This window comes from Mesorhizobium sp. M6A.T.Ce.TU.016.01.1.1, assembly GCF_003997065.1.
GTDB classification, from domain to species: Bacteria; Pseudomonadota; Alphaproteobacteria; order Rhizobiales; family Rhizobiaceae; genus Mesorhizobium; species Mesorhizobium mediterraneum.
The window spans coordinates 1-55,399 of sequence record NZ_RZTJ01000017.1; the positions used below are offsets into that span (position 1 = coordinate 1).

At 61.7% G+C, this 55,399-nt stretch carries 56 protein-coding genes, 1 tRNA gene and 1 pseudogene (1 of these 58 cut by a window edge); 22 read left to right on the plus strand and 36 right to left on the minus strand.

Annotation, left to right across the window (positions count from 1 at the left end):
- From EOC94_RS34175 to EOC94_RS24900, 7 genes and pseudogenes are all read right to left on the minus strand, one after another.
- Nucleotides 1–354: pseudogene (locus tag EOC94_RS34175) on the minus strand (hypothetical protein); the annotation flags it as partial.
- Nucleotides 314–793, minus strand: a complete 480-nt coding sequence (locus tag EOC94_RS24875; RefSeq protein ID WP_126106248.1) for a nuclear transport factor 2 family protein — start codon at nt 791–793, stop codon at nt 314–316. The pseudogene EOC94_RS34175 and the gene EOC94_RS24875, both read right to left, overlap by 41 nt.
- A gap of 30 nt (nt 794–823) precedes the next feature.
- Complete coding sequence (locus EOC94_RS24880; RefSeq protein ID WP_127294094.1) at nt 824–2,053, minus strand: PQQ-dependent sugar dehydrogenase; 1,230 nt, start codon at nt 2,051–2,053, stop codon at nt 824–826.
- A gap of 47 nt (nt 2,054–2,100) precedes the next feature.
- Nucleotides 2,101–2,535: a DoxX family protein gene (locus EOC94_RS24885; protein ID WP_127294096.1), complete on the minus strand. Its 435-nt coding sequence runs from the start codon at nt 2,533–2,535 to the stop codon at nt 2,101–2,103.
- A 68-nt stretch (nt 2,536–2,603) separates the two neighbouring features.
- Nucleotides 2,604–4,718: a xanthine dehydrogenase family protein molybdopterin-binding subunit gene (locus tag EOC94_RS24890; RefSeq protein WP_127294098.1), complete on the minus strand. Its 2,115-nt coding sequence runs from the start codon at nt 4,716–4,718 to the stop codon at nt 2,604–2,606.
- Nucleotides 4,718–5,734, minus strand: a complete 1,017-nt coding sequence (locus EOC94_RS24895; RefSeq protein WP_127294100.1) for a xanthine dehydrogenase family protein subunit M — start codon at nt 5,732–5,734, stop codon at nt 4,718–4,720. Before EOC94_RS24895 ends, EOC94_RS24890 begins: the two co-directional genes overlap by 1 nt.
- Nucleotides 5,735–5,737: 3 nt before the next feature.
- Nucleotides 5,738–6,358, minus strand: a complete 621-nt coding sequence (locus tag EOC94_RS24900; RefSeq protein WP_126106244.1) for a (2Fe-2S)-binding protein — start codon at nt 6,356–6,358, stop codon at nt 5,738–5,740.
- Between the two features lie 214 nt (nt 6,359–6,572).
- Between EOC94_RS24900 and EOC94_RS24905 the strand changes: the two genes are divergently transcribed.
- Nucleotides 6,573–7,145: a TetR/AcrR family transcriptional regulator gene (locus EOC94_RS24905; protein ID WP_126106243.1), complete on the plus strand. Its 573-nt coding sequence runs from the start codon at nt 6,573–6,575 to the stop codon at nt 7,143–7,145.
- Nucleotides 7,146–7,291: 146 nt separating this feature from the next.
- On the opposite strand, the gene EOC94_RS24910 is transcribed toward EOC94_RS24905, so the two are convergent.
- Entirely contained in the window at nt 7,292–8,737 is a 1,446-nt protein-coding gene (locus EOC94_RS24910) for an MFS transporter (RefSeq protein WP_126106242.1), read from the minus strand.
- Between the two features lie 141 nt (nt 8,738–8,878).
- On the opposite strand from EOC94_RS24910, the gene EOC94_RS24915 reads away from it, so the two are divergent.
- Entirely contained in the window at nt 8,879–9,787 is a 909-nt protein-coding gene (locus EOC94_RS24915; RefSeq protein ID WP_127294102.1) for a LysR family transcriptional regulator, read from the plus strand.
- A 27-nt stretch (nt 9,788–9,814) separates the two neighbouring features.
- Here the strand turns inward: EOC94_RS24915 and EOC94_RS24920 are convergent, their stop codons facing one another.
- On the minus strand, nt 9,815–10,339 hold the full coding sequence (locus EOC94_RS24920) for a hypothetical protein (protein WP_126106240.1): 525 nt from the start codon (nt 10,337–10,339) through the stop codon (nt 9,815–9,817).
- 458 nt (nt 10,340–10,797) lie between these two features.
- On the opposite strand from EOC94_RS24920, the gene coxB reads away from it, so the two are divergent.
- The 6 genes from coxB to EOC94_RS24950 all read left to right on the plus strand — a co-directional run bounded on the left by coxB (nt 10,798) and on the right by EOC94_RS24950 (nt 16,008).
- Nucleotides 10,798–11,613, plus strand: coding sequence for a cytochrome c oxidase subunit II (gene coxB, locus EOC94_RS24925; protein WP_095485445.1), 816 nt, complete (start codon nt 10,798–10,800; stop codon nt 11,611–11,613).
- Nucleotides 11,614–11,700: 87 nt separating this feature from the next.
- Complete coding sequence (gene ctaD, locus EOC94_RS24930) at nt 11,701–13,470, plus strand: cytochrome c oxidase subunit I (protein ID WP_127294104.1); 1,770 nt, start codon at nt 11,701–11,703, stop codon at nt 13,468–13,470.
- Complete coding sequence (locus tag EOC94_RS24935) at nt 13,467–14,171, plus strand: cytochrome c oxidase subunit 3 (protein ID WP_127294106.1); 705 nt, start codon at nt 13,467–13,469, stop codon at nt 14,169–14,171. The genes ctaD and EOC94_RS24935 overlap by 4 nt, the downstream gene beginning before the upstream one ends.
- Before the next feature lie 13 nt (nt 14,172–14,184).
- Nucleotides 14,185–14,907, plus strand: coding sequence for a heme-copper oxidase subunit III family protein (locus EOC94_RS24940; RefSeq protein WP_126106237.1), 723 nt, complete (start codon nt 14,185–14,187; stop codon nt 14,905–14,907).
- 31 nt (nt 14,908–14,938) lie between these two features.
- Nucleotides 14,939–15,343 (plus strand): cytochrome C oxidase subunit IV family protein, encoded by a 405-nt coding sequence (locus tag EOC94_RS24945; RefSeq protein ID WP_095485449.1) that lies wholly within the window; start codon nt 14,939–14,941, stop codon nt 15,341–15,343.
- A 191-nt stretch (nt 15,344–15,534) separates the two neighbouring features.
- Nucleotides 15,535–16,008, plus strand: coding sequence for an aminoacyl-tRNA deacylase (locus EOC94_RS24950; protein WP_095485450.1), 474 nt, complete (start codon nt 15,535–15,537; stop codon nt 16,006–16,008).
- A gap of 44 nt (nt 16,009–16,052) precedes the next feature.
- Here the strand turns inward: EOC94_RS24950 and EOC94_RS24955 are convergent, their stop codons facing one another.
- From EOC94_RS24955 to EOC94_RS24965, 3 genes are all read right to left on the minus strand, one after another.
- Nucleotides 16,053–16,871, minus strand: coding sequence for a DUF2189 domain-containing protein (locus EOC94_RS24955; RefSeq protein ID WP_095485451.1), 819 nt, complete (start codon nt 16,869–16,871; stop codon nt 16,053–16,055).
- Nucleotides 16,872–17,278: 407 nt separating this feature from the next.
- Complete coding sequence (locus EOC94_RS24960; protein WP_126106235.1) at nt 17,279–18,226, minus strand: heme o synthase; 948 nt, start codon at nt 18,224–18,226, stop codon at nt 17,279–17,281.
- Nucleotides 18,227–18,361: 135 nt separating this feature from the next.
- The gene (locus EOC94_RS24965) at nt 18,362–18,742 is read right to left on the minus strand and encodes a cytochrome c family protein (RefSeq protein WP_095485453.1); all 381 of its coding nucleotides are present in this window, start codon (nt 18,740–18,742) and stop codon (nt 18,362–18,364) included.
- A 283-nt stretch (nt 18,743–19,025) separates the two neighbouring features.
- Here EOC94_RS24965 and EOC94_RS24970 point away from each other — a divergent pair, with 283 nt between their 5' ends.
- The gene (locus EOC94_RS24970) at nt 19,026–19,913 is read left to right on the plus strand and encodes an alpha/beta hydrolase (protein WP_127294108.1); all 888 of its coding nucleotides are present in this window, start codon (nt 19,026–19,028) and stop codon (nt 19,911–19,913) included.
- A gap of 23 nt (nt 19,914–19,936) precedes the next feature.
- Entirely contained in the window at nt 19,937–20,263 is a 327-nt protein-coding gene (locus tag EOC94_RS24975; RefSeq protein WP_095485455.1) for a hypothetical protein, read from the plus strand.
- 93 nt (nt 20,264–20,356) lie between these two features.
- Here EOC94_RS24975 and tig read toward each other — a convergent pair whose 3' ends face one another.
- Nucleotides 20,357–21,829, minus strand: coding sequence for a trigger factor (gene tig / locus EOC94_RS24980; protein ID WP_127294224.1), 1,473 nt, complete (start codon nt 21,827–21,829; stop codon nt 20,357–20,359).
- 343 nt (nt 21,830–22,172) lie between these two features.
- Between tig and EOC94_RS24985 the strand changes: the two genes are divergently transcribed.
- Nucleotides 22,173–22,257, plus strand: a tRNA-Leu gene (locus EOC94_RS24985).
- Between the two features lie 10 nt (nt 22,258–22,267).
- Here the strand turns inward: EOC94_RS24985 and EOC94_RS24990 are convergent.
- From EOC94_RS24990 to EOC94_RS25000, 3 genes are read right to left on the minus strand one after another with little or no spacing between them, the layout of a single operon-like run.
- On the minus strand, nt 22,268–23,716 hold the full coding sequence (locus EOC94_RS24990; protein WP_127294110.1) for an aromatic amino acid lyase: 1,449 nt from the start codon (nt 23,714–23,716) through the stop codon (nt 22,268–22,270).
- A 35-nt stretch (nt 23,717–23,751) separates the two neighbouring features.
- Complete coding sequence (locus tag EOC94_RS24995; RefSeq protein WP_127294112.1) at nt 23,752–24,333, minus strand: GDYXXLXY domain-containing protein; 582 nt, start codon at nt 24,331–24,333, stop codon at nt 23,752–23,754.
- Nucleotides 24,330–25,445 (minus strand): DUF2157 domain-containing protein, encoded by a 1,116-nt coding sequence (locus EOC94_RS25000; protein WP_127294114.1) that lies wholly within the window; start codon nt 25,443–25,445, stop codon nt 24,330–24,332. The genes EOC94_RS24995 and EOC94_RS25000 overlap by 4 nt, the downstream gene beginning before the upstream one ends.
- A 237-nt stretch (nt 25,446–25,682) precedes the next feature.
- Here EOC94_RS25000 and EOC94_RS25005 point away from each other — a divergent pair, with 237 nt between their 5' ends.
- Both EOC94_RS25005 and EOC94_RS25010 read left to right on the plus strand, forming a co-directional pair.
- On the plus strand, nt 25,683–25,823 hold the full coding sequence (locus EOC94_RS25005; protein WP_006335194.1) for a DUF1127 domain-containing protein: 141 nt from the start codon (nt 25,683–25,685) through the stop codon (nt 25,821–25,823).
- A gap of 54 nt (nt 25,824–25,877) precedes the next feature.
- Nucleotides 25,878–26,018, plus strand: coding sequence for a DUF1127 domain-containing protein (locus EOC94_RS25010; RefSeq protein ID WP_095485458.1), 141 nt, complete (start codon nt 25,878–25,880; stop codon nt 26,016–26,018).
- Between the two features lie 356 nt (nt 26,019–26,374).
- Here the strand turns inward: EOC94_RS25010 and EOC94_RS25015 are convergent, their stop codons facing one another.
- Nucleotides 26,375–26,953: a hypothetical protein gene (locus tag EOC94_RS25015; protein WP_245458008.1), complete on the minus strand. Its 579-nt coding sequence runs from the start codon at nt 26,951–26,953 to the stop codon at nt 26,375–26,377.
- Nucleotides 26,954–27,076: 123 nt separating this feature from the next.
- Between EOC94_RS25015 and trmFO the strand changes: the two genes are divergently transcribed.
- The 3 genes from trmFO (at nt 27,077) to EOC94_RS25030 (ending at nt 29,113) form a co-directional block, all read left to right on the plus strand.
- Complete coding sequence (trmFO, locus tag EOC94_RS25020) at nt 27,077–28,486, plus strand: methylenetetrahydrofolate--tRNA-(uracil(54)-C(5))-methyltransferase (FADH(2)-oxidizing) TrmFO (protein ID WP_127294116.1); 1,410 nt, start codon at nt 27,077–27,079, stop codon at nt 28,484–28,486.
- 77 nt (nt 28,487–28,563) lie between these two features.
- A complete protein-coding gene (locus EOC94_RS25025; protein ID WP_126106227.1) occupies nt 28,564–28,854 on the plus strand; it encodes a type II toxin-antitoxin system ParD family antitoxin in 291 nt (96 codons plus the stop codon).
- Nucleotides 28,838–29,113 carry a type II toxin-antitoxin system RelE/ParE family toxin gene (locus tag EOC94_RS25030; RefSeq protein WP_348627401.1) on the plus strand — a complete coding sequence of 92 codons (276 nt, stop codon included), beginning with the start codon at nt 28,838–28,840 and terminating at the stop codon, nt 29,111–29,113. Before EOC94_RS25025 ends, EOC94_RS25030 begins: the two co-directional genes overlap by 17 nt.
- Nucleotides 29,114–29,205: 92 nt before the next feature.
- On the opposite strand, the gene EOC94_RS25035 is transcribed toward EOC94_RS25030, so the two are convergent.
- From EOC94_RS25035 to yajC, 4 genes are all read right to left on the minus strand, one after another.
- Complete coding sequence (locus EOC94_RS25035) at nt 29,206–30,057, minus strand: phytoene/squalene synthase family protein (RefSeq protein WP_164547182.1); 852 nt, start codon at nt 30,055–30,057, stop codon at nt 29,206–29,208.
- A gap of 1 nt (nt 30,058) precedes the next feature.
- Nucleotides 30,059–30,448 (minus strand): Mth938-like domain-containing protein, encoded by a 390-nt coding sequence (locus tag EOC94_RS25040; protein WP_095485461.1) that lies wholly within the window; start codon nt 30,446–30,448, stop codon nt 30,059–30,061.
- A 14-nt stretch (nt 30,449–30,462) separates the two neighbouring features.
- A complete protein-coding gene (gene secDF, locus EOC94_RS25045; protein WP_127294118.1) occupies nt 30,463–33,015 on the minus strand; it encodes a protein translocase subunit SecDF in 2,553 nt (850 codons plus the stop codon).
- Between the two features lie 356 nt (nt 33,016–33,371).
- Nucleotides 33,372–33,710 carry a preprotein translocase subunit YajC gene (gene yajC, locus EOC94_RS25050; protein WP_008876289.1) on the minus strand — a complete coding sequence of 113 codons (339 nt, stop codon included), beginning with the start codon at nt 33,708–33,710 and terminating at the stop codon, nt 33,372–33,374.
- Between the two features lie 281 nt (nt 33,711–33,991).
- Between yajC and EOC94_RS25055 the strand changes: the two genes are divergently transcribed.
- A complete protein-coding gene (locus EOC94_RS25055; protein WP_127294120.1) occupies nt 33,992–34,867 on the plus strand; it encodes an ATP-binding protein in 876 nt (291 codons plus the stop codon).
- A 206-nt stretch (nt 34,868–35,073) separates the two neighbouring features.
- Here EOC94_RS25055 and EOC94_RS25060 read toward each other — a convergent pair whose 3' ends face one another.
- The 13 genes from EOC94_RS25060 to EOC94_RS25120 form a co-directional block, all read right to left on the minus strand.
- The gene (locus tag EOC94_RS25060; protein ID WP_127294122.1) at nt 35,074–36,573 is read right to left on the minus strand and encodes a peptidoglycan DD-metalloendopeptidase family protein; all 1,500 of its coding nucleotides are present in this window, start codon (nt 36,571–36,573) and stop codon (nt 35,074–35,076) included.
- A 269-nt stretch (nt 36,574–36,842) separates the two neighbouring features.
- The gene (locus tag EOC94_RS25065) at nt 36,843–37,508 is read right to left on the minus strand and encodes a protein-L-isoaspartate(D-aspartate) O-methyltransferase (RefSeq protein WP_185928323.1); all 666 of its coding nucleotides are present in this window, start codon (nt 37,506–37,508) and stop codon (nt 36,843–36,845) included.
- Nucleotides 37,505–38,263, minus strand: a complete 759-nt coding sequence (gene surE / locus EOC94_RS25070) for a 5'/3'-nucleotidase SurE (RefSeq protein ID WP_126106222.1) — start codon at nt 38,261–38,263, stop codon at nt 37,505–37,507. Before surE ends, EOC94_RS25065 begins: the two co-directional genes overlap by 4 nt.
- A complete protein-coding gene (gene serS, locus EOC94_RS25075; protein WP_127294124.1) occupies nt 38,263–39,567 on the minus strand; it encodes a serine--tRNA ligase in 1,305 nt (434 codons plus the stop codon). The genes surE and serS overlap by 1 nt, the downstream gene beginning before the upstream one ends.
- Nucleotides 39,568–39,854: 287 nt before the next feature.
- Entirely contained in the window at nt 39,855–40,664 is an 810-nt protein-coding gene (gene tatC, locus EOC94_RS25080) for a twin-arginine translocase subunit TatC (RefSeq protein WP_095485595.1), read from the minus strand.
- Between the two features lie 44 nt (nt 40,665–40,708).
- Nucleotides 40,709–41,398 (minus strand): Sec-independent protein translocase protein TatB, encoded by a 690-nt coding sequence (tatB, locus tag EOC94_RS25085; protein WP_126106220.1) that lies wholly within the window; start codon nt 41,396–41,398, stop codon nt 40,709–40,711.
- A gap of 29 nt (nt 41,399–41,427) precedes the next feature.
- Entirely contained in the window at nt 41,428–41,649 is a 222-nt protein-coding gene (locus EOC94_RS25090) for a twin-arginine translocase TatA/TatE family subunit (RefSeq protein ID WP_013895102.1), read from the minus strand.
- 178 nt (nt 41,650–41,827) lie between these two features.
- Entirely contained in the window at nt 41,828–42,607 is a 780-nt protein-coding gene (gene scpB, locus EOC94_RS25095) for an SMC-Scp complex subunit ScpB (protein WP_095485468.1), read from the minus strand.
- Complete coding sequence (locus EOC94_RS25100) at nt 42,604–43,404, minus strand: ScpA family protein (RefSeq protein ID WP_127294226.1); 801 nt, start codon at nt 43,402–43,404, stop codon at nt 42,604–42,606. Before EOC94_RS25100 ends, scpB begins: the two co-directional genes overlap by 4 nt.
- Before the next feature lie 127 nt (nt 43,405–43,531).
- On the minus strand, nt 43,532–44,551 hold the full coding sequence (gene nagZ / locus EOC94_RS25105) for a beta-N-acetylhexosaminidase (protein ID WP_127294126.1): 1,020 nt from the start codon (nt 44,549–44,551) through the stop codon (nt 43,532–43,534).
- Between the two features lie 179 nt (nt 44,552–44,730).
- A complete protein-coding gene (locus EOC94_RS25110; protein WP_127294128.1) occupies nt 44,731–48,366 on the minus strand; it encodes an SPOR domain-containing protein in 3,636 nt (1,211 codons plus the stop codon).
- 103 nt (nt 48,367–48,469) lie between these two features.
- A complete protein-coding gene (gene argS / locus EOC94_RS25115) occupies nt 48,470–50,227 on the minus strand; it encodes an arginine--tRNA ligase (RefSeq protein WP_127294130.1) in 1,758 nt (585 codons plus the stop codon).
- Between the two features lie 61 nt (nt 50,228–50,288).
- Nucleotides 50,289–51,503, minus strand: coding sequence for a deoxyguanosinetriphosphate triphosphohydrolase (locus EOC94_RS25120; protein WP_127294132.1), 1,215 nt, complete (start codon nt 51,501–51,503; stop codon nt 50,289–50,291).
- Nucleotides 51,504–51,576: 73 nt separating this feature from the next.
- On the opposite strand from EOC94_RS25120, the gene erpA reads away from it, so the two are divergent.
- From erpA to EOC94_RS25145, 5 genes are all read left to right on the plus strand, one after another.
- Complete coding sequence (erpA, locus tag EOC94_RS25125; RefSeq protein WP_095485474.1) at nt 51,577–51,924, plus strand: iron-sulfur cluster insertion protein ErpA; 348 nt, start codon at nt 51,577–51,579, stop codon at nt 51,922–51,924.
- A 37-nt stretch (nt 51,925–51,961) separates the two neighbouring features.
- A complete protein-coding gene (locus EOC94_RS25130; protein ID WP_127294134.1) occupies nt 51,962–52,441 on the plus strand; it encodes a hypothetical protein in 480 nt (159 codons plus the stop codon).
- A 2-nt stretch (nt 52,442–52,443) separates the two neighbouring features.
- Nucleotides 52,444–52,836, plus strand: coding sequence for a VOC family protein (locus EOC94_RS25135; protein ID WP_127205944.1), 393 nt, complete (start codon nt 52,444–52,446; stop codon nt 52,834–52,836).
- A 7-nt stretch (nt 52,837–52,843) separates the two neighbouring features.
- Complete coding sequence (xth, locus tag EOC94_RS25140; protein WP_095485477.1) at nt 52,844–53,638, plus strand: exodeoxyribonuclease III; 795 nt, start codon at nt 52,844–52,846, stop codon at nt 53,636–53,638.
- A 99-nt stretch (nt 53,639–53,737) separates the two neighbouring features.
- The gene (locus EOC94_RS25145) at nt 53,738–54,031 is read left to right on the plus strand and encodes a hypothetical protein (RefSeq protein ID WP_127294136.1); all 294 of its coding nucleotides are present in this window, start codon (nt 53,738–53,740) and stop codon (nt 54,029–54,031) included.
- A gap of 253 nt (nt 54,032–54,284) precedes the next feature.
- Here EOC94_RS25145 and EOC94_RS25155 read toward each other — a convergent pair whose 3' ends face one another.
- Together EOC94_RS25155 and ilvD are read right to left on the minus strand one after the other, a co-directional pair.
- Complete coding sequence (locus tag EOC94_RS25155) at nt 54,285–55,121, minus strand: tetratricopeptide repeat protein (protein WP_095485479.1); 837 nt, start codon at nt 55,119–55,121, stop codon at nt 54,285–54,287.
- Nucleotides 55,108–55,399, minus strand: partial view of a dihydroxy-acid dehydratase gene (gene ilvD, locus EOC94_RS25160; protein WP_127294138.1) — the 3' portion only. It continues 1,433 nt past the right edge of the window; 292 of the gene's 1,725 nt are visible here — the last part of the coding sequence; its start codon lies beyond the right edge, outside the window; its stop codon occupies nt 55,108–55,110. Before ilvD ends, EOC94_RS25155 begins: the two co-directional genes overlap by 14 nt.

Genomic DNA, 55,399 nt, shown 5'->3' on the forward strand with positions numbered 1-55,399 from the left:
GTTCATGATCACATCATCATCGGCAAGAAGGGTCATGCCAGCATGAAGGGCCTGCTGCTGATCTGACACCCGATTTGAAATATGCATCGGCTTCTCGTCGGAAGCGTCCGGCGCTGGCTTCACCATGTTCGCGCCTGCCATGATGGCGAACCAGCGGAAGAGCTCGCCAGCCCGCGACTCGACAGCTCGACCTAGGCGGCGCCCGATAACCTCGGCAATCCGCTTGAAGAGAACGCTTCCATCAGAAACCGACCGCCGACGCGCCATAGCTGCACGCTTCCCGCCAGCCATCTTGAATCGGAAGACATTTCGATCAATCGGCCCTGCCGATTTCGGTCGCTTGATGCGCCACATTCCTCCATTGCCCATTTTCATGAACGTATACGCGAAGGTGCCGGGCTCTCTTCACTACGGAAGATCCCCCGCTTGTTCTGTACGCATTGTGATAACGTCCAACGACAACGGCGACATTGCAGTAGATCATCGCTTTGTTTTCGTCGATGACGAAGGTGGAAAACAGCGCGCGTTCACCCCTACGGCCTGCGATGAATTGCGATTTGTTGCGAGCGCCACCAGAGCTTTCGACATGAGAATAGTCGTCGGCAGTGATCTCTTCCAGAAACCCCACGTCGTTGCGAAGCAATGCGTCGATGCGCATGGAATCTAGCTCGAGGACTTCCTTCTTGGCTACCTCGCTGTTCACGCATTGCTGACTCACTGGCTGGGCGACCGCGAGCGATATTGGCAGGCAGAGCGAAGCGATGGCCGCTAAGGCACGAAGGTTCCGGGCCAATTGACATCTCCCTCTTATGTTTGGCGAGGTTCATGGGACTGTTGCGGGAACTCCACCCCGGCCACCGGCAGCCGATGCGCGTGAGCATTCGGGCGCGGCCAGGCTCCCGAGCGGGACCGAAAGAACCTGCCCATCGGGGTCGCCACGTCGCCCGTTCGTCAGGAACCACAGGTTGCCGTCGTTTCCCTCGAGTACATGACGAACACGCCCAAACTCGCCGGCGTAGTGTGCCGTTGCTTCGGGATTGCCCGCGGCGTCGATTGTCACCGACCACAGCCGCTGCCCTGTCAGACCTGCAACGAAGAAGGTGCCGTCAACGTAGGCAAGCCCGCTTGGACCCATTTCCTGCGTATGCCACTGCATGACAGGGTCTATGTAAGCGGGGTTGCCTCCCCTGCCTTCGATGACCGGCCACCCGTAATTTCCCCCCGGCTCAACGCGGTTGAGTTCGTCCCATCCATCATCCCCAAAATCGGTCGCCCACAGCTGTCCCCTGTCATCCCACGCCAGTCCTTGAGAATTGCGGTGTCCAAGGGAGTAGACGAGAGAGCCTCTCACAGGGTTATCCGTTGGGACGCCGCCGGTAGGCGTCATGCGGAGGATCTTGCCAGCAAGTGAGTTTGGATCCTGCGAGAGGTTGGGATTTCTCGTCTCGCCCACCGTTGCATAGAGCATCCCGTCAGGACCAAACTCGATGCGCCCGCCGTTGTGACCGCGCCCTCCTGGCAATCCGTCAAGGACGGGTTGCACTTCACCGAGCGCGCCTTCGCTGTACGCCATCCGCACGATGCGATTGCCCGAAATCGTGCTGTGGTAAGCGTAGAGCCAGACGTTCGCGCTCTCTGTGAGCACCGCAAGTCCAAGCATCCCGCCATCGCCTCGGGCTACGACGTCGGGCACGGTGCCGACTGATCGTAGCGTTTCGCCAGGCCGAAACGCCACGATCTCCCCAGTACCACGCTGACTGACGAGCACCTCGCTGCCGACGCGCACGGCGGACCAGGGTATATTGAGCCCCGAAGCAATCTCGACGGGGGTGGCCGCGGGCATTACGCACGATGTCGGCGAGCCCACTGAGCGAGACGACTGGGCGTGAACACCGGAGGAGATCAGCAGCGATATGGAGCCGAGCATGGTGAATGCGAGAGCGATCATCGAGGCCCGAACCACTGCGATTTCTACACCGCGCCCGTCCGTTCCCGGCACCTCATCGAGCATGTGGCCAGCACTGGCTCTTCGATCGAAATCTCGACTCTCCATAGACGCTCTCCATTGAATGGCTGTAGGCCGACCGCGCGCCAATCACATCACGTCGCCGTCTCCAGGCGGGACGAAGTTGTTCCAGCCTTGCGCTCCCGGAGCGCATCCAAGCTCCAGACACCCGGCCCGGCGGCGGAAATGTAGAGAAACAGGAAGCAATACAGCATCGCTGCTTCGCCGTGGTTGAGTACCGGGAAGAAACCATTCGAACTGTGCACGATGAAGTATGCGAAGGCCATGGATCCTGAAAGCAGGAAGGCAACCGGGCGGGCGAAGAGGCCAAATACCAATAGAAGGCCGCCAACCACTTCGAGAACTCCGGCCGTGAGCAGCAACGGGTTGAGAGGATATTCAAAGGGTGCAGGCCAGCTGAAAAGCTTCATGGTGCCATGGGTGAAGAATGATCCTGCTGCAAAAATGCGCAAGACACTCAGAATATGAGGTGCAAAGTTTCGGATATAGGGTATCTGCAGAGCGGGCATATTTGCCTCCAAGGTAACTAGACGGATTGCGAGTTGGGTTAAAGCAAGTGCTCAACGGCTCTCCTTCGTCAGAGCACGTCGTCTATGCGTATCGGCAGTTTTCGTATGCGTTTGCCTGTTGCGTGATAGATGGCATTAGCGATTGCAGGCGCTGTTCCGAGCATCACCAACTCGCCCATTCCTTTCACACCGACCGAGTTGATCCTAGGATCAGGCTTATCTATCAGCCCGACATCCACCTCACCGATATCGGCGTTCACCGCCATCACGTAGTCGGCGAGATCGTCATTGAGGTAACCGGCAAAGCGCGGATCGACTTCCGACTCTTCCCGAAGCGCTGTGCTGAACCCCCAGACGACACCGCCGTACATCTGGCCCTTCGCGGTCCTCGGGCTTACGACCCGCCCCACGTCCGCGATGCTGACCGCGCGCGGCATGCGGATCCGCCGGGTCGTCGCGTCGATGTGAATCTCCACGAACTGCGCGATATAGCTCATGGACGTGAAGCCGGGGTAATCGGGCCCTGCGCCTGCACGGCCGCCGGTGCGGTAGGCCTCGATGGCCGACGCGTCTTGACCTGGCGCCAGCTCTGAAACCTTGACCTCGATATAGGGGCGCTTCAGGCGCGCGAGCTGTTGGTGCAAATTGCCGGCTGGCGGATTGGCCCCGGCAAGTTCGGCAAACCTGGCGCGTAGAGCCTCCACCGCCTTTGCGGCCGTCGGGACACAGCTGGCCGTCCCGCGCTCGCCGACCGTGGCGAGTTGTGGGCCCAACGTAGTGTCGCCGAGCAGGACCTCCAGACGATCGGGGTTGATGTCGAGCCCCTGGATGATGACGTTAGCGATCGCAGTCAGTATTCCTTGGCCCATCTCGTGTCCGGAGTTGATCATGCGTGTTGTGCCATCGGCCCTGACCCTGAGTGTTGCCTCGCTCGCAGACATCGACGCACCGAAGACGCCGCACGCCACTCCAAGGCCGACCAACGTCCCGTCGGCCAGTCGCATAGAGCCTGGTTCAGGAAGACGCCTGCTCCAGCCGAAGCGGCTGGCCCCCTCTCTCAGGCAGTCGTTCAGAAAATGCGGCGATAGAGGTTGGCCAGCGATGATGTCGTTCTTAGCCTCGTGTTCAAGACGAAGCTCAACGGGGTCCTTGCCAAGCTTGTAGGCCATTTCATCGATCACGCTTTCCAATGCAAAGCCGGCCGGAAAGGGATGCGTGCCCCTTGTGTGACGCGGCATCTGACGATCGATGTGGATGTCGCCTGCAGTCGCCCGAAAGTTCTCGATCGCATACAAGCGGGCGATATCTTCGTGGTAGCCGGTCGAGCGAAAGCCGCCATCCGGAATGTTTTCTTGCACCACGTCGTAAATGATGGCCTGCAGACGTCCTTCCGCGTTGGCAGCAAGACGGATGCTGTGGACACTGCGCGGCCGATAGTTGGCTATATGAAAGAGTTGCCCGCGAGGCGTCACCAGCTTTACCGGGCGCCGTATCAACCGTGCCGCGTGTGCGACCAGGAACGTCTGTATTTTTGGAGGAGATTTTTGCCCGAACCCACCACCGACTTGTTCTGATTTCACTGCGATCTGATCGGGTGAAAGCTCAAATGCTTTCATTAGCGCCGCCTTGACGGCGTCAAGATTTTGACATCCCTCGTATACCGTCAGTCGTCCATCAGTCCATTCCGCAACGGTGCCAAACAACTCCATGGCATTGTGATGTTGGGTTGGCGTCTCGAAGATGCCCTCGACGATTGTCGCTGCGTTTTGGAATGCCCGATCGACGTCGCCTGCGTTGAATCCCTCGGCATCTAGGCGTTGCGCACCAGGGCTTGTCATCAACGGAATATAGGGCGCCGTCTCGTAAACCGCCGTCACCGCTTCGGCGCCTTCGATCGCCGCTTCGACGGTCTCGGCAACTACCAGCGCAATGGGCTGGCCCCGATACGATATCTCTGCACGAAGTGCCGGGAAATCTCCTATGCCCAGCACTTGGACAACACCGGGCGTTTCCATGGCAGGCGCTACATCGAGGGCACTTACCTTGCCTTTCGCAATAGTCGCAGGCACCAGCATGGCATATAGCATTCCGGGCTTCTTAACGTCGGCACCGTACTGCGCCCGGCCGAGAACTTTGTCTCTGGCATCGACACGTGCAATTTCCGAGAAGGCTTGCGTAGGCATTACGCCCTCCTTTCAGCGGCGATGATCAGCGCATCGGCGATAACCCTCGCGCCGAGTTCGATCTTGAATGCATTGTGCTGACCGCCGCGGGCGTCGGCGAAAGCCGCCCTTCCGGCCCGAAGGGCAAGTTCCGGTGTGAGTGGTGAACCAGTAACAATTGCTTCGGCGGCGCGGGATCGCCAAGGTGTGGTCGCGACACCGCCGAGCGCAATGCGGGCGGTGCGGACGGTGGCGCCATCCATCTCGAGTGCCACCGCAGCGGAGGCCAATGCGAAGGCATAACTCTCGCGGTCGCGGATTTTATGATAGGTCGATGCACGGCCGGCAGGCGTTTTCCGGACGGTGATCGCCGTCACCAGTTCGCCCGGATGAAGATTGAACTCGCGGTGGGGCGTATCGCCTGGGAGACGGTAGAATTCAGCAATCGGAAGGCTACGCGGACCCTCAGGCCCGAGCATCTCGATCGTCGCGTCCATCGCCATCAGCGCGACTGGCCAGTCGCCAGGCGCCACCGCGGTGCAAGCCTCACTTGTGCCAAGAACGGCATGAGTGCGATCGAGCCCGCCGATGGCCGAGCAACCGGAGCCAGGCTCGCGCTTGTTGCAAGGATAAACGCCAACCATCGAGGTCGATCCCGCACCGTTGCGAAAGTACATGCAGCGGGTGCGTTGCAGAAGGTTGCCGCCCACCGTGGCCATGTTCCGCAACTGCTGCGACGCTGCCTTGAGCAGACTTTCAGAAAGCACCGGATATTGGTCGCGCACGACCGGCGTGTAAGCGACATTGGCCATTAGAGCGCGGCCACCGAAGCGCAGAACGTCGCCGTTTGTTTCAATCGCGTCCATCCCGTCGATTCGGCTGACGTCGATCAGGTGGGCCGGGCGCTCTATCCCGAGCTTCATCAGGTCATAAAGGTTGGTGCCGCCGGCGATATATCGCGCCGATCCTTGGGCCTCGGCAAAACTTGCCACGGCAGCTTCGGCAGAGGGAGCAATAGTGTAGCTCAATGCCCTCATCTTTCAGTCCTCCATGACCTTGGCTGCTTGCTGGATGGCCGCGAGAATCCCGACATAGGCGCCGCATCGACAGATGTTCCCACTCATGAACTCGCGGATTGCATCTGGACTGGTCGCATGCCCTCCAGTCACGCAGGCGACCGCGGACATGATCTGTCCCGGCGTGCAATACCCACATTGAAGCGCATCATTGTCTATGAAGGCCTGCTGCATTGGGTGAAGGTCCGCGCCTTCAGCGAGGCCCTCGATCGTGGTGACCTGCCGTCCATCGATCTTGGCCGCCAGCGTGAGACAGGACGAGACAGGCCGGCCATCCAGATGAACCGTGCAAGCCCCACACTGTCCGTGATCGCAGCCCTTCTTGGTCCCGGTCAGCTCTCGCCGCTCACGCAGCAAATCGAGGAGAGAAGCGCGGGAATCGATCTCAAGAATCACCGGTCGGCCGTTCACGTTCGCCGAGACTTGAACCGTTTGGCCGGTTTCGGCACGCGCGAACTGCTGTTGTGCTTGGGCTCGTTGCTCGAGTGGCAAGATGCTCGCAGCGGCAGCCCCAGCTCCGCTAGCGAGCACAACGCGACGCGTGACGCCGCAGGTTTGTGTAGTCTCGGACCGTTCGTCTTCCATTATCGGGCATCCCTCTTCGCGCTTCCAAGTTGGAGCCGTGATTGTGCTTGCGAACTTTGCGCCGAAGGTCGGACCATTGTGCGTGTTCGCCGCCGCATTGACCGAGCGTACGAGCCCTAGCACTCGTGCCACATTGGCAGGCTCTGACAATCTTTAGCATCATTGTCAGAGCCTGACAATTGTCGTATGTTCACAAAACTGAGAAGGGTTTGGAATGGTCAAGAGGGCAGAAAATGCGCGCGAGCGGTTCGAGGCCGCCGCATACAGTCTTTTCAGGCAGCAGGGCTACGCTGCAACGACTGTTCCAGAGATTGCTGCGGAAGCCGGGCTAACGGAGCGGACGTTCTACCGCTACTTCACCGACAAGCGAGAAGTCATGTTCTGGCGAGCCGGTGATCACCAGGTCACGATAGCAAACGAAATAGCGAGAGCCCGCGCCGGCGTGCATCCACTGACAATGGTGGCTCGCGCCTTTGAATCGGTCGCTCCCTTCATCGACGGCCACCGCGCTATCGTAAAGCTGCGCCAGCGTCTGATATTCACGCATGGCGACCTGCAGGAGCGGGAACTGATGAAGCTGCATAAGCTCGCTTCCGCAATCGATCTGGCTCTACAGCAGCGGGGTATCCGGCCCTCGTTTTCGCGCGCCGTAGCAGAGATAGGCGCGGCCATCTGGAAAGTTGCGCTGGAGAACTGGCACGCCGACGAAACAGAGAAGCCCTTTTCAAGTCACGTGCAGGCGGCTCTTACCGAGTTTCAGGCAGGCCTGCACCAAGTCGCAGGCTAGGACGCAGATTTGCCGGACGATCCAAGCGGCTTTGACGAGTGAGAACAATTGTAATGACGGGAAGGGCCTGCTGCTGATCTGACGCCCGATCTGAACATGCACCGGCATCTCGTCGAAAGCATCCGGGTTGCGTTCGGACTACGGTGTCATGACACGCCAGACATCGAAGGGCGTGCCGCGAGAGCACGGCTTCCAACCGCGATGGCGAGCGCGACGACGATCAGAATCGTCGCGACCGCGAACGTGATCCGCATACCGGCGGCAACGGCCTCTGGGCGCGCCGTCGTGATGTCGGTCGTCGCTGACGCAACCGCGAACACGGCGCCCATGACGGATGCGCCAGTAATGAGCCCGAGGTTGCGCGACAAATTGAGCAATCCGGAAATGACGCCCCGCTGGTCCGGGCGGATATCCGACATGACGGCGGTGTTGTTGGCCGTTTGGAACAGCGCATAGCCTGATGTGATGATTGCAATCGGGGCGATGTAGCCAGGGAGCGTTGCCGGCATCATGGACAGAATGAAGCAACCGGCCGCTATCGCGATGAGCCCAATGATGGTCATGCGCGCAGCGCCAAAACGGTCCGCTATACGGCCAGCTGGCACACCGGTCAGCGCGGCGACAAGCGGACCGACCGACATGACGATCCCAACAAGAGCCGCGTCGAGCCTGAGCGCACGAGACAGATAGAACGGCCCGACCACCAGCGTCGCCATCATCACCGTCGCAACGAGCGCACTCATGGTGAGGCTGGCACTCAGCGTCGCATTGCGGAACGCCGCCAATCGGATCAAAGGCGACGCCACTCTTGCCTCCACAAGCACAAAGAAGCCGGCTCCGAAAACGGCTGCCACCAATAGGGCCATGTTGAGCGGACCAAAACTGCCACGCCCGACCGTCATCGCGAGCGCATAGGCGCCAAGCGCTAGGGCAAGCAGCAGCGTGCCCACAACGTCGAAGCCGGTCCGATCAGTCTTCGGCCCCCGGCGATCAGCCGGCAGATAGCGATAGGCGAGAACAAAAGCCAGCAAACCCAGCGGCACGTTGACCAGGAAGATCGCCCGCCAACCAGCTCCGGCAATCAGAAGACCGCCGAGCGACGGACCGAGAGCGGTGCCGATCGCCGACATCGTTCCGAGCAGCCCCATGGCGCTGCCGGTCTTGGCCTTCGGAACCGTCTCACCGACAAAAGCCATGGTCAGGGTCATCATGATGGCCGCCCCTACTCCCTGCGCCGCCCGGGCGGCAATCAGCAGCCAGAGCGTCGGCGCGACGCCACACAGGACCGAGGCCACGGTGAACAGGAAGAGCCCAGCCAGCAGCAGCCGCCGACCGCCGATGAGGTCGCCGAGCCGTCCGACGCTGACGATCATGGTGGTGATGGCGAGGAGATAAGCCAGCACGATCCACTGGACTTGCTGGAACGAAGCGTTGAACGCCTGCGCCAAGGTCGGCAAGGCAACGTTGGCGATGCTGATGCCGAATGAGGACAGCAACATGGACAGCGAGAGGCTGGCGAGCGCCCACCGAACCGAAGGTCCCCGTTCCGTATCTCCGGCGACTGCTCGTCCTGCATCGATTGGCTTCAACATGAGCTCCGTTTTCTGGCGACTCCCGAAACGGAGCTGGCAGACACGTAGTCCTTTGCTAGACATGGCGGAAGATGCATCATTCGCACTTAATCATTGCGTTTCACGCTATGTTATATCGTGCCGGGCTGCTACGATCCGTTGATGTCGCATCCCGATCTCAATCTGCTTGTCACCCTTGATGTGCTGCTGACGGAAGGCAGCGTTGCGCGCGCCGCCAAGAGGTTGCGGCTGAGTCCGTCGGCGATGAGCCGGGCGCTGGCGCGATTGCGTGAGACGACCGGCGATCCGCTGTTGGTCAGGGCTGGACGCGGCCTCGTTCCCACGCCCCGGGCCATCGAGCTCCGCGAGCGCGTCGGTCAGCTTGTGCAGGACGCCGAATCCGTTCTGCGTCCTGTTGAGACGCTCGACCTGAAACGGCTCGTGCGAACCTTCACGCTTAGAAACAGGGATGGCTTTGTCGAGAATTTCGGACCGGATCTCATTGCGCGCGTAGGCGAACAAGCACCGGGCGTGCGGCTGCGTTTTGTGCTGAAGCCGGACAAGGACAGCACACCGCTGCGCGACGGCAGCCTGGATCTTGAAACGGGCGTCATCGGAAAGGCCACGGGACCGGAGGTGCGCGCGCAAGCGTTGTTCCGTGACCGTTTCGTCGGTGTCGTGCGGATGGGGCATCCATTGTGCGAGATCCCGATCACCCCTGCCCGCTATGCAGCCGGCCGGCACATCCTCATCTCCCGTCGCGGGCTCGACAGGGGACCGATCGACGATGCCCTTGAGCCGCTAGGGTTGAAACGGGAGATCGTTACGGTCGTCGGCGGCTTTTCGGAAGCTCTGGCCCTGGCGCGTGCCTCGGACCTGATCGCCAGCGTTCCCGAACGCTATTCGGGAAACCTGCGCGACGGGATGTTCTGTTTTCCTCTGCCGGTTCCCTTGCCGGAAATCGGGGTTTCACTTTTGTGGCACCCGCGGCTCGATGCCGATCCGGCGCACCGCTGGCTGCGCGGGTGCGTTCGAGACGTTTGTGCCGGAATAACTCACTGGATTTCTTAGCGGTCAAGGCGAGCGCCGCTGATCCGATCACGGCAACTCGGTGTTGCAGGTGCCGGCGATCTGGCCGACGGCCTCGCTGAACCCGGCAAGGTCGAAATCGGCCTCGCCTCGCCCCGACAGCAGCCCGAACCGCCAGGAAAGCAGGAGCCGGTCTGCGGAAACCAAACGCCTGATACCGTCGGCACCATCCCGAACCAGCGTCCGGCCCCGCGGGCCGACCGACCAGCTTTCGTTGACCTTGCTGGCCTTGTCGACGGTCACCGACACGGTGATGGTCCGGCTGGCGGAGACGGCGTCGTTCAACTGCAACCATTCGCTCCAGCGCGGCTCACCATTCGCCCGGCAGGCAATGGTCAGGACCGGGCTGTAGCTCAAGGCGCCGCCGCCGGTGATGAGCTTGTTGGTGGCATGCAGCGAGGCCGTGACCAGGCCACCGCTGCCGGTGTCGAATCGCCAATTGTCAAGAGCGCTGTCGGCTTGGGCGCTGCCGCAGGCCGAGGCGAGGAGGAACGCCGTGGCGACCGCGCCTCCAATACCGACTAATAGCTTCAACGATCCCTCCAACGACCCTGCACTTTGCAACACGGTGCAGATAATGATCAAAATCTCGTATCGCTAGCCGTCAACCGCTACTTGGGCACGAATCTGTCGCTACCGCATCCGCCCGAAAATCGGAATCGATTCTCGGACAGCAGGATGCGTAGAAAATAAGAGTTCAGAGTGTACTTTGTGCGTCCAAGTGGCCACACGTCGCTCTAAGGTCACAACGAAAACGGCCGCATTGAGGGCGGCCTTTCATAATTCGGCAGAATGCCGTGTTATTCGGCGCCCGTTGGCAGGTTTTTTCTTCGCCGCAGCCCTCTTCTTCTTAGGTTTATCCACATCATCGCCATTGCGTTTTCGGCTGACCGGATGACCGCACTAGAATTTCGACCGGAAATCGAGCTATGATGCACTTGGCATTTCCTGGGACGGCTTCGCGCCCTTGGAATGCCGGGAGGAAACGGGATATGGCCATCGCGCTTGTACTCGTTTTGGTAGTTGTGGGCTCAGTGTTGTTCCACTTCCTGAGCCCATGGTGGTGGACGCCGATTGCCTCGAACTGGGACTATATCGACAACACCATCATCATCACCTTTTGGATCACCGGCGTCGTCTTCGCCGCCGTCGTCCTATTCATGGCCTATTGCGTCTTCCGCTTCCGTCATCGGGAAGGCAATCAGGCGGCATACAAACCCGAGGACAAGCGGCTCGAATGGTGGCTGACGATCGTCACCGCAATCGGGGTCACGGCCATGCTGGTTCCGGGCCTGTTCGTCTGGAACCAGTTCGTCAACGTCCCAAGCGACGCAACCGAGGTCGAAGTCGTCGGCCAGCAATGGCAATGGAGTTTTCGCCTGCCCGGCAAGGACGGCAAGCTCGGCACATCCGACACCCGCAACGTCAGCGCTGAAAATCCGCTGGGCGTCATCGCCAGCGACCCCAATGGCCAAGACGATGTCGTGGTCGAAGCTGCCGATCTGCATCTGCCGGTTGGCAAGCCGGTCAAGATGCTGCTTCGCTCGATCGACGTGCTCCACGATTTCTATGTCCCGGAATTCCGCGCCAAGATGGACATGATCCCGGGCTCGGTCACCTATTTCTGGTTCACCCCGACCAAGACCGGAACCTTCCAGGTCCTGTGCGCCGAACTTTGCGGCCAGGGGCATCCTTTGATGCATGGTGTGGTCATGGTCGACACGCAGGAAGATTATACGGCGTGGCTCGGCGAACAGCAGACTTTTGCGCAATTGTCAGCCCCCCAGCAGGTGGGCTCGGCAGAGTAGACGCCGGGAAGACGGCGACGTGGGTTTAAATTGCGGCGGGGCTCGAAACTGTCGAGCCTGGCCGAAAAAGGGCACGGAGGTGTTCCTATGGTCGATATCACACCTGCAGATGCGGTACCGCCGGCCGAAGTCGCGGAAATGGAACTCTACCATCCGCACAGCTGGTGGACGAAATACGTTTTCTCGCAGGACGCCAAGGTCATCGCCATCCAGTATTCGGCGACGGCGACGGCAATCGGCCTGGTGGCGCTGGTGCTGTCCTGGCTGATGCGGCTGCAGCTCGGCTTCCCCGGCACGTTCGACTTCATCACCCCGGAAGCCTACTACCAGTTCATCACCATGCACGGCATGATCATGGTGATCTACCTGCTCACGGCCCTCTTCCTGGGCGGCTTCGGCAACTATCTGATCCCACTGATGGTCGGCGCGCGCGACATGGTCTTTCCCTATGTCAACATGCTGAGCTACTGGATCTACCTGCTCGCCGTGCTGGTTTTGGTGTCGAGCTTCTTTGCGCCCGGCGGACCGACGGGTGCCGGCTGGACGCTCTACCCGCCGCAGGCGATCATGACCGGCACACCAGGCGGCCAGGACTGGGGCATCATGCTGATGCTCATCTCGCTGATCCTGTTCATCATCGGCTTCACGATGGGCGGCTTGAACTATGTCGTGACGGTGCTGCAGGGCCGCACGCGCGGCATGACGCTGATGCGCCTGCCGCTGACTGTCTGGGGCATCTTCACCGCGACCGTCATGGCGCTGCTCGCCTTCCCGGCGCTGTTTGTCGCCTGCGTGATGATGTTGTTCGACCGCGCGCTCGGCACCAGCTTCTTCATGCCGGCGATCGTCGAGATGGGCGAGCAATTGCAGCACGGCGGCGGCAGCCCGATCCTGTTCCAGCATCTGTTCTGGTTCTTCGGCCACCCCGAGGTCTACATCGTGGCGCTGCCGGCCTTCGGCATCGTGTCCGACCTGATCAGCACTCATGCGCGCAAGAACATCTTCGGCTACCGGATGATGGTCTGGGCCATCGTCGGCATCGGCGCGCTGAGCTTCGTGGTCTGGGCGCATCACATGTATGTCAGCGGCATGCATCCCTATTTCGGCTTCTTCTTCGCCACCACGACGTTGATCATTGCCGTCCCGACCGCGATCAAGGTCTACAATTGGGTGCTAACGCTGTGGCGCGGCGACATCCACCTCACCATACCGATGCTTTTTGCCCTGGCCTTCATCGTCACCTTCGTCAATGGCGGACTGACCGGATTGTTTCTCGGCAATGTCGTCGTCGATGTTCCGCTGTCGGATACAATGTTTGTCGTTGCCCATTTCCACATGGTCATGGGCGTCGCCCCGATTCTCGTGATCTTCGGGGCGATTTATCACTGGTACCCGAAGGTCACTGGCCGGATGCTGAACGAGGCAATGGGCCAGTTCCATTTCTGGGTCACCTTCCTCGGCGCCTACCTGATTTTCTTTCCCATGCACTACATCGGCCTGATGGGCGTGCCACGCCGCTACAACGAGCTGACCGACATGACGGTGATGACGGAATCGGCCCACCACCTGAACTCGTTCATCAGCATCATGGCGTTCATGGTCGGCTTCGCCCAGATGGTGTTCCTGTTCAATCTGATCTGGAGCATCCGCCATGGCCGGGAGGCCGGCGGCAATCCATGGCGCGCCACGACGCTCGAATGGCAGACGCCGCAAACACCGCCCGCCCATGGCAATTTCGGCAAGGAGCTGCCGATCGTCTATCGCTGGGCCTATGACTACAGCGTGCCGGGCGCCAAGGAGGATTTTATACCGCAAAACATGCCGGGCTCCTTCGGATCCTCAAGAGAGCCGGCATGAGCGTCATTCTGGTCTTCCTCCTCGTGATCGTCGGCTTTGCCGGATGGTGGCTTTCCCACCAGCGGCTGATGGCCAAGCCATGGCTCGAGCAAGGCGTGATCGGGGATATTATCGGCCCGGAAGGATCGGCGCTGCCGACCGCCAAGATCGGCCTCGGCGTCTTCCTCGCCGTCGTCGGCTGCCTGTTTGCGCTTTTCACCAGCGCCTATTTCATGCGCATGGCGCTGTCGGACTGGCAGGCGCTGCCGCTACCGCGCGTGCTCTGGTTCAACACCGGCGTGCTGGTCCTGAGCAGCATCGCGCTGCAATGCGCCTCGGTCGCCGCGCGCCGGGGCCAAATCGACACGGTCAGGCTCGGCCTCGTCACGGCTGGGCTCACCGCGCTTGCCTTCCTGATCGGACAGCTTGTGGCATGGCGGGAACTGACCGCCGACGGCTACTTGCTGACCGCCAATCCGGCCAACAGTTTTTTCTACCTGATAACCGGGATGCATGGCCTGCACATACTGGGAGGGCTGGTCGCCTTGAGCAGAACAACTGCCGGCGCCTGGAACGGAGCCCGGCCGGAGCGGCTTCGCCTCAGCGTCGAACTATGCGCCATGTACTGGCATTTCCTGCTTTTCGTCTGGCTCGCCATCTTCGCGCTTCTGGCCGGCTGGGCCGCGACCTTTATCGAGATTTGCCGACAGTTGCTGACCTAGGAGGGCCGGGCGGATGGCAGAGACGACAGTGACGCATATCGGCCAAACACAGCCGCGGCCGGCGGGCTTGCAAGGCGTCGCCGCCGACTGGTCGTCGGATCAGCGCGCGTTCAAGAACGTGTCCTGGGGCAAGGCCATGATGTGGATCTTCCTACTTAGCGACACCTTCGTCTTCGGCTGCTTCCTGCTCTCCTACATGACCGCGCGCATGTCTACCCGGGTGCCGTGGCCCAATCCGAGCGAGGTTTTTGCCCTTCATATTGGCGGCTCGAATGTTCCGCTGATCCTTATCGCCATCATGACCTTCGTGCTGATCTCGAGCAGCGGAACGATGGCGATGGCGGTGAATTTCGGCTATCGCCGCGACCGCCGCAAAACCGCGATCCTCATGCTTCTGACCGCAGCACTCGGCGCGACCTTCGTCGGCATGCAGGCTTTCGAATGGACCAAGCTGATCAGCGAAGGGGTACGGCCCTGGGGCAACCCGTGGGGGGCGGCGCAGTTCGGGTCATCCTTCTTCATGATCACCGGCTTCCACGGCACCCATGTGACGTTCGGGGTGATCTTCCTGATCATCGTGGCGCGAAAGGTCTGGCGCGGAGATTACGACACGGGACGGCCCGGGTTCTTCACCAGCCGCAGGGGCAGCTATGAGAACGTCGAGATCATGGGGCTCTACTGGCATTTCGTCGACCTGGTCTGGGTGTTCATTTTCGCATTCTTCTATCTTTGGTGAGAGGCAGACATGGCTTTGGTGAGAGGCAGATATGGCTGAAGCAACCGCAAACGGCCTGGGGCAACACACGCTGCACGGAGCTCAAGCGCATGATCCGGCAGCGACTGGCATCGCCCCGGCGGAGGTTCACCAGGAGCACCCGATCAAGCTCTATCTGGTGGTCTGGGCATGGCTGTTCATCCTCAGCGCCTGCTCCTATCTGGTCGATTATGTCGGCCTCCAGGGCTATCTCAGATGGTCGCTGATCCTGATCTTCATGATGCTCAAGGCCGGGCTGATCGTCGCCGTCTTTATGCACATGGCCTGGGAACGGCTGGCGCTGACATATGCGATCATATTGCCGCCGATACTGGTGCTGGTGTTCGTGGCAATGATGGTCTTCGAATCGGATTACACGCTTCTCACCCGGATGGTGTTTTTTGGGGCCGAGCCCTGACGCGCAATCCGGGCACAGGGTTTGTCGACGGCGTCTCCCCTCAGGAGCTGGAAGCGCTATTTGCGGTCCGCTCCCCTTTGCCTTGAAACAATCGACAGCTGGCCCATTTTCGTTGGTACGGGAAACGACAGAAGCAGAATGATTGCGCTCGTTTCCACATGCGTCGCGAACTCCAGCAAGGGAGGCTCAGGATGACGATCGCAAACAGACTGAAGGACTTTATCGACGGGAAAGGAATTTCCTATGAAACCGTCGAGCACCACCGCACGTCGACAAGCAGGCAGTCGGCAATAGCGGCGCATGTGCCCGGCAGCATAATGGCCAAATCGGTGGTCGTTCACCACGACGGCGGCTATGCGCTGGCCGTGGTCCCCAGCACCCACAGGATCGAGCTCGGCACGTTGCAGGACGTCATGGACCAGCGTATCGGCCTGGCCTCCGAAGACGAGGTGGTTTCGCTCTTCGAGGATTGCGACACCGGCGCCGTCCCGCCGATCGGCGGGGCCTACGATGTGCCGGTGATTCTCGATGAAAGCCTCGGCAAGGCCGACGACATCTATTTCGAGGGCGGCGACCACAGGACGCTGGTGCATGTCAGCGGCAAGGATTTCCGCAACCTGACCAGCGACGCTCGCCAGGCCCGCTTTAGCTACCCGGCTTACTGAAAGCTCTGGCCTGCCGTGCCGGCCGGCACGGCAGGCCAGGATTTTCAGCTCGCCGGCTTGGTGGAAGCCGGCGATTCCACAACTTTGCGATAGACGTGCCAGGTGGCGTGACCGAGGATCGGCAGCACGACCGCCAGCCCGGCGAACACCGGCAGCGAGCCTATGATCAAGGCGACGGCGACAATCAGTCCCCAGACAGCCATTACGATCGGGTTCGCCAGGACCACGCGCACCGAAGTGTGAATGGCTTCATAGGCACCGACGTCGCGGTCGAGCAACAACGGGAACGCGACGACTGTGGTGCACAACACGACCGCGGCGAAGACGAAACCGATAGCGTGCCCAAGGATAACCAGCGTCCAGCCACGTCCGGTGGCGAATATTTCACTGATGAAGCCGGACAGCGATTCCGGCGGGGCCGGGCCGAAGAGGGTCTGGTAAAATGCCTGGGCGGTCAAAAGCCAGGCGATGAAGATCGCAAGCAGCATGATGCCGACCGCTGCGATGGCCGGCAGCGCCGGAGAATTCCTGACCTCGAAAGCGTGGCTCCAGGAGGCGTCCAGCCCGGCCTCGCGTCGCCGGCTGATCTCATAGAGGCCGAGCGCCGCGAATGGACCGATCAGCGCAAAACCTGACACCAGCGGAAACAACAGCGGCAGCGCATTGTTGCCCGATGTCCAGACAGCGAGCACGACGCCGACCAGCGGATAGATCAGGCAGAGGAAAACGATATGCGACGGTTTGACCATGAAATCGTCGACGCCACGCCTGAGCGCGTCGAAAAGGTCGGAAACGCCAATCTTTCGAATTCTGGTGTGTTCCAGCGTCTCGCTGGCGCCTGCAATCACATGAAAACTTGCCATGACCATTCCTCCAGACCAGGTCCGGTAAGGTCGCGGTTCACGGTGCCGTCGTTCAGCGTGACTGGCCACGCAAAACCGCGACCTGCACCATGATCAACATACTCTCTTGCATGGGGTTTGTCGCCCTTTGTCAGAACAGCGCGGCTCCAGTGATCAGGCTAGCTCTAACGGCCTTTCTCCGATATTCTCCAAAGTGGGTTGCAGGGTGAAGGTCATGGATGGAAAGACCGTTCTCATACTCGGCCTTGGCATAGTTATTCTGCTGTTGCTGGGATTCTGTGCAGTTCCAACGTGAGGTTCGAGCAGGTTCAGGCACACCTCGTTCGGCAATCGCCGACTGACTGTCTCAATCTGGCAAGCAATCCGAGAACATCAGGATTCACTTGAGCCACGAGACAGGCATACCGTCAATTTCCGGCTGATATGACGGCACGCAATACGATGGTGTCGGCAAGCAGCACGGCAAAGATCGCGAAAAGATAGAAAATCGAATAGGCAAACAGCGCCTTTGCGCGTTTCATCTCCCACCCTTCAACCCGCCTTTTGTCGACCAGCAGCTTCCACGCATGCCAGATGAAGCCTGCGCCCAATGCGGCCGAAACAATCCCGTAGAATCCGCTCGCGAATCCAAGAGCCCAAGGCAGCACGCCGATTGGTGCCAGGATCAGCGAATAGCCGAAGATCTGTTTTCTGGTCGAAGCCTGGCCGGCCACGTTCGGCATCATGGGGATGCCGGCCGCTGCATAGTCGCCGATCTTGAACAGCGCGAGCGCCCAGAAATGCGGCGGCGTCCAGAGGAAAATGATCAGAAACAGGATGAGGCTTTCAATCCCGACCGCGCCAGTGGCCGCCGCCCACCCGATGACAGGAGGAAGAGCACCCGCGGCGCCGCCTATGACGATATTCTGCGGCGTCGAGCGTTTCAGCCACATCGTATAGACGACGACGTAGAAGAAAATGGTGAAGGCCAGCAGCGCCGCGGCAAGCCATCCCACCAGCACGCCGAGCGTAATGACCGAAAGTACGGAAAGCACCAGACCGAAGCCGAGAGCTTCGCCTGGCGTGACCCGGCCTGATGGGATCGGCCGTTTTGACGTGCGCGACATCAACGCATCAATATCGGCATCGTACCACATGTTGAGAGCCCCGGCCGCTCCTGCCCCAACCGCAATTGCACCGATTGCAATGACGGCAATGACCGGATTCATCACCCCGGGCGCCACCATCAGACCAACGAAAGCGGTAAAAACAGCAAGCGCCATGACGCGTGGTTTCAGAAGCGCGAAGAAATCACTGACCGTCGCTTCAGAGATCTGGATACCGGTATCCTCGAGGCCGCTTTCCCGAGCCGACATTTCAGGCGACCACCGATGGAGGCAGGCAATCTGGCCGGCGCATCGGCCGGCGGAAGAGCCAGGTTACTTCCTGGCGGAAGAACCGGGTTACTTCCTGGCGGAAGAACCGGGTTACTTCCTGGCGGAAGAACCGGGTCATTTGGAAAATTGCTTCAGATAGGCGATGACGTTGGCAAGATCCTCGTCCTTCTTGAGGCCGGGAAACGCCATCTTCCCGCCTTTGATCATGGCTTTGGGATCGCGAAGATAATTCGTCAGCGTGGCTTCATCCCATTTGACGCCGGATTTGCCGGCCTCGGTCATGGCTTTGGAATATTTGAACCCCGGATGCGTGCCGGCCGTTCGGCCGATGACGCCACTCAATGACGGACCGACCTTGTTCTGGTCCTTGTCCACGACGTGACAGACCTTGCACTTGGTGAAGACCTTCTCGCCCGCGGCGGCATCTTGTGCCTGGGATTGGTTCGTGATGAACGTCGCAGCGGACACGGCGGCGAAAAACGCGATTGCGCGCATGGCATTTCCTCCCCGATCGCCAAATCTGCCTTGGACGATCTGCGCGTGCCGACACGGCATGCGCCCCTTTGCACGACAGAGCGGAATATCCGCTTCTGGCGTATGGAATTGCGGCATCTACATACCACAGAATCTGGCTGGCAGATAGAAGAAGCCGACCAGCAAGATTGCCGCCGAAGCAATGAGGCAACTCGATCGGCGCACAGCCGGAACGCATCCCGGCCAAAGGCGTTAGACCAGCTACGGTTCTGCGTCAGCAAGATCAAAGATCAGAGAAGCGTCCATGAACGACAGCAGCGTCCTGGAGGTGCGCCACGGCACCCTCACGATCGACGGCGAGACGGTCTTCTACAGAGAGGCAGGCCCTGAAGCCGCGCCGGTGTTGTTGCTTCCGCACGGCTATCCCTGCTCATCCTTCCAGTATCGCCGGCTGATGCCGGCGCTCGCCGATCGGTGGCGGACTGTCGCGCCGGACTTCCCCGGCTTTGGCTACAGTGGGACCCCAGATCCGGCACGGTTCGGCTATGATTTCGACGCCTACGCGACTTTTCTGGAGCGGTTCACCGACGCGCTTGGGCTCGGCAGCTACGCGCTGTGGCTGCACGACTACGGCTCGCAGATCGGCCTGCGCCACGCAATAGCGCATCCATCCCGGATCAGGGCCCTCATCATCCAGAACGGCGACATCTACGCGGATGCCCTTGGCCCCAAATACGAAACGATCCAGCGCTTTTGGCGGGATCCTTCACCAGAGAACCGCGCGCCGCTGGAAGAAGCGGTGAGCGAGGACGGCTTTCGCGCCGAGTTCGTCGGCGAAGTCGATGACGACGTCGCCCGACGTGTCCCGCCCGATCTGTGGAAATTGCATTGGCCGCTGATGGATACGCCGGTGCGCCGTGCGCTTTCGGTCGGACTGATGGAGAAGCTCAAGGCTAACCTCGACTGGTTCCCTCGTTACCAGGAATACCTGCGCGAACAGCGGCCGCCGGCAATGATCCTTTGGGGGCCGAAGGACGAATACATGCCCGAGCCGGCGGCGCGCGCCTATCTGCGCGATCTCCCCGAGGCCGAACTGCATTTGCTGAACGACGCCGGGCATTGGCTGCTGGAAACCCATTTCGAGGCCGCCCTGCCCTTGGTGCGAGGGTTTCTCGGCGAGGTCCTGCATTAATCGCCCGCACAGAGGAGCACTTCATGAACGACAACGCCACAATTGCCCGGATCTGGCGGGGAAGGACGCGCCGCGATCTGGCAGACGCCTACGAGCCATATCTGCGCCGCGAAGGCATTCCGCCGCTTCAGGAGAAGGCGCTTGGCGTGCAGTTGTTTCGCGAAGATCGCGAAGAAGAAACGGAGTTCGTGACGATCTCATACTGGCCAGACGTCGACGCCATGGCGAGCTTCACCGGCGGCGACCCGCGCAAGATCCATCACCTGCCGCGCGACGAAGAGTTTCTCGTTGAACTGCCCGAACGGGTGACCGTGATGCGGATCCTCGTCACTCAATTGCCTCGCGATTAGGGCGGTGGCGGTGACGGTTGCGGCCTTGCGGCATCGACAGCAACGAAAAAGGCCGCCTCGAGGGCGGCCTTTCACCATCCGCAGAACGCGGTGTTATTCGGCGTCCTTGGCAGCCTTTTTCTTCGGCGCGGCCTTTTTCTTCGGCTCTTCCGCATCGTCGGCCTGCTTGGCTTCGGCCTTCTTCGCAGCGGCTTTCTTCGCCGGCTTCGCCTTGGCCGTCTCGGTGTCCTCGTCGTCGGCCATCAGCTCTTCCTTGCTGACCTTTACGTCGGTGACAGAGATCTGGCCGAGCAGATGGTCGACCACCTTCTCCTCGAACATAGGCGCGCGCAGCGTGTTCAACGCTTCGGGATTGCTGCGGTAGAATTCGAAAGCTTCCTGCTGCTGGTTGGCCGGATAGCGGCGCACCTGCTCGAACAGGCCGCGCTGCAATTCGTCGTCCGACACGGTGACGCCGGCCTTCTCGCCGATTTCGGCGAGAACCAGGCCGAGACGCACACGGCGCTCGGCAAGCCGCATATATTCGGTGCGCGCCTCTTCTTCCGTGGTCTCCTCGTCGGCGAAGGTGCGGCCGGCGGTTTCCAGATCGCGGTTGACCTGGTTCCAGATGTTGTTGAACTCGGCCTCGACGAGCTTCGACGGCGCCTCGAACGAGTAGGCGGCATCGAGCTGGTCGAGCAGCTGGCGCTTGATCTTCTGGCGCGTCATCGAGCCGAACTGGTTCTCGATCTGGGTGCGCACCACTTCACGCAGGCGCTCCAGCGACTCCAGGCCGAGATTCTTGGCCGTTTCGTCGTTGATCTCCAACGCACCGGGCTTGGACACTTCCTTGACGGTGACGTCGAAGGTCGCTTCCTTGCCGGCGAGATGCGCCGCCTGGTAGTTTTCCGGGAACGTGACCGTGACCTGCGTCTCGTCGCCGGCCTTGCTGCCGATGAGCTGATCCTCGAAGCCGGGAATGAATTCTTTGGAGCCGAGCACCAGCGGCTGGTCCGTGCCGGCGCCGCCGCTGAAGGCTTCGCCGTCGATCTTGCCGACATAGTCGATCGTCACGCGGTCGCCTTCGGCGGCCTTGCCGGTCTTCGGCTCATAGCTGCGCGCCGACTCGGCGACACGCTGGACCTGCTCGTCGATCTCGGTGTCGGGCACGTCGAATACCTGACGCGTCACCTTGATGTCGGAGAAATCCTTGATCTCGATCGGCGGAATGATCTCGTAATTCAGCCGGAACTCGAAGTCGGCGCCGCCGGCCAGGATCTTCTCGGCCTCCTTCTCGTCCTCGGTCATGATCACTTCGGGCTGCATGGCGGCCTTTTCGCCGCGCCCGGTAATGACCGAACGGGTCGAATCGTTGAGGATCTCGTTGACCACTTCGGCCATGAACGACTTGCCGTAGACCTTGCGCAAGTGCTGCACCGGCACCTTGCCGGGACGGAAGCCGTTGATGCGGACCTTGTTCCTGGCATCGGAAAGCCGCGCCATTAGCTTGGCTTCCATGTCACCGGCCGGCACGGTGATCTTGATCTCGCGCTTGAGACCGGAGTTGAGCGTTTCGGTGACCTGCATCATAGAACCTTTGTTTTCACCAATGAGGCCGCCAAACGGCTCCTGCCGTTTACAACCTGCCGGTATGATCTTGCCGAGAATGGCTTTTGGTGCGGGACTTGGCGATCTGTCCGCCCAAAGCGGCTCAAATCCTCCAGAAATACGCTCCAAAATGTGAATAAGTCTTTGTTTTTCCTACTTCTTATCACATTCTGCAGAAGCGGATCGTCGCATCCCGTCACATTCGACACGCCTTTTGTCACAGGCGCGGCTAATTTTCAACCATCTTCGCGCACCGGCCAACGGCCCCTATTTTGACCGCGACATTGACAGAATGATGGCTACATGGGATTGGCCGGGCAATGCGGATGTGGCGGAATTGGTAGACGCCCTGGATTTAGGTTCCAGTGCCGAAAGGCGTGGGGGTTCGAGTCCCTTCATCCGCACCACTATGGGAGCCTACTCCTCAAAGACCTGGCGCGTGAACCATTCGGTCAAATTCGCAAGCTCGGGTCCCAGCACGCGATCCTCGCCGACTGGCGGCACGATGCTCCTGATATCCGCGACGAACGACTGAAGCGCCGGAGGCGCCACGCGCTCGGTGACATGCAGTGCCTGCGAGGCGATCACAGCCAGCATCGCCATCGCGGCATCGAGGCAGCGGCCGGCGCGTGCTTCCTTCGTCCATGCGAGGAAGACCGTCGTCGCGACATCGTCCTGGCCGGCGCCGGCCGATTCCGTTCCCGGGATGAAGGTGCGCTGGGCCGAAAGTTTCGCCTGCTCCAGATAACCCGTGATCGCCATCGGCACATAGCCGACATTGCCGTGACCGTCGCTGTCGCTCCAGTCCCGCCCCGTCAGAAGCAGATCGGGTAGGAGCGACACCTTGCCGTTAAGAAGCTTCGAGGCGTGTCGGTCGCACAAGAGGCAGATATCGGCCCATATCGCCGCCAGATCATCCAGGGCGGGAGTTGCCATGGCATTGTGATAACCGCCCGTGCTGATGCAACGCCCGAGCGGATGCCCGTCGTCAGGCGGGATGTAGACAGGGTTGTCCGAGATCGAAGCGAGCGACACGGTGGCCGCACGCTCTGCCGATGCCAGCGCGCGATGCGCGTGTCCGAGGATGCGAGGGACGATGCGGTAACTGACCGGCGCCTGATAATTACGGCGCCCGGTGCCGGCACCGGCAAGAAACGCCCTCAATCCCCGCAGCGCCACTGCTTCGTGTTCATCGCCCCAAAGCGCGTCGAGCGCCGGGTCGTAATGTTCGAGCGGTGCGCGAAACGCTTCGATCGAAAGCGCAAAGACTTTTTCGGCAAGGTGAACGCGGCGACGAGCCGCCAAGGCGGCGTCGGCCACGAGAGCGGCAGCGCAAGGCGAACCGTTGATCAGGGAGCCCCGTTCCTTGACCTCCAGGTCGAAGCGCGTCGAAAGCTCCGCAAACAGCGGATAGAGGGCGAGGATTTCACCGGCACCGCCCTGGCCGGATGATGGCACCATGGGCATCGGTCCGCCGTCCAGCATCGCGGCGACGGCGAGCGCCATGCGTGGTGTGGTCGCGGCGTTTCCTTCGAGGAAATTCGCCAGCCGGGCAAGCACGATCGCCCTCACCACGCGATCTGGCAAAGGCTCGCCGAACGAGGTGGCGGCTGCGAACGCCTTGATGCGTGCATGGCGACCCCGCTCGCCAAGTTCGAGCCGCCTACTCGCCAGTTCTCCCATGGCGGTGGTCACGCCATAGATGACCGGTACAGGGTCGGTTTCAATGAGACGCAGGAACGACGCGCGGCACTCTGCGATGCGCTGCAAGGCCTTGTCGCTGATTTGCACCCTGTCTTTCTTCCAGGCGACGCGGAAAACAGAGCTGAGATTTATGTCTTGTCGTGTCGTCAGGATAATTGTCATGTTTGATGCTGTCCGAGCCGGCCACGCTTTCCGGTCTAATAAAGCGGTTCCTCGAACAGCGTCTTGTCGCCGTCCATCAGCGCCTTGATCTGCGCGGTGCCATCCTTGGCGATGGCGACGCGGATGCCGAATGGCCGCACCCGCATGTCGTTCTGGATCGCTATGCCCTCGCCTTCCGGCAGATAGAACCGCTCGATGCCGTATTCCGGCGTGATCGACGTGGCTGCGCTGAGATCCCACCCCTCGGCTACCTGGCCGACGATATCGACTTCGTCGGATGCTGCCGGCGCAGGTGCTTTACCGAACCAGGCCGTGGTCGCCTCCCAATAGCCGTCGGCGCCCTGCTTCAGCCTGACCACAATAGAGGTGTCGTCACTAGACAGCTTGCCAGCCGGAACGTTGGCGATCAGCTTCACCGGTATCTGCGAAATCTCATAGCCAAGGCGAATAAAGTCACCGCGCAGGAGATCGCGCGGATCGACCGGTTCCACCCTCAGCAGCACTTGCCTGCCGTCGCGCAGGATCGCGGCCCGGCCGGCGATGATCCAGCTCAGGAACCCGATCTGGACGAGCGCCAGCACCACCGCCGAAATGATCAGTTTTTTACCGGTCATCATGCCGCCGCTCCTTCCACGCTCGGGGACCTCATGCGCTTTTCAATGCGGATGATGACAAGGGCAAGGATGCCGAGAAGCACTGCTGCCGCAAGAAAGAAGCCTGCCGTGTCGAGCATCGACTGAAGCATCACCATGTAAATGATGGCGAGTTCGAAGGCGAAGCCGGCATAGGCAACCCAGCGCAAGCCCCTGCTCTCGCGGCCGCCCAGCACGATTGCCGCGACAATGCCGGCCAGCGCAATGGCCGAGGCAATGCCGAAGCCGCTGTTGTAGTTTTCACCGGCCAGTTCGAACTGGATCATCGCCAGGCCGGTGAGAAATCCGATCAGCGCGTGCAAGGGCAACCTGCCACCGAGTTGCAAGACCCTGTCGACAGGCTCGGCGGCAAAGATCGCAGCTGCGAAAAGGACCGCCGACGTGACAACGAGCGGGATGGCAACCTGCAGCGTGTCGTGACGCGTCACCAGGAGCACGAGATAGAAGAGGACCGACAGGATGATCAGGTGACGCGCCGCCTGGCTGCGCGTCCAGAATGAAATGGCAAACAGCACGATCGCCATGATGACGAAGAGGTGCGGAAATTCCGTGCGCCTGAAATAGTCGAAGCCCGTGAGTAACAGCCAGGCGTCGGCAATGCCGACCGCCGCAACGGTCAGCGGGTTCGAGCGCAGCGCAACCGCCGCCAAGGCCGTGCCTGCGCCCCAGGTGATCAAGGCCGATGCCTCGTCGCCGGACAAATGATACATCTGGCCGATCAGCGCGATCGATCCGCCGAATGCCGCCGCGGCGACGATCCAAAGTGCCTCGCCGATCGCAGCGTGGTCGCGTGTCTTCAGCACCGCGCCGCCGACATAGCCGGCGATGATGATCGCGAAGAGCGCCGCCACCCGCGCCAGCCGCGGGATGGCTTCCCAATTGGCGGCGACGAAGATCAGGACGGCCGCGCCAAACAGCAGCGCCGCCATCATCGCCAGGATCGAACCGAAGCTCAGCGATCTCCGTTGATTGGCTTCGACGTCGCGCGTCAGCGCGTCGGCTGTCGGGGGATCGATCAGGCCAGCCTGCGTCCATCGTGCGATATCGGCCCTGACGCGTGACGAATAGCTCGCCATAGCTTTCTCCCCCAGCTTGGTCTTTTTTTCAGCCGACCCGGCCAAATCGTTGACGCCACGACATTTTCCGATTCCGGTTTATGTATGTCGAACACGTGAACGCCCCGTGATGGTGCATTGCACAATTTGCATTGCTGCCATGCACCAATAGCGCTTTTAAATCGATATGACCCCACCTATCTTCAGGGCGTACACAAAGACGGAATGATCCGAAAGAAAGACGAAACGAGAAATACCATGAACCTGATCCGCAACTACCGCAACTGGCGCCGCTACCGGGACACCGTTTCCGAGCTGAGCCGCCTGAGCAACCGCGAACTGACCGACCTCGGCATCAGCCGCAGCGATATCCACTACGTCGCTCGCAAGGCGGTCTAATCCTCTTCGGACCGCGAATGGTCCGAACCAGTTTGACTTGAAAAGAGAACGACAATGAACCTGATCCGCAACTATCGTAACTGGCGCGTTTATCGCTCGACGGTTACCGAGCTGGGTCGCCTTTCGAACCGCCAGCTGCATGATCTCGGTATCGTCCGCGACGAGATCAAGATCATCGCCCGCAAGGCGATCTAATCACGGAATTTCGCCAGGGTCGACCTCCTCCCCGACCCTGACGAATACGGTCAGCCTTCACCTCCTCCCGAGGGTTGACCACAAAAACGGCGCCCGCCGCACCTCCTCCCGCGGCGGGCGCTGTTTCCCAGGGCGAAACGAGTTTCGTCCCCAAGGGTTTCGCCCCCTTTCATCAGGCGAAACGAATTTCGTCAAAGCCGACCTCCTCCCCGGCGATGACGAATACGGTCGATCTTCACCTCCTCCCGAGGATCGGCCAGCAAAACGACACCCGCCGGACCTCCTCCCCCGGCGGGTGTTGTTGTTTTCAGGGTCGATTCACTCTGGGAGCCGTTTTGGCGGGACGTCCCCTGTCCTCAGTCCAGCGCACCGCTTTCCAGCACGCCCCGTTTCTTCCACTGGCTCAGCGGAAAAATGTCCGGCGCGCCGCCCATCGCCGCATACCAGGAATCCACCACCCATTCGGTGCCTCCGCGGTCGCTGATCACCGCCGTCCAATGGGGATAGCGCCCGTCGACAAACAGGCCTCGCGAGGCATTGTCCTCGACCTTGTGAAACCTGAGCAATTTTCGCTCGGCAAGGTAGACCAGCAGCGCATGCGTATTGGTCGATTCGTCGACACAATCCATCTGGCCCTTGATGCGCGATGCACCGAATTCCGACTGCGCCAGATCGCGAACGCCGGTAGCCCGGAAAATGCGCTGCTCGAAATAGCGGACAGCTTTCTTGACAGCGGAACGCTCGGCTTGGGGCGAACCCGCGCCCGCACGCAGGATGGAGCGGAAACGCGCGCCGTCACCGGGGCCAAGCGCCAACATCGTGCGATAGTTGCAACTATAGCCATGGCATATGGGGATCCGCTTGGAGGCCGTCGCGGCCAGTTCGCCGGCGGCCGCTGATCCGCCCATGGCGATCACGGCTACCAGAAAGATCACTTTGGCAAAGATCCCGAGACTCCCGTCCATTCTCCGACAGTAGACGATTGCAGCACTTGGCGCCAACAGCGCGGCTAACTCGGGCAATTGCAATCGCAGCTACAAGCGACTATTTCGGCGCTCATGAACAAGAATCCCATTCACGTCATCGGCGGCGGTCTCGCCGGCTCCGAAGCCGCTTGGCAGGCGGCCGAAGCCGGCGTTCCCGTTGTCTTGCATGAAATGCGCCCCGTCCGCGGCACCGATGCGCACAAGACGGATGGGCTGGCCGAACTGGTCTGTTCCAATTCCTTCCGTTCCGACGATGCGCAGACCAACGCCGTCGGCCTGCTGCATGCCGAAATGCGGCTGGCCGGATCGCTGATCATGAGCGCCGGCGATGCAAACCAGGTGCCGGCCGGTGGCGCGCTTGCCGTCGACCGCGACGGATTTTCCGAAGCGGTGACCAACAAGCTCGAAGCGCACCCGCTCATCACCATCCAGCGCGAGGAAGTGCCCGGTCTGCCGCCTGCGGACTGGGACCAGGCGATCATCGCCACCGGCCCGCTGACCGCACCTGGGCTCGCCCAATCGATCGCGGAAGTGACCGGCGCGGATGCGCTCGCCTTCTTCGATGCCATCGCGCCGATCGTCCATTTCGACACGATCGACATGGACATTTGCTGGTTCCAGTCACGCTACGACAAGGTCGGACCCGGCGGCACCGGCAAGGATTACATCAACTGTCCGATGGACAAGGAGCAATATCTCGCCTTCGTAGGGGCGCTTCTGGAGGGCCAAAAGACCGAATTCAAGCAATGGGAAGGCACGCCCTATTTCGACGGCTGCCTGCCGATCGAGATCATGGCCGAGCGCGGCGTCGAGACGCTGCGCCATGGGCCGATGAAGCCGATGGGGCTGACTAATGCGCACAATCCGTCGGTGAAGGCCTATGCCGTCGTGCAGCTTCGCCAGGACAATGCGCTGGGCACGCTCTACAACATGGTCGGCTTCCAGACCAAGCTGAAGCACGCCGAGCAGGTGCGCGTGTTCCGCACTATCCCGGGCCTGGAGAACGCCGAATTCGCCCGCCTCGGCGGCCTGCACCGCAACACCTATATCAATTCGCCGACGCTGCTTGACCATTCGCTGCAGCTGAAATCGCGGCCCGGCCTGCGCTTCGCCGGCCAGATCACCGGTTGCGAAGGCTATGTCGAAAGTGCGGCCATCGGCCTGCTTGCCGGTCGCTTTGCCGCCGCCGAACGGTTGGGCCACGCACCGGCGCTGCCACCGTTGACCACAGCCTTTGGCGCGCTGCTCAACCACATCACCGGCGGTCACATCGTCTCCGACGACGAGCCGGGAAAACGCTCCTTCCAGCCGATGAATGTCAATTTCGGCCTGTTCCCACCGGTGGAAGCACCGAAGTCAGAGGGAAAGCGCCTGCGCGGCAAGGACAAGACCGTCGCCAAGCGGCGTGCGGTGACATCGCGCGCGCTGGCCGACTGCCGCGAATGGCTGGGGCTGCCAGCGCGGGCGGAGGCGGCGGAATAGTCCGCCTGTCTGTTCTTGTCGATCGGGCGCCGGGAGAGTAGGATACTATCCTACTCTCCATCATAGGGAGCAATTCCATGGAGCCCGCCGAGAAGCTGTCAGTCACCATCACGCCTGCCATGGCGCGCATGATCCGTGAAAAAGTCGAGGACGGCTCCTTCGGATCGGCAAGCGAAGTCATCCGCGCAGCACTTCGCGCCTTCCAGCGCGAGGAGGAAGAGCATGCCGAGCGCATGGCCTCGATCAGGGCGCGCGTGAAGGCATCGATCGAGGATACGAGACCGGGCTATTCGGGAGAAGAGGTTCGCGCTCACCTTCGGGAATTCGTCGCCCGACATTCGAGCCGTGCTGATGATTCAGCGGCTTGAGGTCGAGTATCGAGAAACTGCCAGGAATGATCTGGCCGACATTTTCAGAAACATCGTAGAGGCTGGCGGGAATCCGGATGTCGCGCTGAAGTTCGTCTTGCGCATCGAAGACCGCTGTCAGAGCATCGGCAATGCGCCTCGCGGCGGCCGATCGCGCGACGACCGTTCGAGCACTCCGCGATCATTGCTTACGTTGTCAGCGACGATCTCGTTCGCATCGTCAACATCTTCTATGGTGGTCGCGACTACGAGATGCTGATGCGCGATGCCGGATCGAGCGATCCATCGTGACAGACCTCAACGGCTGCGGTGGTAGTTCCGGCTTTCTGGATTCCTCATACTTGGCAGCCTTCAGGCGTCCGGCCAGCCTCGCGTCGCGCAGCGCAACAGCAGCCAATGCCGGCGCCAGGCCGAAAGCCGTGTCGCGCCGCTCAGAAGCGAATGACGAGAACTTTCCATCTTGCTGAGATAGGCGCGCGAGAGAGCCAGCGGCAGAAATGCCGGGCGCAGCGAAACCGGCAAAGCCGACGCGCCGCCTTCGAATGCCGCAAGATGTTCCCGCGCCAGCGCGATCATCGCCGCCACAGCGCGTTCCGCCCCCAGCCCACCATCGCCCGCAACGAACTCCTCGGGCGACGACCCTGCCGCGGCCAGAATGTCGGCCGGGACAAAGCATTGCCCGCGCTTGCGGTGCTGCGGCAGCAGCAGCAACAGGCCGGTCATCGCCTGTGCGCAGCCTGCCCTGCCCGCAAGTTCGGAAAACCGCGGCGCTTGGGCGGGGTCAAGCACCATCGCCGCAAGCTGGATGAGCGCCGCTGCGGTCTCGCCGCAATAGCCTTCCAGATCGATGCGAGACGGCATAGGGTCGTCATAGAGATCGAAGATGCGGGCTTCGAGCATATTATCGAAGGCAAGTTTCGGCAGACGGTGGGCGGAAATCGTCGCCTTTAACGCGTCCGCGACTGGGTGACCGATACCTGCCCCGTCGTCCTCGGCTGCGATGACATCGCGCCACCATTGCAGCCGCACCTCGCCCGGCAGCGCCTCGCGGATACGGTCGCGGATGCCAGATATCTCGGCATTGAAGGCATAGAGCGAAAACAGCGCGTCACGCTTGTCCTCAGGCGCATAGAGCGCGGAAACATAGCGGTCATGGTCGGCGGCTCGCACCGTTTCCATGACGATTTTGGCGTTTTCGCTCACGTCACTCGACGGCGATCAGTGCGGCGGCCACCGCACGGTTTTCCGCCAGAAGAACATTGTAGGTCCGCACGGCAGCGCCGGTCGACATCGGATCGGCCGTAATGCCCGCCGTCTTCAGCGCGGCACGCAGCGCTGCCGGCAACGGCTTGAGATCCTTGCCGGCGCCGACCAGCAGGATCTCGACCTTGTCAGCCTCGTTGAGCAGCTTGGCGAAATCCGCCGCCGTCAGCGCCAGGGGGTCGGCCGGCTCCCAACCGTAGATGCCCGACGGCAGGCACAGCAGCGAGCCGCGATGCGACATGTCGGCGAAACGGAACCCGCCATTGCCGTAGGCCTCGATCGGCGCGCGGCCAGGGAAATGCGCTTCGCGGATGACGATGCCTTTTGCCACGGGCGCAGCAATCGTCAGGTTGCCACGGCTTTGCCGCCGCTCACCCGCTTCTCCTCATCGGCCGCCGCGGCCTGTGGCCGCAGCTTGAACAGGATGAGCAACGGAGCGGCGATAAAGATCGACGAATAGGTTCCGAAGACGACGCCGAACAGCATCGCCAGCGTGAACGAACGGATCACCTCGCCACCGAACAGGACCAGCGCCAGAAGCGCCAGGATCGTCGTCACCGCGGTCAGCGTCGTTCTCGACAGCGTCTCGTTGATGGCGTTGTTCAACAATTCCGGCAGCGGCATCTTCTTGTATTTCCTGAGATCCTCGCGAACACGGTCATAGACGACGATCGTGTCGTTCAGCGAATAGCCGATGATGGTCAGGATCGCCGCCAGCGACGATTGGTTGAATTCGAGCCCGGTGATGACGAAGAAGCCGATGGTCATGACGATGTCGTGCACCGTCGCGATGATGGCGCCGACCGCGAACTGCCATTCGAAGCGGAACCACACATAGGCCAGGATGCCAAGCAGCGCGACCAGCATAGCGATCGTGCCTTGCTTGGCGAGCTCGCCGGAAACCGTCGGCCCCACCACTTCGACGCGGCGGAAATCATACTGGTCCTGCAGCTCGCCGCGCACCTTGTCGATGACGGTCTGCTCGGCATTCTCGCCGCCATCCTGTGTGCCGACGCGGATCAAAACGTCGTTCGGCTCGCCGAATTGCTGGACCTGCACTTCGCCGATGTTGAGTTCCGTCAGCCTGCCGCGGATATCGGCAAGATCGGCGGTGCCATCCTTGGCCTGCACCTCGATCAGCGAACCGCCCTTGAAGTCGATGCCGTAATTGATGTCGACGGTCATGAACAGCACGACCGACAGCACCGATAGCAGGCTCGACAGAGCGAACGTCCAGCGGCGGATGCCCATGAACGGAATTCTCGTACCGGGCGGAATGAAGGTCACCGGCGCCCGCGGCAATTCCTTCGGCCGCGCCCGGCGAAGCCAGATCGACACCAGCAACCGGGTGAAGGTGAAGGCGGTGAAGACGGTAGTCAGAATGCCGATGGCGAAGGATATGGCAAAACCCTTCACCGGCCCCGTGCCGATCCAGAACAGCACCACGGTCGCGATCAGCGCTGTGACGTTGGAATCGACGATGGTCGCCAGAGCCTTGGTGAAACCGGTGTCGATCGCCTGGATGACCGAGCGGCCGGCTCTTCGCTCCTCGCGGATGCGCTCGTAGATGAGAACGTTGGAATCGACCGCCATGCCGATGGTCAGCACGATACCGGCAATGCCCGGCAAGGTCAGCGTCGCGCCCAGAAGCGACAGCAGCCCGATGATCATCGCCACATGCACCGCCAGCGCAAGGTTGGCGAGGAAGCCGAGGAAGCCGTAGGCGACGAACATGAAGGCGACGACGAGAATCGACCCGACCACGCCGGCGACCTTGCCGGCGTGAATGGAATCTTCGCCGAGCCCAGGACCTACCGTGCGCTCTTCGATCACCGTCAGCGTCGCCGGTAGCGCGCCGGCACGCAACAGCACGGCGAGGTCGTTGGCGCTCTCGGCGGTAAAATTGCCCGAGATTTGGCCGCTGCCGCCAAGGATCGGTTCGCGGATCTGCGGCGCCGAAATCACCTGATTGTCGAGGATAATGGCAAACAGCTTGCCGACATTCTGCGAGGTCGCCTGGCCGAAGCGCGCCGCTCCCTTGGAATCGAAGGTGAACGAAACCACCGGCTCGTTGGTCTGGGAATTATACGTCGCCTGCGCATCGGTGAGATTTTCGCCCGAAACGATGACGCGGTTCTCGATCAGGTACGGAACCGGCGGATCATCCTGCGAATACAACACCGATGATCCCGCCGGCGGACGACCGTTGAGCGCGTCCTGCACCGGCATGGACTGGTCGACCATCTGGAAGGTCAGCTTGGCGGTCTGGCCAAGAATGTCCTTCAGCCTCTGCGGATCCTGCAGGCCCGGCACCTGGACCAGAATGCGGTCGTCGCCTTGGCGTTGCACGATCGGCTCGGTGGTGCCGAGTTCGTTGACGCGGCGCTCGACGACCTCAAGCGACTGCGCCAACGCCGTCGACGTGCGGTACTTGATGCCGGCATCGGTGACGGCGAACTTGAGCAGGCCGGGCTCGGAATCATCAAGCGACATCTCCTGGACGGAGCCGCCGCTGAACAGGCCGGCGGCCACCGGGTCGGTCAATGTCTTCAGCGCCGTCTTGGCGGCTTCGACCTGACCGGGATCGGTGATGCGAACCTGCACGGCCCGGCCTGATCCGGAAAGGCCGGTGTAACCGATCTTGGCGTCGCGCAGCCGCGTCCTGATTTCGTCGCGTGTCGTCTCCAGCCGATCCTTGATCAGATCATTCGGATCCATCCTGAGCAGGATATGCGAGCCGCCCTGCAGATCGAGGCCGAGCGTCATCTGGCGCTTCGGCACCCAGCTGGGAAGCTGGGCCAGCGTGCTGGCAGAGAAAAGATTGGGCGCAGCGAGGATCACCGTGGCGGCCACGGCCAGCCAGATCAGGATCATCTTGAAGCGCGAGAAATAAAGCATAGGGCGTCGTCCGTCAGGGCGTTCTGGCGGATCGTTCCGCCTGGAATGGGGTTATTTCTTGGCGTTCTGGTTCGCCAAATGCTCGCCTCGAGCACAAGGCAGTTCACTTTGGTGCTGCCATCGGGCTTTCTTCAACTATTGTCAATCTTGCCGGCAAGGCACCAGCGGGCAATAGCACGACGAGATCGTTGGCGCCCTGGACGGGGCGAGCGGGCCGGCGGCGAGAAGACTGGGCGCATCAAGAGCCCCTGCGATGGCCACAGCCACAGCAGATCAGAGTCATCTTCAAGCGCGAAAATACAGCAGTTGGCGTCGTCCGTCAGGGCGTTCTGGCGGATCGTTCCGTCGAGATCCGGTTATTTCTTGGCGTTCTGGTTCGCCACCGGCTCGCCCTTGACGCGCACGTCGGCGATCGTCGAGCGCAGCGCCGTTACCTTGGTTCCACCACCGAGATCGATCTCGAGCTCATTGTCGTCGATCACCTTGGTCACCTTGCCGACGAAACCGCCGCCGGTGACGACCGTGTCGCCGCGGCGAACCGCCGCCAGCATCTCGCCGCGCTTCTTCAACTGCGTGCGCTGCGGCCGGATGATCAGAAAATACATGATCACGAAAATTAGGACAAACGGCAAAATGCTGATGAACATATCCGGGGAGGCGCCGACGCCTTGGGCATATGCCGGTGTCACGAACATCGAGGTACTCCTGAATTTTGAAAAACAGCCGCCAAACCGTCCTGGGAAAATTTGGCGGCCCCGTGAAATTTCGCCGGAATATAGTCGGTAAAGTTGCCAATGCAACTGCGGTCAGGCATTTCGGCTGCTTTTCCGGCTGGTTGAGCCGTGTTAGAGCATGATCCCGAAAACGACGCCCGGTTTTCGGAAAAGATCATGCTCTAACAAAAGGTTGGAACTGGTTCCGAAACGCCGGAACCAGATTAGGTTCCGTGTCATCCCCTCATGAGTGCAAAGATAAAATGAGCGACAGCACCATCGAAGCCCTGAACAAGAAGCTCGACCGCCTGATCGAGGCGGTCGCCCGCCTCGCTCCGCCGCCGGTGCCGGAAACCGATCTCGGCAAGGCCGATTGCTTCGTCTGGCAGGCTGATGCCGGCTATCTGGAGCCGGTGCTCAAGGTCAATCGCGTCGACATCGGCCTGATCCGCGGCGTCGACCGCGTCCGCGACATATTGGTCGACAACACCGAGCGCTTCGCTTCCGGTTATGCAGCCAACAACGTGCTGTTGTGGGGAGCGCGCGGCATGGGCAAGTCCTCGCTGGTCAAGGCCGTGCATGCGGCGGTCAACGCGTCGGCAAAGCTGGACCTGCCGCTCAAGCTCATCGAGATCCATCGCGAAGACATCGACACGCTGCCAAAGCTTATGAATTTGCTGAAGGCAGCACCTTACCGCTTTATCCTGTTTTGCGACGACCTGTCCTTCGACCATGACGACACGTCCTACAAGTCGCTGAAAGCGGCGCTCGAAGGCGGCGTCGAGGGCCGCCCGGCCAATGTGATCTTCTATGCCACCTCGAACCGGCGACATCTATTGCCGCGCGACATGATCGACAATGAACGCTCGACCGCGATCAACCCATCGGAGGCGGTCGAGGAAAAAGTTTCGCTGTCCGATCGTTTTGGCCTCTGGCTCGGCTTCCACAAATGCTCACAGGACGAGTATCTCGACATGATCGACGGCTATATCAGCCATCACGGCCTTGCCATCGACCCCGAGACGCTGCGCGCCGAGGCGCTGGAATGGGCGACGACGCGCGGCAGCCGTTCGGGCCGCGTTGCCTGGCAGTTCACCCAGGATCTGGCAGGCCGGCTCGGCAAATCGCTCAAGGATTAGACCATGATCCCGAAAAGTGGAGCCCGGTTTTCGGACAAGATCATGGTCCAGAAAAGCGACTGAAAAAGCCCGCCCCTTACGGAGCGGGCTGAGCCGGCGGGCCGGACTGGAGGTCAGGCGGCGCGCAATCGCTTTTCTTCTTCTATTCGAGATAGGTCGAAGGATCGACTTCCTTTATTCGAGATAGGTCGAAGGATCGACTTCCTTTATTCAAGATAGGTCGAAGGATCGACCGGCGCCGAGTTCTTGCGGACTTCGAAATGCAGTTTCGGCGAGTCGGTGGTGCCGCTCATGCCGGACTGCGCGATTTCCTGGCCGCGCTTGACCTTCTGGCCGCGCTGGACCTCGATCGAACGGGCGTGGCCATAGACCGTGACCAACCCGTTCTCGTGGCGAACCAGCACCGTATTGCCGAATTCCTTGAGACCATCGCCGGCATAGATGACGACGCCGTTCTCGGCCGCCTTGACCGGGGTTCCTTCCGGCACGGCAATGTCGACACCGTCCTTGCCGCCGCCAAAGCCGGAGATCACGCGGCCGCGCACCGGCCACCGCATCTTGCCGATGCCTGTGGCGTTGGGCGCCACCGCGTCATCGTCCTCGGCCTGCTGGATGACCTTCGCATCCTTCTTCGGCGGCGTGTAGGCGGCGAGCGTCTCCGACGGCGTGGTCTTTGCCGCAGGCGAAGTGGTGGCTGTCGTTACCGGATCGACCTTTGCCGGCTTGGCGCTGGCAACCGTCGCGGTTCCGCCGGCCGGCACCTTCAGGGTCTGGCCAATCTTGAGCAGGCCGTCCTGCATGCCGTTCGCCTGCTTCAACGCAGCCACGCCGACGCCGGTTTTCCTGGCGATGGCCGACAGCGTATCGCCCTGCTGGACCGTGTAGGTGCCACCGGCACCAGCCGTCCTGGACGCGGGTTTTCCGTCCTTCGGCTGGCTCGCGGCCGCCGAGGCATCCACCTGCGCGGCGGACTTGCCCTCCTTGAGCTTCGGCTGCTGCGGCAGCACGGCTACCATCTCCGGCGCCTTGGCCGGCAAATCGTGCTTGGTGTCGTTCGCAGGCTTGGCGTCGGCCAGCTTCGGCGCCGGTTTCTTGCCCGAATAGGCATAGGCCGGGATGACGAGCTTCTGGCCGGTCTTCAGCCCGTTGGTCGCGCTCAGCCCATTGACTTTCATAAGGGCATCGGCGGGCACGCCGTAGCGCCGCGACAGGCCGGAAATGGTCTCGCCATCCCTAACGATGATCTCGGTGGCGCGCGGTTCGCCGCCTGCCGTCGCCATGCGCGGAGCGTCGGACTGTGCGTCCTTGAACGGCTTTGCCACTGTCCCGGTTGCAGTCCGGTCGACCTGGGGGGCGGCTGGCGCCGAAGCGGTGCGGGCCGGCGCCAACGCGGGGGCTGGCTGCGACTGGCTGACCGGCGGCAATTGCTGTGTCGTAACCGGTTCGAGGCTTGAGCGGCTGACCGACTGGGTATGGCTGCCGTCGAGCGGCGCGGCCGAGACCGGGACATCGCCGGGATAAGGCTGGGCGGCGTCCTGCTTGTCGATGATGGTGCGCTGGTTGTTGGTCGAGGAGGTGAAGACGTCATCGACGCTGTTGAACCGCGAGACCTGGGAACTGCATCCCGCCGCGGTGCCCGCAACCATAAGGACGGCGAAACCGCGCGCCAGGTTGCGTCCGTTTGCCTTCAAAATACTGAATTGCATCGCATTTACCCGCAGATACCCGGTACAGACTGACCGTGATTAAAGCGCGTTAATGTTACTGGTCGGTTAAACCTCTAGAATCAGACGCAAATTTTCTTAAAATATTTAAGGCTGAACGTAGGGGATCGAGATTCAGGCCGAGCCGGAGACGAAGAATTGGCCGAAGGCCCTCAGCTTCGTCATCCTAGGGCGAAGCAGGAGCGAAGCTCCGTCGCGGGGACCCTAGGATGACAAAACACCCGCCCCCAAGCGCGCGATGCTTCGGATAATCAGATGACCGCGGCTACGCTGCGCAGGATCGGCTGCAGGCGGACGAGGCCGATGTCCTCACGTTCGAATCGGCTGCCGACCTTGGTCAGTTTGGCCAGCACCTGCTCGCCCTCCTCGGGTCCGATCGGTGCGATGACGATGCCGCCGCTCGACAATTGATCGAGCAGGAAGCGCGGCAGGCTGTCGAAGGCCACCCATGCGACGATGCGATCGAACGGCGCTTCATTGGCCAATCCGTTGGAGCCGTCCGCTTGGCGCACGATGACATTGCCGATGCCGAGCGCCTCGAAGCGCTGTTTGGCCTGCTCGGCCAGCGTCTTGTAGCGGTCGATGGTGACGACGCGCGCGGCAAGCCGCGACATCACCCCCGCCGTGTAGCCCGACCCGGTGCCGATCTCGAGCACGCGGTTGCCCGGCTCGATGGCAAGTGCTGCGATCACCGCTGCTTGCAGATCGGCGCCCTCGATCGCCTCGCCGCATTCGATCGGCAGCATCCGGTCCGACCAGGCGATCGGATGGAACTGCGCGGAAAGGAAGCCGCGCCGCGGCGTCGCCTCGAAGGCGGCGATCAGCGCCTTCGGCACGACGCCCTTGCCACGCAAGCGGAGCAGGAACGCGGCGAAGCCTTCCCGGTCGTCGACCGTCGGACCGTGGTTCAGGTTCATGCGAGCGCCTTGGTCAGTTGATCGCGGATTTCATGAGCGGTGAGATCGAGCTGCAGCGGCGTCACCGACACCAGCCGGTTGCGCAAGGCATAGAGGTCGGTGCCTTGCTTGCCCTCGACCGGCTCGCGGCCGAAGCGCAGCCAATAATAGGGAAGCCCGCGGCCGTCGCGGCGCTCGTCGACCCACAGGCTGTGGACGAGCTTGCCTTGCGAGGTGACCACCGTGCCGGCGACCTCTTCTGGCGCGCAATTGGGAAAATTAACGTTGAGCAGCACGCCGTCCGGCAGGGGCATGGCGACAAGCTTTTTGAGTAGCGCCGGTGCCAGCGCCTCGGTGGTCTCGTAGGGAACGACGCGATCCTCGCCGACGTAGGAATAGGCCTGGCTGAGCGCGATCGAGCGCACGCCGAGCAGCGCACCTTCCATGGCGCCGGCGACAGTGCCCGAATAGGTGACGTCGTCGGCGATGTTGGCGCCGGAATTGACGCCGGACAGGATCAGGTCGGGTGCTGCGGGCAGGATCTTCTTCACGCCCATGATGACGCAATCGGTCGGCGTGCCACGCACGGCAAAGTGTTTTTCGCCGATCTTGCGCAGGCGCAGCGGCTCCGAGATCGACAGCGAATGCGCGTAGCCGGACTGGTCCTGCTCCGGCGCCACCACCCAGACATCGTCCGACAGCGTGCGGGCGACGCGTTCAAGCGATGCAAGGCCTTCGGCATGGATGCCGTCATCATTGGTCAGGAGGATGCGCATTATTTCGATTCGATCTTTTCCAGACCGCCCATGTAAGGCCGAAGCGCTTCAGGAATGGTTACGCTGCCATCCTCATTCTGATAGTTTTCGATGACGGCAATAAGAGCGCGGCCGAGGGCGGTGCCGGAGCCGTTCAGCGTGTGGACGAAGCGGTTGCCCTTGCCGTCCTTGTCCTTGTAGCGGGCGTCCATGCGCCGCGCCTGGAAATCGCCGCACACCGAGCAGGACGAAATCTCGCGATAGGCGTTCTGGCCCGGCAGCCAGACCTCGATGTCGTAGGTCTTGCGCGCGCCAAAGCCCATGTCGCCGGTGCACAGCGTCATGGTGCGGAACGGCAGGCCGAGCCGCTTCAGCACTTCCTCGGCGCATTCGGTCATCCGCTCGTGCTCGGCGAGTGACGAGTCCTGGTCGGTGATCGACACCAGCTCGACCTTGTAGAACTGGTGCTGGCGCAGCATGCCGCGCGTGTCGCGTCCGGCCGAGCCCGCTTCCGAACGGAAGCACGGCGTCAGCGCCGTATAGCGCAGCGGCAGTTTTTCATGCGGCGTGATTTCCTCGCGCACGAGATTTGTGAGTGGCACTTCAGCGGTGGGGATGAGCCCAAGCCTGCCGTCTCCACGCGGGGCGAAGAACAGATCCTCCTCGAACTTCGGCAGTTGCCCCGTACCGAAAAGAGCCTCGTCTTTCACCATCAGCGGCGGCTGGATCTCCTCATAGCCATGCTCGGTCGTGTGCAGATCCAGCATGAATTGGCCAAGCGCGCGTTCCATTCGCGCCAGCCCACCCTTCAGCACCGTGAAGCGCGAGCCGGACAGCTTCGCCGCCCGCTCGAAATCCATCATGCCGAGCGCTTCGCCGATCTCGAAATGCTCCTTCACCCAGTTCGGACGCGTTGGCACCTTGCCGACGATGCGCTTGACGACATTGTCGTCCTCGTTCTTGCCGACCGGCACGTCGTCGAGCGGCACATTGGGCAGCTCGGCCAATGCGTCATTCAGCGCCTTGTCGAGTTCGCGTTCGCGCGCCTCGCCGTTCTGGATGAAAGCCTTGATCTCGCCGACTTCGGCTTTGAGTTTTTCGGCAAGGGCGGCGTCGCCCGAACGCATGGCATTGCCGATCTCCTTCGAGGCGGCGTTGCGGCGCTCCTGCCTGGTCTGCAGCTCAGTGAGATGCTCGCGCCGCGCCTCGTCCCTGGCGATCAGATCATCGACCGTGGACTGCGCGTCATCGCTGGACCACGAGCGCTTCTTGAGCGCCTCGACGAGGACCTTCGGGTTGTCGCGAATCCATTTGATGTCAAGCATGGTCTTGAACGCTCCTGAGCTAGGTCAGAGGGCGTAAACCGCATCCTTGACCGATGCAAGACGTCAAAGTCGAGTTCCTTCGCGCCCCCTCTGTCCTGCCGGACATCTCCCCCGCGGGTGGGGAGATCGGCCGTCACTGCGGCTTTCGCCAACCTCCAGCGCTAAAGAAATGAGCCGTCGCCGAAGCTGCCAATCTCCCTCCGTGTGGGGGAGATGCCAAGTGGCGGCAAGAGGGCAGGACAGAGGGGGCGCTGTCCCGCAAACCTTGATTAAGGCCTCCGGCCAGCCTACGTCGAAGGCGCGTCCGCGGGCTTTTCGGCCACCTCTTCTGCGGCCTCCCGCTTCTCGCGCGCCAGACGTTCCCGTTCCTTGCTACGCTCGATCAGCCGGGCCGACCAGATTGAGACCTCGTAGAGAATGATCGTTGGGATGGCGAGGCCGATCTGGCTTATCGGGTCGGGCGGTGTCAGCACAGCCGCGACGACGAAGGCGATGACGATCGCCCATTTGCGCTTTTCGACCAGCGCCTGCGACGACAGCATGCCGACCCGCGCCATGAGGCTGGTCACCACCGGCAACTGGAACACCAGGCCGAAGGAAAAGATCAGCGTCATGATCAGGCTGAGATATTCCGACACTTTCGGCAGCAACGAAATCTGCACTTGGTCGTCAGTGCCGGCCTGCTGCATGGCGAGGAAGAACCACATCACCATCGGCGTGAAGAAGAAATAGACCAGCGACGCGCCCATCAGGAACAGGATCGGCGAAGCGATCAGGAACGGCAGGAAAGCGTTGCGTTCGTTCTTGTAGAGGCCGGGCGCGATGAATTTGTAGATCTGCGTGGCGATCAGCGGAAAGGCGATCACCATGCCGCCGAACATTGCCAGCTTCACCTGGGTGAAGAAGAATTCCTGCGGCGCCGTGTAGATCAGCTCAACCTTGTGTGGGTCGAGCCCTGCCCATTGGGTCGCCCATTTGAACGGCACGACCAACAGGTTGAACAGTTGCTTGGCGAAAAAGAAGCAGAACAGGAAGGCGACGAAGAACCCGCCGATCGACCACATCAGTCGCCGGCGCAATTCGATCAGATGCTCCATCAGCGGAGCCGCCGATTTATCGATCTCGTCCTTTTCCGAAACGCTCACTTGCTGGCTCCCGCCGTCTTTTTGGCGGCTGCAGTCGGCTTCTTCACCGCTGCCGGTGCAGGCTTCGGCTCGGCCTTTTTAGCTGCGGTCTTTGTCACGGCAGGTCTTGCTGCTGCCGCTGGCTTGGCTGCGGCCTTGGGGGCCGGCATCGCTTTCGCTGGCGCAGGCTTCTTCTTCGCTGCCGAGGCCTTTTGCGGTGCAGCCGGCGTTGCCGTCCCGACAGGCGACGGCACCACCGACTCATCGGTCATCGCCGGAAAGATCGGCGCCGCCGGCGCCGCTTCCGGAGCACTGACGCCCGGCAGCACCGTCGCGCCATTCTTCAGCTCGGTCTCCTGCGGTGGCGAAGCAGCTGGCGTGACCGGGTCGATGGCCGGCTTCGGCTTCATCACCGCATCGACACCTGAACGGACATCGGCTGCCGCCTGCTCGAACGGATTGAGCTGTTTCCTGATCTCGGCGGCCGGGTTGAGGCTCCTGAGTGAATCGACCGACTTCTTGACGTCGTCAAGCTCGGCCTCCTTCAGCGCATCGTTGAACTGTTTCTGGAAGTCGGCTGCCATGCCGCGCAGCTTTGTCGTCGTGCGCCCGAAGGTGCGCAGCATGTTGGGCAAATCCTTGGGCCCGACGACCACGATCATGACGATCGCGATCACCAGCATCTCGGTCCAGCCGATGTCGAACATGGCGATACGTTCCGACTAAAGTTTTGGGCTCAGCTCTTGCTGGCCTTTTCCTTCACTGCCGAAACGGTTTCGTCGGCACGATGTTCGACGGTGCGCTTGTCCTCGGCAACATCGTCGTCGGCCATGCCCTTCTTGAAGCTCTTGATGCCCTTGGCCATGTCACCCATCAGCTCAGGTATCTTGCCGCGGCCGAACACCAGCAGCACGATCACCAGCACGATCATCCAGTGCCAAATCGAAAATGAACCCATAACAATCTCTCTCGAATGTTTTCTCTGACGATGATCTATGCGCTTTCGCGTCGGGATTCAAACACAACCGCGACAGAGTTTATAAATGAGTGGCCGAAGTCACGCACTTTCGGCGCCGTAGCCCGCTACCAATCGGCGCAGCCCCGAAAACCAACGGCTTTCGGCGCGTCGTTTGCGGTCAATCATCCTCGACACGCGGCGTCAACAGGCCGAGTTCCTCGAGGTCGATGTCGGTCAGCGGATCCTCGTCGTCGGTCAGCGCATCCGGATCGGCCGGCGGCAGCGGAATGGAGAAATTCGACGGCATGCGGCCCGAAAGCAGCCCGGCGCCCTTCAATTCCTCCATGCCGGGAAGATCGCGGATCTCCTCCAATGCGAAATGGTCGAGGAAAATGTCGGTGGTGCCGTAGGTGACGGGACGGCCGGGCGTGCGGCGCCGACCGCGCATCTTCACCCATTCGGTCTCCATCAGCGTGTCCAGCGTGCCCTTCGAGGTCTCGACGCCTCTGATGTCCTCGATCTCGGCTCGCGTCACCGGCTGGTGATAGGCGATGATCGCCAGCACTTCGAGCGCCGCGCGGGAAAGCTTCCTCTGCTGCACTGTGTCGCGGCTCATCAGGAAAGCGAGGTCGCCGGCGGTGCGGAACGCCCAGGCATCGGAGACGCGCACCAGATTGACGCCGCGCCGCGCATAAATCTGCTGCAGTTCGGCCATCGCCGCGGCAATGTTGATGCCATCGGGCAGGCGCGCGGCAAGCTGCTTTTCGCTGACCGGCTCGGCGCTGGCGAAAACGATCGCCTCGGCCATGCGCACGGCTTCCGCCATATGCAGCCGCTCGCCAGGATTCTGGGAAAAGTTCTGCGCCTGATTTTCTGCCGGAGTCTCGCCGAGCATGCCGTCTTCGGTCTCGTCGTCGACCTTGAACGGAATGACCGAAGCGTTGGCGCGTTCACTCATGATGCCACCTCGACTGCCCTGATGTCTTGCGCACGGCCGCGCAGATAAAGCGGCGCGAACACCTCGTCTTGCCGCATTTCCATTTTGCCTTCGCGCACCAGTTCCAGCGTGGCCGCAAACGAGCTGGCAATCGCGGTACGCCGCTCATCCGGGCCGATCAGATATTCGACCAGGAAACTGTCCAGCGCCGTCCAGTCGGCAAACGTGCCGATCAGCCTGTTCAGGATATCGCGCGCGTCCTTGAGCGACCACACACCGCGCCTGGCGATGGTCACATTGGTGATCGCCTGTTTCTGGCGCTGCTGCGCATAGGCGGTCAGCAGATCGTAGAGCGAGGCCGAATAGGCGTTGCGTTTCTCGACGATGACCATTTCCGGCATGCCGCGGGCGAACACGTCGCGTCCGAGCCGGTTGCGGTTAACCAGGCGTGCCGCCGCGTCGCGCATCGCTTCCAGCCGCTTCAACCGGAATTGCAGCACCGCTGCCAGCTCCTCGCCGCTTTCGCCGTCGTCTCCAGGTTGTTTGGGGATCAAAAGCTTCGACTTGAGAAACGCCAGCCACGCCGCCATCACCAGATAGTCGGCGGCAAGCTCCAGCCTGAGCGCCCTCACCTTCTCGACGAAGGCCAGATATTGCTCAGCCAGCGCCAGGATCGAGATGCGCGACAGATCGACCTTCTGGTTGCGGGCAAGATGCAGCAGAAGATCGAGCGGGCCTTCAAACCCGTCGACGTCAACGACCAGCGCAGGATCGCCGGTCAGCCGCGAATCGTCGTTCTCGGCCCACAGACGGTCCATCGGTGCGGCCTTGCCGGCCTTACTGTCCAATGTTTCCGCCACCTACTGTCGCTTTCCTTTGCTTCTATCTTCTTGTTTGACCATGATCTGTTCCGAAAAACCGGCTCCCACTTTTCGGGATCATGGTCTAGGCCACCGCATCGAAATAGGTGGCGAATTCGGCGCGTATCTCGGTCTCATCAGCCCGATCGCGGTTCTTGATATAGGTCAGCGCCCGTTGCGCGCGGCGCAGCGACGTGCCTTCAAGCCCTGTTGTGCGCGACGCAATGCCGGCCATCTCCTCGAAAACGCCGTTGCAGTGAAGGACCAGATCGCAGCCCGCCGCAAGGATCGCGGCCGCCTTTGTCGGGAAATCCCCAGAAAGTGCCTTCATCGAGGTGTCGTCGCTCATCAACAGCCCGTCGAAGCCGATTTCGCCGCGGATGATCTCATCGATGACCTTGCCGGACGTCGTGGCCGGGTTCTTCGGGTCGATCGCGCTGTAGACGACATGCGCCGTCATCGCCATCGGCAAATGATTGAGCTCCCTGAACGGGGCGAAATCATGCCGCTGCAAGTCGCTCATCGAGGCATCGACGGTCGGCAGTTCGAAATGCGTGTCGGCAAAGGCCCGTCCATGCCCGGGAATATGCTTCATGACCGGCAGCACGCCGCCCGACATCAACCCTTCAGCCGCCGCGCGACCCAGTTCGATGACGGCACGAGGCTCCTTGCCATAGGCGCGGGCGCCGATGACGTCGCTGGCGCCCTCGATCGGCACGTCGAGCACCGGCAGGCAATCGGCTGTGATGCCATAGCGCGAGAGATCGAAGGCATGCAGCCGCGCCAACAGCCAGGCGGCGCGGTTGCCGGCGTCGTGGTCGTTGCGCCACAAGGCGCCGAGCGCACCACCGGCGGGATAGTTCGGCGCCAGCGGCGGCCGCAAACGCTGCACCCGGCCGCCTTCCTGATCGATGAACACCGGGGCGTCCGGGCGCTCGATACAGTCGCGCATTGCGGCGACCAGATCGCGGATCTGCTCGGTCTCGCCGATGTTGCGCGCAAACAGGATGAATCCCCACGGGCATTCATTGCGATAGAATTTGATTTCGTCGCGTGTGAGCGATTTCCCGGCGCAGCCGAGGATCATGGATTTTGATTCGGTCATGGACAGGAGTTTAGAGCTTCACGCGAACAAAGGGAATCGCATCGAGCCACATGCGGTTGAGCCAGAATCCCTTCCCACAAAGATCTCCTTCCACATAAAAAAACCGGCCACATAAAAAAACCGGCGCGGTCTGTGACCGCGCCGGCTCTTTCCGCCCAAGGGCGGGAGATTTGAAACGGCTAGCGCGACACGAAGCAGTTGCCGCCGGCAGCCTTGTAGCTGGTGCACAGGTTGATCGCATCGTTGCGCGACTGCGCCGGCACCCGGACGCGGTAGAACGTTCCCTTGCCGGCGATCTCGGCCTTGACGATGTTGGCGGTGCGGCCAGCCAGCACGCTGCCGTAGCGGCGCTGCAGGTCCGCATAGCTGGACTGGGCGCTTTCGACAGTCGGCTGCGAGGCGATCTGCATCGACCACGAGCCACCGCCGGTCGAGGCCGCCGCCGGATTGATGGACGCAACCTGGTCCGGCTTGACCTCGCCGACGACGTCGACAGGCTGGTCGGACGGACGTTGCGGCGCCACCGGAACCGTGGCCGGCGTATTGGCAGGCTGGCTGGTTTGGGCATCGGCCTCAGACTTGGGCGCGGCTGCCGGCTCGGCTGTTTCCGGCCTGGCGGTTTCGGTCTGGTCGCCACCCAGTTGGTCGCCACCCAGTAAGTTACCACTTGCCTGGTCGACAACAGGCGGGACCGTGCCGGTCTGCTCCGCTTCGCCGGCCTGACCCGCCGGGGCCACATGCTGCGGCGCCGGATCGACAGGGTCGACGGCAGCCACCTGCGCTACCGCAGGCGCCGGATCCTCCCGCGCAACCAGTGAGCCATCTGATTTGACGACCATGGTTCTCACCTTGCGCGGCGCGACGGCGACGACATCGGGGTCTATGCCTTTGTCAGCCTCTTGCAGAACCTGGGCAATACGATCCTCGGACTTGGGCGTCGGCGCGGCGGCGACGTCGGCATTTCCGGCCGCTTGCGTGCCGCCGGCCGCATCGACGCCTTCAGCCGCGTCGAAGTCGTCGGGCGAAAGATCGACCACACGGCTCTGCGGCGGCTCCTTGGCCGTGACGTCCACGGGCTCTTCGGCGTTGGTGACCAGTTTTTCCTGGACCGGTTCGGCAGGCTTCGCGCCACCCTTGGCCACGGCGTCATAAACCTTGTTTTCCTGGTTCGGCACGACGGTGCCGCCCGGATTTTCAGGCCTGATCTTGATCGGTGCGTTGTCCGCCTTGACGATGACCGGCGCGTCGTTGCCGCCGTTGCCACCGAAAGACAGCGCGAAGGCGCCGAGACCGCCGGCGATCGCCACGGCGCCTACAACCGCGGCGACCAGCAGGCCGCGGCGCCGGGGCCTCGCGGTATCCTGTTCCAGGCCTGGAACCGACATGGCCTCATCCAGCTCGGGATCGTAGTCGAGTTCGTCTAAGCCAAAGTCGTTGGCCTGCGGAGCCGGCCGGCCGGCTGGCAAGTCGCCCAGATCGAAGCCGCTGGCGGCATCGGCATAAGCCGCACTGACGGGCGCTTCTGCGGGTCTCGCCGCATAGGTCCGCGTTTCAACGCGGTCGGGCTCATAGCCTGACTGGAACCCGGCCCCTGACTGGAATCCGGCATTGTAGGATTCGTCGTCATACGCCGCGCTGCGCGCCGGGGCGGCAGCGACGTCCACGGCATTCATTTCCGTGAGAAGGCTGGCGAACTCGGTGTCGAGATCGTCATAAGCAGGCGCCGCCGGTTCGTCTTCATTGAAGTCGAGGTCCGGAATATCGAGGTCGTCCGCCAGCGCCACGACGCGCTCGGGCACATCGACCGTCTCGACATCGGGCATCTCGTCATACGCCGAAGACTGTTCGCTTTGCGCTGGCGCAGATGCCGCATTGGCGGCATCGTCTTCGGCCGGCTCATCCTGATAGGCCAGGTCGTCCTGATAGGAGGGGGCCGCAGCCATTGGCGGTGTCGTTTCCGTGGTCTTCACCGAGGCCACTTCCGTGGTCCTCGCCGAAGCCGTCGGCTGGGCTGCAAAGGCAGGCTGCGACTGTGCGACCGGCGTTACGCGGCTCCACGAACGGGCCGGCGCCGGCGCGGCGGAGCGTGCCGCCATCCAGTTGAGCGAATCATCCGGATCTTCCTGGTGAGCGGCGGCCGCAACGTTATCGTCGTCGCCATGATCCAGACCGATGTCCTTGGCGAAGGCAGCATGCAATGTATCCTCGTCGAAATCGACATCGGCCGGCCCGGCGGCATCTTCAGCGCCGAAATCCTGGCCCTCGAGCTCATCGAAGAGAACGGTGTCGAGATCGGCATCGGCGGCCTGAACCGCGCCATCCTCCGGCTGCTCCGAAAGGTCCTGCTCGTCAAGGCTCCAGTCCAGTTCGTCGACAGTATCCGTTGGTTTGTCGGCGACCTTTTCAGCCGCGGCCACAGGCTGCTGAATCACAGCGGGCTCGTTGGCCGCGGACGCCGCCACGGGGGCAGTCCGTGTGCTCATGGTGCCCAACAGCGCGTTCAACTCGTCTTCAAGGCTCCGCTCATCAGCGATGGCGGTTGGCGCCGTCGGCTGGGCTGCAACGCCGGAGGCCGGCGCAACCGGCTCTTCGGCTTTCTCGGCAAGCGCGTCCTCGAAACTCAAATCGAAATCGGCGTCGAACGCGTCTTCCAGGGTCGTGGCGGACGGCTCGTCCTTGGCGGCGATAGCCTCCGGTTCGTCAATTTCGGGCGCGTCAATTTCGACTGGTTCATCCGTGCGAACGTCGAAATCCATATCGACATCGGCCATGGCGTCGTCGAAATGGCCGGCAAAGTCCTCCTCGGACTCTTCCGAAACGGCTCGAACAGGCGCAGCAGGAATTTCAACAGCGGCCTGCTCTAACGGCATATGTTCGTCGAGCATCAACTCGTCTTCGAGCGAGCTTGCGACGGCATTGTCGAATTCGTCTTCGAAGGCGGGCTCGGCGGCCGGCGCGGAGATTTCGGCGGGTTCGGCAGCGGCGCCGTGCTCCGTCGGAACATATTCGTCGAGCGTCAGCTCGTCTTCGAGCGAGCTTGCGACGGCATTATCGAACTCATCGTCGAAGGCGGGTTCGGCGGCCGGTGTGGAGACTTCGGCAACGGCCGCCTGCTCCATCGGCACGTGCTCGTCCAGCATCAGCTCGTCTTCGAGCGAGCTTGCGACAGCGTTGTCGAATTCTTCATCGAAGGCGGGTTCGACCGGCGCGGAAACGGCGGCAGTATTCTGTTCAGCCTCGTCCGTTGCATCGTCGTCGAGCAGGAAATCCGGTTCGAGCGAGGCGGTAAGCTCGTCGTCCCCGAGCTCGACGTCCCCAATCTTGTCGTCCATCGCCAAATCGTCTTCGAATGGCGACACATCTTCGAGCGAACTGGCGAGCGCATCGTCGAAATCGTCATCGAATGCAGCTTCAACAGCCGGCGCGGATGCTTCGGCAACACCAGAACGCATGTCGTCGGCAGCAACGGCATGGGCAGCCTCATCCGCCGCTTCGTCGTCCAGCAGGAAATCCTGTTCGAGCGACGCGGCAAGCTCGTCGTCCCCAAGCTCGTCGTCCACCGCGTCAGTGGCATCGAAAACCGGCTCGCGAACCTCGGCGGCGCTGTCATTATCGTCGGCGCCGAATTCGCCCATCAACTCCTTCTCGAGGTCGATGTCGAAATCGCCGTCGTCCACCGGCTGGGTGACGGGAGCCGCCTTCGGCTTGACCGGCTGGCGCGGGTCGAACCCCATGATCCTGGTCAGTTCCGCGAACGGATCATCGTCGGCGATATCGTTTTGGGCGGCTGCTCTCAGCTGGGTTCTGTCTGCCATTATTGTTCCCGAACTCGCACTCATTCGGACGCCATGGACGTCGCGTAGGGTTGGCCCTTACCAGCGCAATGTGGGCAAAAGGTGACAGGTTTTTTAGTCAAACCTAACGCATTTCGGTGGGCGCATCGGCTCCGATCAGCGTCAGGCCGGACGTCAAAACGTCCGAAACAGCCTGCACCAGCCCTAGTCTGGCATGCGTCAATTGTCGGTCGTTAACCTTAACAAAACGTAAGTCGGGATTCTCGGTGCCGCGGTTCCAATGTCCGTGGAAGCCGGAGGCGAGATCATAGAGGTAGAATGCCAGCCGGTGCGGCTCCAGCGCAAGGGCCGCGGATTCGATCAGCCGCGGATATTCCGCAAGCTTCCTGATCAGGCCGATCTCGCCTTCGTCGGTCAGCAAGGCGGTGGCGGCGGCCAGCCGACTGCGGTCGAAATTGGCCTCGCCCAACTGCTCGCTCGCTTGCCGGAACACCGAATGGCAGCGCGCCGAGGCGTACTGCACGTAGAACACCGGATTGTCCTTCGACTGCTCGGTCACCTTGGCGAAGTCGAAATCGAGCGGCGCATCGTTCTTGCGGTAGAGCATCATGAAGCGGATCGGATCGCGGCCGACTTCCTCCACCACTTCGCGCAGCGTCACGAATTCGCCCGACCGCTTCGACATGCGCACCGGCTCGCCTTCGCGAAAAAGCCTCACCAGCTGGCAAAGCAGCACGGTAAGTTTCACCTCGTCGCCGGCGATCGCCCGGGCGAGCGCTTCCAGGCGCTTCACATAGCCGCCATGATCTGCGCCGAGCACATAGATCAGCTCGACGAAACCGCGATCGACCTTGTCCTTCAAATAGGCGACATCCGCGGCGAAATAGGTGAAGGTGCCGTCGGACTTGACCAGCGCCCGGTCCATGTCGTCGCCGACTGCTGTCGAGCGGAACAGCGTCTGCTCGCGATCCTCCCAATCGTCCGGCTTCTCGCCCTTGGGCGGCGGCAGCTTGCCTTTGTAGATATGGCCCTTGAGCGTCAGGTCGTTGATCGCCGAGCGGATTTTCCGGGCGTTGTCCGCATGCAGCGTGCGCTCCGAGAAAAAGACGTCGTGATGCACGTTGAGCAGCGCCAGATCCTCACGGATCATCGCCATCATCGCATCGATCGTCCTGTCCTTGACGATGGCAAGCGCTTCCTCGTCCGGCATCTGCAACAAGGAGCGGCCAAATTCGCCTGCCAGAGCCTGGCCGACCGGTACAAGATAATCGCCCGGATAAAGCCCGGCCGGAATCTCGCCGATCTCGTCGCCAAGCGCCTCGCGGTAGCGCAGCATGACCGAGCGGCCAAGCACGTCGATCTGCGAACCAGCGTCGTTGATGACATATTCCTTGGTCACGTCATAGCCGGCGAAAGCCATCAGATTGGCGAGCGCATCACCAACCACGGCGCCGCGGCAATGGCCGACATGCATCGGTCCGGTCGGGTTGGCCGAGACATATTCGACATTGGCCTTCCTGCCGCCGCCAACCGTCGAGCGGCCGTAGTTGCGGCCTTCGCCGAGCAGCGCGGTCAGATGCACCTGCCAGAACGCATCCTTCAGCCTGAGGTTGACGAAGCCCGGACCGGCAATTTCGGCGGCGGCAATGTCGGTGTCGGCGCGCAGCGCCTGCGCCAACCTTTCAGCCAGAGCACGTGGCGACTGGCCGGTCGGCTTGGCCAGCACCATTGCCGCATTGGTCGCCAAGTCGCCATGGCTGGCGTCGCGCGGCGGCTCGACGGCGATGCGCGATAGGTCCAGCGTACCGCCGTCCTTGTCTTTCAAATCAAGCGCTTCGACAGCTCTGGTGATTCGCGCGTTGAAATCGGCGAAGATGTTCATTGGTGTGGCTCTGGCGGCTTTGCAGGGATCCGGCTCATTGGCCGGCAAAATCGAGCCCGCCCTAGCTCAATTCAGGCGTATGGTCAAACAAACGGCGGTGTTCTTTCAAAGCGTAGGTGTCCGTCATGCCCGCCAGGAAATCGGCAACGCTGCGCGCCTTGATGCGATCGTCGGCCCGGTCGAGCCCTTCGCGCCAGCCATCGGGCATGGCGCGCGGATCGGCGAAATAGACCTCGAACAGGTCCCTGACGATCTGCTCGGCCTCGGTGCGCACGCGCATGACCTCTCTGTGCCGGTAGAGATGCTTGTAGAGAAAGGCCTTCAATTCCTTTTCCGACGCGGCCATTTCGGCGGAAAAGGTCACCATCGTCTCGCCTGCCGCCCTCACCGCGTCGGCGCTCTCCGGCTTGATGCGCGCAAGGTTCGCGGTTGTCGACACGATGACATCTTCGACCATCATCGTGATCTGCCGTCGCATCAGTTCGTGCCCTGTCCTCACATCGTCCAGCGCCGGATAGCGCTGGCGCACGCCTTCGAGGATCGATCCAGGCAAAGAGATCTTTTCCAGCATGTCCAGCGTCAGGAGGCCTGATCTCAGGCCGTCATCGATGTCATGGGTGTTATAGGCGATGTCGTCGGCGATTGCCGCGCACTGCGCCTCGATACCGGCGAAGCGGTCAAGCTCGAGGTCGTGCAACTCCGAATAGTCGCGGATCGCTTGCGGCACCGGCCCCTTCAAGCCCTTTCCCGTGGCGTCGGTCAGCGGTCCGTTGTGCTTGACCAGCCCCTCCAGCGTTTCCCAGGTGAGGTTCAGCCCGTCGAACTCGGCATAGCGGCTCTCCAGCCGCGTCACCACGCGCAGCGATTGTGCATTGTGGTCGAATCCGCCCCATCCGGCCATCTTCTCGTTCAGCGCGTCCTCGCCGGTGTGGCCGAAGGGCGTGTGGCCGAAATCGTGCACCAGCGCCACCGCCTCGGCCAGATCCTCATCGCCCCGCAGCGCCCGCGCCAAGGCGCGCGCGATCTGCGCCACCTCGATCGAATGCGTCAGCCGGGTGCGGTAATGGTCGCCCTCATGCGCGACGAACACCTGCGTCTTGTGTTTCAGCCGGCGAAAGGCCGTCGAATGGATGATGCGATCGCGGTCGCGCTGGAACGACGTGCGGGTCGGGCTCTCCACCTCGTCGAACAACCTCCCGCGCGACTTCGCCGGATCGCAGGCATAGGCTGCGCGCGGCCGATAGCCGAACCCGATGTCGCCCAACTCGTTGGTCATCGCCGATACCGCAGTTGACTTGCCCCCTCGCGCTTCATACCTATCATGTGAAACCGAAAGCAAGGTGACGCCCATGGGCGCTGATGCCAAGACTGCCATGAAAGTGGAGATGACCGACTCTGCCGCCAGGCGGATCGCCAAGATTGTATCTGGCGAAACCGGCAAGACGGCGCTGCGCGTTTCGGTCGAGGGCGGCGGCTGCTCCGGCTTTTCCTATAAGTTCGACCTGGTCGACACCCGCAACGATGACGACGTCGCGATTGAGAAAGACGGCGCCACCGTGCTGATCGACGACCTCTCGCTGGTCTATATGGGCGGCTCGGTGATCGATTTCGTCGACGATCTGATGGGCCAGTCGTTCCAGATCAGGAACCCGAATGCGGTCGCCTCGTGCGGCTGCGGCACCAGCTTCAGCATTTGAAGATATGAAGCCGCTCCTCGTCGGCCATGAGGATCCGATGACGGTCCTTGTCGCCCGCGAGATAGAAGCGATTTCCGATGTCGATATCGTTGGCTGGGCCAACAGCCACACTGCGCCTCCGAGCTACGCTGAAGACGCTGCCTACGTGCAGCTCGCGCGATGCAACCCGCGGAACGCAGTTAGGCTTGCGAAAGCTCATGGCCGTTTGAGGTCGCTGGTCGCGCGAAGTTTTCCCGATTTCAACGATAAGTCCGATGAGGCCAAGGAAATAGCACGTAAGCTGTTTCTTCGACGCATACGGACTTACCTTGATGGCGAAATCGAACCATTTCAGATCTGCCGTATGGTGTCGCCGATTGAAAACAAATACGATTTTCCCCTCTGGCTTGGAGACCTCTACAACGGCTGCGATTGGATGGATGAGAATGCAACGCGCGAGCAGGCATCGCATCTGCGATGGATGATAGAGCAAATACTCGCGGAAAATGCCGAGCTCCAATCTTTCGGGAGTGAGTGAACATGCGCCGCGTTGGCGCGGTCCGTCAGGTCGCGCTTTCAGCCGGGCGCGATCTCGATGCAACGCTGGCGTTCTGGCACGACGTGCTCGGCATGGCAGTCCACGTGCGGTTCGATCCGCCTGGCATCGCCTTCATCATGGCCGGCGACGTGCGGCTGCTGTTCACCGATGGCCTGCCGGCCGGCACCGTCTATCTCGATATATCAGACCTCGACGATTTCCACGCCTCGGCAAAAGCCGCCGGTGTCCCCTTCACTGCGCCGCCGATGCTCGTCCATCGCGATACCGAAGGCCTGTTCGGGCCGGCGGGGGAAAGCGAATGGATGGCCTTCCTAAAGGACCCGGCAGGCAATACGATCGGCCTCGTCGAACGTCATCCGCCGGAACAGCAATGAGGCCGCCATGAAAATCGTCACCTGGAACATCAACGGCGTTCGGGCCCGCATCGGCAATCTGACCCATTGGCTGACAGAGAGCGCGCCTGATATCGCCTGCCTGCAGGAGATCAAGACGGTCGACGAGCAGTTTCCGCGCGCCGAGATCGAGGCGCTTGGCTACAACGTCGAAACCCATGGCCAAAAGGGCTTTAACGGTGTCGCCATCCTGTCGAAGCTGCGCTTCGACGAGGTTATCAGAGGCCTGCCTGGCGACGATGCCGACGAGCAGGCGCGTTTCATCGAGGGCGTGTTCTCAACCGACAAGGGCGCGTTGCGCGTTGCCTCGCTCTATTTGCCGAACGGCAACCCAATCGATGACGAGAAGAAGTTCTCCTACAAACTGTCCTGGATGGCGCGGCTGGAGCGCTGGGCCGAGGAACGGCTCTCGCTCGAAGAGGCGCTGGTGCTGGCCGGGGACTACAATGTCATCCCCGAATTCATCGACGCGAAATTCCCGGAGAACTGGCTGGGCGATGCGCTGTTCCAGCCGCAGACGAGGCAGGCGTTCCGGCGGCTGAAGAATCTCGGCTTCACCGAAGCCGTGCGCGCGGTCACCGACGCGCCGGACACCTACACATTCTGGGACTATCAGGCCGGCGCGTGGCAGAAGAACAACGGCATCCGGATCGATCACTTGCTGCTTTCGCCCGAAGCCGCCAACCGCTTTTCCTCAGCCTCGATCGAAAAGCACGTGCGCGCCTGGGAAAAACCCTCCGACCACGTGCCGGTGGCCGTCGAGCTGGCTTTCGCGCCAATCTGATCATTTCGAGGTTCGGATCGCCCGGATTCCCGGCCGACAGACCGTCATATCGCCACAATCCGGGGTTCCGCTGCAATTCGGGTTCGGCTGGGATTCAGGATGACGATCAGGTTTGCGCTTTGCCCATGTGCTGCGGCGCTCGTCCTCGCGGCGAACCCGGCTTTTGCCGACGCGGAATGCCTGGCCAACGGAAAATCATTCCAGATCGGCCAGGTAGCCTGCCTGACGCTTTCCGGCCAGAGCCACCTCGCCCGTTGCGACATGGTTCTCAACAACACGTCGTGGACAAAGATTCGGGACGATTGTCCGGAAAATACGACGCCGCGTCCGCACGCCACGCCAATCTCGACACCGGCGCCAAGCCCGGTGCCGGCAGAGCCCATCGAGAACTGATTTTTTGCGCGGCCGGCGCCGCCCCTCATTGCCCTGCCGGACATTTCTCCCCGTACAGCGACGGGGAGAAAGAGGCTGTCATCACGGATTTCGCCAATCACCAGCGTTGCAGAAAGTGCGCCAAGGCTGCAGCAAGCGCCCTTCTCCCCGTCACTATACGGGGAGAAGGTGCCGGCAGGCGGATGAGGGGCAGCGCAAAGCTTCGAAAGCTGAATTCAAAGAGTTCCAGTTCAGTCCTCAGCGAGCGCCAATCCTATTGGTCGCTGCCGCCCTTGGTGAGGATGTCATCGGCCAGCGAAATCGCAGTACGGCGGTCGGCCTCGCCCGCCGCAGCGAACGCCTCTTCCTGCATGCCGCGTATCCATGGCTGGTCGGAAGGTGAGGCCCGTTCAAGCGCTGCGGTCATCATTGCCAGTCCCCGAACGATCTTGCCGCTCTGGAAGAGCAGGTTGCCGAGCGTCGCCTGCGCACCGGCATGGCCCTTTTCCGCAGCGAGCTGGAACCAGCGTCCGGCCTGCTTGATGCTGGCCTTGACGCCACCCTTGCCGTTCAGAAAGATCTGGCCCATCTCGAACTGCGCATTCGGGTTGCGGTAGTTGGCGGCGGCACGCATGTAATATTCCTGGGCCGCCACCTCGTTCTCTGTGATGGGGCTGCCGGGGATGCCCTTCCTCAAATAATCGCCGAGCGCCACGAGCGCATCCGATACATAGCTCTCTTCCGGCGAGCCGGGCTCAACGTCCTGGTCAACGATCTCTGAGAAGAACTTGAATGCCGCGTAATCGTCGCGCTCCACGCCGTCACCCTCGGCATACATGCGCGCAAGCTTCCAGGTGGCGCCGATCTGGCCATTTTCAGCCGCGTATTTGTAAGCTTCCGCGGCCTGCTCCTTGCGGCCGTTCTTGTAGGCAGAGAAGCCGAACTGGAACACCGCCCACGGGCTCGACTGCGGCTTCACGCCGGTCTTGTCGTCGAACACCTTGTCGTCGAAGGCCACGGCCTGGCCCGCGGCGCCCAAGGTCGCGCCAAAAGTGGTGATCGCGACCAGTGCCGAAAAGACAGACGACCTCAGCAACTCAGATATCCGCATAACAATGTGTTTCTTTCGCACCACCGGGATGGGTGACCGCGCCGTCGCGGGCTGGCCCAACCGTTTGTGCATATTTCCAGATCGCGCCCGACTGATAGTCGGTCGCGCGCGCCTTCCATGCCTTTGCCCTTGCCGCCAATTCGGTATCGGACAGATCAACCTCGATCGTGCCGTTCACTGCGTCGATCGAGATCAAATCGCCATCCCTGAGCAGCCCGATCGGACCACCCACGGCGGCTTCCGGTCCGACATGGCCGATGCAGAAACCGCGTGTCGCG

Excerpts from the sequence above, each read along its gene's own strand:
- EOC94_RS25135 (WP_127205944.1), top strand. The coding sequence starts at position 52,444 with ATGCGCCGCGTTGGCGCGGTCCGTCAGGTCGCGCTTTCAGCCGGGCGC.
- EOC94_RS24895 (WP_127294100.1), bottom strand. The coding sequence starts at position 5,734 with ATGAGGGCATTGAGCTACACTATTGCTCCCTCTGCCGAAGCTGCCGTG.
- EOC94_RS25055 (WP_127294120.1), top strand. The coding sequence starts at position 33,992 with ATGAGCGACAGCACCATCGAAGCCCTGAACAAGAAGCTCGACCGCCTG.
- surE (WP_126106222.1), bottom strand. The coding sequence starts at position 38,263 with ATGCGCATCCTCCTGACCAATGATGACGGCATCCATGCCGAAGGCCTT.
- EOC94_RS25030 (WP_348627401.1), top strand. The coding sequence starts at position 28,838 with ATGATTCAGCGGCTTGAGGTCGAGTATCGAGAAACTGCCAGGAATGAT.
- tatC (WP_095485595.1), bottom strand. The coding sequence starts at position 40,664 with ATGGAGCATCTGATCGAATTGCGCCGGCGACTGATGTGGTCGATCGGC.
- EOC94_RS25145 (WP_127294136.1), top strand. The coding sequence starts at position 53,738 with ATGACGATCAGGTTTGCGCTTTGCCCATGTGCTGCGGCGCTCGTCCTC.
- EOC94_RS25130 (WP_127294134.1), top strand. The coding sequence starts at position 51,962 with ATGACGGTCCTTGTCGCCCGCGAGATAGAAGCGATTTCCGATGTCGAT.
- EOC94_RS25025 (WP_126106227.1), top strand. The coding sequence starts at position 28,564 with ATGGAGCCCGCCGAGAAGCTGTCAGTCACCATCACGCCTGCCATGGCG.
- argS (WP_127294130.1), bottom strand. The coding sequence starts at position 50,227 with ATGAACATCTTCGCCGATTTCAACGCGCGAATCACCAGAGCTGTCGAA.
- EOC94_RS24880 (WP_127294094.1), bottom strand. The coding sequence starts at position 2,053 with ATGGAGAGTCGAGATTTCGATCGAAGAGCCAGTGCTGGCCACATGCTC.
- scpB (WP_095485468.1), bottom strand. The coding sequence starts at position 42,607 with ATGAGTGAACGCGCCAACGCTTCGGTCATTCCGTTCAAGGTCGACGAC.
- EOC94_RS24975 (WP_095485455.1), top strand. The coding sequence starts at position 19,937 with ATGAACGACAACGCCACAATTGCCCGGATCTGGCGGGGAAGGACGCGC.
- EOC94_RS24960 (WP_126106235.1), bottom strand. The coding sequence starts at position 18,226 with ATGTCGGCTCGGGAAAGCGGCCTCGAGGATACCGGTATCCAGATCTCT.
- EOC94_RS24940 (WP_126106237.1), top strand. The coding sequence starts at position 14,185 with ATGGCAGAGACGACAGTGACGCATATCGGCCAAACACAGCCGCGGCCG.
- EOC94_RS25090 (WP_013895102.1), bottom strand. The coding sequence starts at position 41,649 with ATGGGTTCATTTTCGATTTGGCACTGGATGATCGTGCTGGTGATCGTG.
- EOC94_RS24945 (WP_095485449.1), top strand. The coding sequence starts at position 14,939 with ATGGCTGAAGCAACCGCAAACGGCCTGGGGCAACACACGCTGCACGGA.
- tatB (WP_126106220.1), bottom strand. The coding sequence starts at position 41,398 with ATGTTCGACATCGGCTGGACCGAGATGCTGGTGATCGCGATCGTCATG.
- coxB (WP_095485445.1), top strand. The coding sequence starts at position 10,798 with ATGGCCATCGCGCTTGTACTCGTTTTGGTAGTTGTGGGCTCAGTGTTG.
- EOC94_RS25110 (WP_127294128.1), bottom strand. The coding sequence starts at position 48,366 with ATGGCAGACAGAACCCAGCTGAGAGCAGCCGCCCAAAACGATATCGCC.
- erpA (WP_095485474.1), top strand. The coding sequence starts at position 51,577 with ATGGGCGCTGATGCCAAGACTGCCATGAAAGTGGAGATGACCGACTCT.
- secDF (WP_127294118.1), bottom strand. The coding sequence starts at position 33,015 with ATGCTTTATTTCTCGCGCTTCAAGATGATCCTGATCTGGCTGGCCGTG.
- EOC94_RS24965 (WP_095485453.1), bottom strand. The coding sequence starts at position 18,742 with ATGCGCGCAATCGCGTTTTTCGCCGCCGTGTCCGCTGCGACGTTCATC.
- EOC94_RS24900 (WP_126106244.1), bottom strand. The coding sequence starts at position 6,358 with ATGGAAGACGAACGGTCCGAGACTACACAAACCTGCGGCGTCACGCGT.
- xth (WP_095485477.1), top strand. The coding sequence starts at position 52,844 with ATGAAAATCGTCACCTGGAACATCAACGGCGTTCGGGCCCGCATCGGC.
- EOC94_RS24885 (WP_127294096.1), bottom strand. The coding sequence starts at position 2,535 with ATGCCCGCTCTGCAGATACCCTATATCCGAAACTTTGCACCTCATATT.
- ctaD (WP_127294104.1), top strand. The coding sequence starts at position 11,701 with ATGGTCGATATCACACCTGCAGATGCGGTACCGCCGGCCGAAGTCGCG.
- EOC94_RS25010 (WP_095485458.1), top strand. The coding sequence starts at position 25,878 with ATGAACCTGATCCGCAACTATCGTAACTGGCGCGTTTATCGCTCGACG.
- EOC94_RS25060 (WP_127294122.1), bottom strand. The coding sequence starts at position 36,573 with ATGCAATTCAGTATTTTGAAGGCAAACGGACGCAACCTGGCGCGCGGT.
- EOC94_RS25120 (WP_127294132.1), bottom strand. The coding sequence starts at position 51,503 with ATGACCAACGAGTTGGGCGACATCGGGTTCGGCTATCGGCCGCGCGCA.
- EOC94_RS25000 (WP_127294114.1), bottom strand. The coding sequence starts at position 25,445 with ATGGCGAGCTATTCGTCACGCGTCAGGGCCGATATCGCACGATGGACG.
- serS (WP_127294124.1), bottom strand. The coding sequence starts at position 39,567 with ATGCTTGACATCAAATGGATTCGCGACAACCCGAAGGTCCTCGTCGAG.
- EOC94_RS25155 (WP_095485479.1), bottom strand. The coding sequence starts at position 55,121 with ATGCGGATATCTGAGTTGCTGAGGTCGTCTGTCTTTTCGGCACTGGTC.
- EOC94_RS24890 (WP_127294098.1), bottom strand. The coding sequence starts at position 4,718 with ATGCCTACGCAAGCCTTCTCGGAAATTGCACGTGTCGATGCCAGAGAC.
- yajC (WP_008876289.1), bottom strand. The coding sequence starts at position 33,710 with ATGTTCGTGACACCGGCATATGCCCAAGGCGTCGGCGCCTCCCCGGAT.
- trmFO (WP_127294116.1), top strand. The coding sequence starts at position 27,077 with ATGAACAAGAATCCCATTCACGTCATCGGCGGCGGTCTCGCCGGCTCC.
- nagZ (WP_127294126.1), bottom strand. The coding sequence starts at position 44,551 with ATGACCGAATCAAAATCCATGATCCTCGGCTGCGCCGGGAAATCGCTC.
- EOC94_RS24970 (WP_127294108.1), top strand. The coding sequence starts at position 19,026 with ATGAACGACAGCAGCGTCCTGGAGGTGCGCCACGGCACCCTCACGATC.
- EOC94_RS24955 (WP_095485451.1), bottom strand. The coding sequence starts at position 16,871 with ATGGCAAGTTTTCATGTGATTGCAGGCGCCAGCGAGACGCTGGAACAC.
- EOC94_RS24915 (WP_127294102.1), top strand. The coding sequence starts at position 8,879 with ATGTCGCATCCCGATCTCAATCTGCTTGTCACCCTTGATGTGCTGCTG.
- EOC94_RS24910 (WP_126106242.1), bottom strand. The coding sequence starts at position 8,737 with ATGTTGAAGCCAATCGATGCAGGACGAGCAGTCGCCGGAGATACGGAA.
- EOC94_RS25005 (WP_006335194.1), top strand. The coding sequence starts at position 25,683 with ATGAACCTGATCCGCAACTACCGCAACTGGCGCCGCTACCGGGACACC.
- EOC94_RS24905 (WP_126106243.1), top strand. The coding sequence starts at position 6,573 with ATGGTCAAGAGGGCAGAAAATGCGCGCGAGCGGTTCGAGGCCGCCGCA.
- EOC94_RS24995 (WP_127294112.1), bottom strand. The coding sequence starts at position 24,333 with ATGATGACCGGTAAAAAACTGATCATTTCGGCGGTGGTGCTGGCGCTC.
- EOC94_RS24990 (WP_127294110.1), bottom strand. The coding sequence starts at position 23,716 with ATGACAATTATCCTGACGACACGACAAGACATAAATCTCAGCTCTGTT.
- EOC94_RS25065 (WP_185928323.1), bottom strand. The coding sequence starts at position 37,508 with ATGAACCTGAACCACGGTCCGACGGTCGACGACCGGGAAGGCTTCGCC.
- EOC94_RS24935 (WP_127294106.1), top strand. The coding sequence starts at position 13,467 with ATGAGCGTCATTCTGGTCTTCCTCCTCGTGATCGTCGGCTTTGCCGGA.
- tig (WP_127294224.1), bottom strand. The coding sequence starts at position 21,829 with ATGCAGGTCACCGAAACGCTCAACTCCGGTCTCAAGCGCGAGATCAAG.
- EOC94_RS24950 (WP_095485450.1), top strand. The coding sequence starts at position 15,535 with ATGACGATCGCAAACAGACTGAAGGACTTTATCGACGGGAAAGGAATT.
- EOC94_RS25100 (WP_127294226.1), bottom strand. The coding sequence starts at position 43,404 with ATGGACCGTCTGTGGGCCGAGAACGACGATTCGCGGCTGACCGGCGAT.